The following is a 56,852-nucleotide window of genomic DNA, read 5'->3' as shown; positions in this document are numbered from 1 at the left end:
AAAAAGCGATGTTGCCGGGCTAGTTGCTCGACAGCCGGTCACCGCGCTCGAAGCGCCAGGTGCGGATGATTTCAAGGCGGTCGATGTCGGCCAGGTCGCCGGTGAAGGGGGCATAGGGCGCGGCCAGGCGCACGATGCGTTGTGCGGCCTGGTCGAGCACCGCATGGCCGGAAGACTCCAGCACCTGTACCTCGTACAGCGAGCCATCACGGTTGATCGATACCAGGAGGCGCAGGCTGCCGTATATACGTTGACGACGGGCATCGTCGGGGTAATTGAGGTTGCCGATGCGTTCGACCTTCTTGCGCCATTCGTCCTTGTACCAGGCACCCTTGTCGCGCATGGTCGAGGCGGCATTGAGGCGGTGGATTTTCGGGCGCTTGGCGTACTGCTGAACTTCCTGGGCCAGTTCGGCTTCCAGGCTGGCGATCTCGGCAGACAGCTGAGCGGAGTCGAACACGGGGGCAGGCCGGGTCTGCGGAACCGGTTTGGTCTCTTCGCGTTTGACCGGGGTTTTCTGCTGCTGCGGCGCGTGCGTGGCAACCGCGGCCTTGGGCGCTTCCTGCCTGGTGGCGGGCTGCTGCGGGGTGGCGGGTGGTGTGACCTTGCGCACCTCGCTGTCCTGGAAGGGCGCCTGCTCGGTGGTCTTGGGTGCTGCGGCGTGTTCCAGCGTGCCGCTGCCCTGCTGGTTGTCCTGCGCCAGGAAGTCCGCTTCCTTGGGCTTCTCTTCACTCTTGAATGTGGACAGGGTGATTTCCAGCGTCTTGCTGATTTCCGGCGGCGACTCAAGGGTGAAACCGACGCCGAGGATCAGTGCCGCGTGCAGTGCTGCCGCGAGAAACAGGGTGAATCCCAGGCGGTCCGCCGGTCGGGCGTTGGCGGAGGAAGTGGTCGGTGGGGAGGCTGCTGCGTTCATCGCGTATCGGGTCTGCTTTCGAATGTCGCGCAGTCTGCCGGGTAGCAGTAGGCGCCTGCAAGTTGCGGGCGCCAGGCTGCCACCTGCGTCAAGCTTTTAACCCGCGTTTGCGTGCAATGCAGTCCATCAGCTGTTCGCCGATGCGGGTGTCGAACGCGGCATCTATCTCGCGGATGCAGGTCGGGCTGGTGACATTGATTTCTGTCAGATGATCACCAATCACGTCGAGTCCGACGAAGATCAGTCCTTTTTCGCGCAGGGTAGGCCCGACTGCTGCGGCAATTTCGCGATCACGCTCGGTCAGTGGTCGCGCCTCGCCACGGCCGCCTGCGGCCAGGTTGCCGCGGGTCTCTCCGGCCGCCGGAATACGCGCCAGGCAATAGGGCACCGGTTCCCCGTCTATCATCAGGATGCGTTTGTCGCCGTCCTTGATCGCCGGCAGGTAGGCCTGCGCCATGATCTGCTGGTGGCCATGCAAGGTCAGGGTTTCCAGAATCACCGAGAGATTGGGGTCGCCCTCGCGGTGGCGAAATATCTGCGATCCGCCCATGCCATCAAGGGGTTTGAGAATGATGTCACGGTGCTCATGGGCAAACTGGCGCACAATGTCGGGACGCCGGCTTACCAGAGTCGCTGGTGTGTATTGGGGAAACTGGGTGGCGAAAAACTTTTCATTGCAGTCGCGCAGACTCTGCGGCCGATTGACCACCAGTACGCCGTCGCGCTCCGCCTGCTCGAGCAGGTAGGTGGAGTAGACGAATTCGTTATCGAAGGGCGGGTCCTTGCGCATCAGGATGACGTCCAGCTCGGCGAGCGGCGTGTCCTGTTCCGTACCAAGGGTGAACCAGCGCTGTGGATCGTTGAACACTTCCAGAGAACGCAGGCGGGCACGGGCCTGGCCGCGAACCTGATAGAGATCCTGCTGCTCCATGTAGAACAGCGACCAGCCGCGTGCTTGAGCGGCCAGCAACATGGCCAGCGAGCTGTCCTTCTTGAAGGAGATGCCGGCAATAGGATCCATGACGATCCCGAGACGAAGGCTCATGGGGGGTAAACTCCGTGAGATAAGGGCGAAGGCCGGGTTGGCCGTGCCGAACGATGGCTGTCAGGGTGGCGCCGGCCGGGCCGCGTGGTCAAGGGCGGAGCTGCCCCGGCAGGCTTATAGATTGCATCTGGAGAGTGTGCTAAAAAGGCCCGACGATTGGGTCAAGCCCCATCGAAGACTGGGCCTCAGGCATACTGATAACACGAATATAACGACTCACCGAGGCGATGGTAGGGCGAACATGGAACAGCATACCGAGGGTTTGAAAGTGATGGTGATCGACGATTCGAAAACGATTCGTCGCACCGCTGAAACTCTGCTGAAAAAAGTGGGTTGTGATGTCATCACTGCGGTCGATGGCTTCGATGCCCTGGCCAAGATTGCCGACACGCATCCCAGCATTATCTTTGTCGACATCATGATGCCGCGTCTCGATGGGTATCAGACCTGTGCCCTGATCAAGAACAACAGTGCTTTCAAGTCCACGCCAGTGATCATGCTGTCCTCAAAGGACGGTCTGTTCGACAAGGCCAAGGGGCGTATCGTCGGTTCCGATCAGTACCTGACCAAGCCTTTCAGCAAGGAAGAGCTGCTCGGTGCCATCAAGGCTCACGTGCCCGACTTCACCCCAGTGGAACAAGCCTCCTGACGTTCCGGCCTGAGCGCCGCACGCCACTTCTGTATTGGGAAACACCATGGCTCGAATTCTGATTGTTGATGACTCCCCGACCGAGATGTACAAGTTGACCGCCATGCTGGAAAAACATGGGCATCAGGTACTGAAGGCGGAAAACGGCGCCGATGGCGTGGCTCTGGCTCGCCAGGAAAAACCCGACGCGGTGCTGATGGATATCGTCATGCCAGGCCTCAATGGCTTTCAGGCGACCCGTCAGCTGACCAAGGACGCCGAGACCAGCCATATCCCGGTGATCATCGTCACCACCAAGGATCAGGAAACCGACAAAGTCTGGGGCAAGCGCCAGGGCGCCAAGGATTACCTGACCAAGCCGATCGACGAAGAAACCTTGCTGAAGACTCTCAATGCGGTACTGGCCGGCTGATGCCGTGCTGTCCGCTTACTAGATAAAAAGAAGGCCAAGGCTGGCATGTCCGTGCAGACTCCTTTCCAGATTCTCCTTGAGATTGATCAGCGTTGCCGGGCCTTGGCGGCTGGCCTGCCGTCGCAACAGGCGGCGGTACAGAGTTGGAGCGGTATCGGCTTTCGCATGGGCGAGCGATTCTTCGTCGCGCCGATGGGGGAAGTGGGAGAGGTGCTGCACGAGCCGCGCTACACCCTGCTGCCGGGTGTGAAGGGTTGGGTCAAAGGGGTGGCCAACGTGCGTGGCCGCCTGCTGCCGATCATGGACCTGTGCGGGTTCTTCGGTAATGAACTGTCGCCGCTGCGCAAGCTGCGGCGAGTGCTGGTGGTCGACCACCAGGAAATCTTCGCTGGCCTTACGGTCGACGAGGTTTTCGGTATGCAACATTTTCCGGTGGATGCATTTTCAGAACAACTGCCGCCTCTCGAGGCGAGCATTGCGCCGTTTATCCACGGAGTCTTTCAACGAGAACAACCCTGGTTGGTGTTCAGCCCTCATGCGCTGGCAATCGATCAGGTCTTTCTCGATGTCGCTTATTAGCAGGCCGTTGAAAAAAAAGTGTAGGCAACGACTGCATGGATGCAGAAGGTAGGGTGAAGCAGGAAGCCCGAGTCGATGCAGGCAAGACAAGGCGAAAGCGGTCGAAAAGCGTAATTTACGACTGTAAATGAGCATTTCCAGGTCGTTTTCAACGCAGTGTTGCCAACGCAGGCAGTTTTTAAAGAGCCTGTGGATTTTCGGTTGGGTCGGTTCTTCCGACCCTTTGGCGTTACATGGGAACCGTAGTGCGGTCGGTCCAGGCGGGGGCCAGAAAATGAAAAAATTCAATGCAGGTAATTTGTTGGTCGGAGCACGCAGCAGCACGCTGATCGCGTCGCTGTTCGTCGTGCTCATCGTCTCCATCGTGCTGTTGTTCGCGAACTTCGCCTACATCAATACCCAGTCCAACTACGATACCGAGTACATCAGCCACTCCGGTGAACTGCGCGTACTGTCCCAGCGTATCGCCAAGAACGCCACGGAAGCGGCGGCAGGTACTGCCGAAGCCTTCGGGCTGTTGCGTGATGCGCGCAACGACTTCCAGCAGCGCTGGGGTTACCTGACCGATGGTGATGCCAGCAGCGGTTTGCCGCCGGCGCCCGAGTCTGTACAGGCACAGATGGCTACGGTGCAGCAGGACTGGGATAGCTTGCGGCAAAACACCGACGCCATTCTCGCCAGTGAGCAGACGGTACTGTCGCTGCACCAGGTAGCCGCCACCCTGGCGGAAACCATCCCGCAGCTGCAGGTCGAGTACGAGGAAGTGGTCGACATCCTGCTGGAAAGCGGTGCACCGGCTGCCCAGGTTTCTGTGGCCCAGCGTCAGTCGCTGCTGGCCGAACGTATCCTCGGTTCGGTGAACAAGGTGCTGGCGGGTGACGAAGACTCGGTGCAGGCCGCCGACATGTTCGGTCGTGACGCCAGCCTGTTCGGTCGTGTACTGGCGGCGATGCTCGAGGGCAACGCAGCGATGGAAATCAGCCAGGTAACCGACGAGGAAGCCCTCGAGCGTCTGGCCGAGATTTCCGAACTGTTCGAATTCGTATCCGGCTCGGTGGACGAGATTCTCGAGACCTCGCCGGAACTGTTCCAGGTGCGTGAGTCGGCGAACTCCATCTTCACCGTGTCGCAGACCCTGCTGGACAAGGCCTCCGAGCTGGCTGGCGGCTTCGAAGACCTGGCCTCGGGCCGTGCCATCAACACTCTGTTCGGTTACGTGCTGGGTGCCCTGGCACTGGGCTCGATCATCCTCATCGGTCTGGTGATGGTGCGTGAGACCAACCGTCGTCTGGCCGAGACTGCCGAGAAGAACGAACGTAACCAGGCGGCGATTCTGCGTCTGCTCGACGAAATCGCCGACCTCGCAGACGGTGACCTGACCGTGGCCGCGACGGTAACCGAAGACTTCACCGGTGCCATCGCCGACTCCATCAACTACTCCATCGACCAGCTGCGTGACCTGGTAGCCACCATCAACCTGACCGCCGTTCAGGTAGCCGGTGCTGCCCAGGAAACCCAGGCCACGGCGATGCACCTGGCCGAAGCGTCCGAGCACCAGGCGCAGGAAATTGCTGGCGCCTCCGCAGCGATCAACGAGATGGCCGTGTCGATTGACCAGGTATCGGCGAACGCCTCGGAATCCTCCGCGGTAGCGGAACGTTCCGTAGCCATCGCCAACAAGGGCAACGAAGTCGTACACAACACCATCACCGGCATGGATAACATCCGTGAGCAGATCCAGGACACCTCGAAGCGGATCAAACGCCTCGGTGAATCGTCCCAGGAGATCGGTGACATCGTTAGCCTGATCAACGACATTGCCGACCAGACCAACATCCTCGCACTGAACGCTGCGATCCAGGCCTCCATGGCTGGTGATGCGGGCCGCGGCTTCGCCGTGGTAGCGGACGAGGTACAACGCCTCGCAGAACGTTCTTCGGCGGCGACCAAGCAGATCGAGGCGCTGGTAAAAACCATTCAGACCGACACCAACGAAGCCGTTATCTCCATGGAGCAGACGACTTCCGAAGTGGTGCGCGGTGCTCGCCTGGCGCAGGACGCCGGTGTGGCACTGGAAGAGATCGAGAAGGTATCGAAAACCCTCGCGGCCCTCATCCAGAACATTTCCAACGCCGCCCGTCAGCAGGCCTCTTCGGCCGGCCACATTTCCAACACCATGAACGTGATCCAGGAGATCACTTCGCAGACGTCCTCGGGTACCACCGCCACCGCCAAGAGCATTGGTAACCTGGCCAAGATGGCCAGCGAGATGCGCAAGTCGGTGTCCGGCTTCACCCTGCCAGACGCCTGATAAAGGAGTGCGGAGGCTGGCGGCAGCCTTCGCTACACAGCCATGACTCAGGGCGAAGGTATGCAGTCAGCGGGCGTTTGGGCATTGCGCCCGGTGGCCGATATGTCGCAAGCCGATTTTCACGACTGGCAGACGCTGCTCGAAGCGCGTACCGGTGTGGTGATCAGCGAGCAGCGGCGCGCTTTTTTGCAGACCAACCTGAGTGCGCGCATGCGCGAACTGGGCGTCACGGATTACGCCAGCTATTACCGTCAGGTCACCGATGGCCCGCGTGGCGCGGTGGAGTGGTCGACCCTGCTGGATCGTCTGACCGTGCAGGAAACCCGCTTCTTCCGTCACCTGCCTTCCTTCGAGGTGCTCTCGCAGTATCTGCAGGAGCGTCTGGCGGCTGGCCTGGGCAAGCCCTGGGAATTGTGGAGCGTGGGTTGCTCCAGTGGTGAGGAGCCTTATTCGCTGGCGATTCAGGCTGCGGAGGTTCTTCAAGGCAGCGAGTTGCCCGAGCATTTCGCGGTGACCGGTACGGATATCAGCCAGGGCGCACTGGGCAAGGCACGCGAGGCGTGCTACTCGGCGCGACGCCTGGAGCAGGTGAATGACGAGCTGCGCGAGCGCTATTTTCTCGCCCAGGCCGATGGACGCTTCAAGGTGGTACCGAGCCTGGCGGCACGTGTGTGCTGCGCCAAGCTCAATGTGTTGGAACTGGCCAAGGCGCCGATGTCCGGCATGGATGTGATTTTCTGTCAGAACTTGCTGATCTATTTCCGCCGCTGGCGTCGCCGCGACATCCTCAATCGCCTGGCCGAAAGCCTGGCGCCGGGTGGCCTGCTGGTCGTGGGTGTGGGCGAGGTAGCCGGTTGGCAGCACCCGCAACTGGTGCCGGTGGCCGACGAGCGAGTTCTGGCGTTTACCCGCAAGGGATAAGGCCAAGTTTATGAGTGGAGTGGCTATGGGTGATCGGCATGATTATGTCGCCCTGGAGTGGGTCAAAGGCGAGATCGGGGAAACCCTGAAGCAGGCGCGGCAAGCCCTGGAGGCGTTCGTCGAGAACCCGCAGGACCCTACGCGCATGCGCTTCTGCCTGACCTACGTGCACCAGGTTCACGGCACCTTGCAGATGGTCGAGTTCTACGGCGCTGCTCTGCTTGCCGAGGAAATGGAACAGTTGGCCAAGGCGCTGATGGAAGGTCGCGTGGCCAACCAAGGCGAAGCCCTGGAAGTGCTGATGCAGGCCATCCTGCAACTGCCGGTGTACCTCGACCGTATCCAGACCGCTCGCCGCGACCTGCCCATGGTCGTGCTGCCGCTGCTCAACGATCTGCGTGCCGCCCGTGGCGAAAAGCTGCTGTCGGAAACCAGCCTGTTCTCCCCGGACATGTCCGCGCGTCTGCCGGCGCTACCGTCCGATAGCCTGGCGCGGCTGCGTACTGCCGAGCTTCCGGTGCTGCTGCGCAAACTGCGGCAGATGCTGCAAATGGCCCTTGTCGGCGTGATCCGCAATCAGGATCTGGCGACCAATCTCGGTTACATGGCACGTGTTTTCGCCCGTCTGGAAACGCTGTGCAAGGACGCCCCGCTGGGCGGCCTGTGGCAGATCGCTTCCGGCATGGTCGAAGGTCTGGCCAACGGCAGCGTGGTCAACGGTACCTCGGTGCGCACCTTGCTGCGTCAGGTCGACAAGGAGCTCAAGCGCCTGGTCGAGCAGGGGGCCGATGGTATCAATCAGCCCGCTGCCGATGAGCTGACCAAGAACCTGTTGTTCTACGTGGCCAAGGCGCCGGCGCAATCGCCGCGTATTCGCGCGCTGAAGGAGCAGTATCGTCTCGACGAAGCGCTGCCCGACACCGAAGTGGTGGATGAGGAGCGTGCCCGTCTGGCCGGTCCTGACCGCGATGCCATGCGTTCTGTGGTGGCTGCTCTCTGCGAAGAGTTGGTGCGGGTCAAGGACAGCCTGGACCTGTTCGTGCGCAGTGATCGCAGTCAACCCAGTGAGCTGGACGCCCTGCTGGCGCCGCTCAAGCAAATCGCCGATACCCTCGCAGTGCTCGGTTTCGGCCAGCCGCGCAAGGTCATTCTCGACCAGATCGACGTCATTCACGGCCTGTCCCTCGGCCAGCGCGAGCCCAACGATGCTGTGCTGATGGATGTGGCTGGCGCGTTGCTCTACGTCGAGGCGACACTGGCCGGAATGGTCGGGCCGAGCGATGACAGCAAGAACGAGCAGAGCCACCTGCCCACCACCGATGTGGCGCAGATTCATCAGGTGGTCATCAAAGAGGCGCGCAACGGTCTGGAGCAGGCAAAGGACGCGATCATCGAGTTCATCGCCTCGCAGTGGAATCACGAGCACCTGGCGCGTGTGCCAGGTCTGCTGACCCAGGTTCGTGGCGGCCTGGCGATGATTCCGCTGCAGCGCGCCGCTGATCTGCTCAATGCTTGCAACCGCTACATTCAGGAGCAGTTGCTGGCACGCAAGGCCGTGCCCAACTGGCAGAGCCTGGACACCCTGGCTGATGCCATCACCAGCGTCGAGTATTACCTCGAGCGTCTGGCCGAGGACCATGGCACGCAGGGCGACCTGATTCTCGACGTCGCCGAGGAAAGCCTGGACGCACTGGGTTATCCGCTCAAGGAAAAGCCGTCGATTCTCGACCGCGTCGAACCGCTGGAGGAAAGCCTGGCGCCGCTGGCCGACCCGCTGCAGGAAATCGAACTGCTGGGCGCCGAGGACGAACAGCTCGAGGAGCCCCTCTCCGAGGTCGAGCCGCTGACCTTCGATTCGCTCGATGTACCTGAAGAAGCCGTTGCCGAGCTGGGACTGGCGGACGTCGAGCCTGACTTGCCGACAGTGAGCGAGAGCGCCGAGACCTTCACCTTCGAGCTGGGCGAGCTCGAAGAGCTGCCCGCTGCGCAGAATGAAGAGATCATTGCTGCGCCATTGTTCGACGCCCAAGACGAGCCGGCGTTGGAACTCGAAGAATTGAGCCTGGAGCAACTGGCCGAAGCTAACCAGTGGGACGAGCTGGAACTGGCCGACCTGGAGCTGCCGGAAGTCGAGCTGCCCAGCGCGCCGCACATCCAGGTCGAGGAGCCAGTGGCAGAGAAGCCGCTGTCGATGGCTGACGTGATGGCCGCGCCGGTACAGGCTATCAATCCGCCTGCCGCCGATGTACCTCCGAGCCTGTTGCCGCCGCCTGCCGATGAAGAGCCGGTGGATGAAGAGTTGCTGGAAGTCTTTATCGAAGAAGTCGGTGAGGTGCTGGAAACCATCGGCGAATACCTGCCGCAGTGGCAGGCCGATACCGAGAACAAGGACGCGCTGATCGAAGTGCGTCGGGCCTTCCATACCCTCAAGGGCAGCGGTCGCATGGTTCGCGCGCTGATCATTGGCGAACTGGGCTGGTCCATCGAGAATTTGCTCAACCGCGTGCTGGACCGCAGCATCGAACCGAGTGCACCGGTGCAGCAGGTGGTGCTCGACGTAGTGGCTCTGATGCCGGCGTTGGTCGACGAATTCGCCGCCAAGGCTCAGCGTCAGCGCGACGATGTCGATCTGCTGGCGGCCACCGCGCATGCCCTGGCCAAGGGGCTGACGCCCCCAAAATCTGACGCCCCGGCCACCCAGCAGGTAGCCGAGCCCGCGGGCGTTGACGACGCTACCGAGGTCGTCGAGCAGGTCGAGTCGCTCACCGACCAACCGCTCGATGGCGAGTCTCTCGACGGCGAGCCCCTCAATGGTGAGCCCCTCGACCCCCAGTTGCTGGAAATCTTCCGTAACGAGGCGGAAACCCATCTGGATACTCTGGTGGGCTTTCTCGCCGATTGCGCGCAGGAGCTGCCGCAGCCAGTCACCGACGACCTGCAGCGCGCCCTGCATACCCTCAAAGGCAGTGCCTATATGGCCGGCATCCTGCCGGTGGCGGAAATCGCTGCGCCGCTGGAGAAGCTGGTCAAGGAGTTCAAGACCAACCTGATCCAGGTGGATCTGGCGGCTGCCGAGTTGTTGAGTAGCGCCGAGGGCGTGTTCCGTATCGGTCTCGATAACCTCGAGAGTCAGCCTCTTGCACCTATTCCTGGCGCCGAGGCATTCCTTGCCCGCGTCCAGGCGCTGCATCAGGAGCATCTCGCAAACGCCGAAGGCGAGCGGATGGCTCAGAGCGGCGAAAGCCGCGATCCACAGATGATCAGCATCTTCCTCGCCGAGGGTATGGACATCTTGCTGGATGCCGAGGACCTGCTGCGTAAATGGCGCGAGCATCCGTCCGAGCGTCAGGAGCTGTCTGCGCTGCTGGAAGAGCTGACCACCCTCGGTCGTGGCGCTGAAATGGCCGAGCTGCCGCAGATCGACGAACTCTGCGAAGCCCTGCTGGATCTCTATGGCGCTGTCGAGGAAGGCAGCCTGGCCGTCAGCGAACGCTTCTTCGACGAGGCGGAAAAGGCCCACGAAGTGCTGATCGGCATGATGGATCAGGTCGCTGCTGCCTTGCAGGTCAGCCCGCAACCCGAGCGCGTACAGGCGCTGCGTGACCTGCTGAGCGAAGCCATCGATCCGCATACCCTGGCCTTGCTGGCGCCTGGCGCCGAGGGGCTGGAAATCATCGAGCTGGACCAGGCCACTGCCGAGCTGGAGCAAGCCGAGGCAGATCCGCTGCAGTGGCAAGAGTCGCCCGTCGAGCCGGAAGTCGTCGAGGCCGCTGGTCTGGAGCAGCAGACCGAGGCCGAGCTGGGTTTCACCCCTGTCGACTCCGACCTCGATGAAGAAATGGTCGAGATCTTTCTCGAAGAGGCTGTGGATATTCTCGACAGCGCCGGTCAGGCGCTGGAACGTTGGCTCGGTGAGCCTGACAACACCATGCCGTTGTCGTCGCTGCAGCGCGATCTGCACACCCTCAAGGGCGGTGCACGCATGGCCGCGATTCGCCCGATTGGTGATCTTGGCCACGAACTGGAGTCGCTCTACGAGGGTTTGGTCGACCGCCGTTACAACTATTCGCCGGCGCTGGGCAACCTGCTGCAGCAAAGCCATGATCGCCTGGCACAGATGCTCGATCAGTTGCAGGCCCGCCAGCCGCTGGTTTCTGGTGACGATCTGATTCAGGCAATTCGTCAGTTCCGCCAGGGCGGTACGCCGCAGAGCCTGTCGGCCGCTGTCGCTCAGGTTGAACCGGCGCTGGACGACGATCTCGTCGAGCCGATCGAAGCGCTGGATCCGGATAGCGTCGAGCTACCACCTCTGGCACTGGTCGAAGACGAAATCGTGCTCGACGAAGCGCCACAGGCAGAGCCTGAGGCAGAGTTGCCGCTGATCGACGAAGTCGAGCTGGTATTGCCCGAAGACGAACTGCCAGCTCAGGCTGAGGCTATTGTCGAGCCAGAGCCACAAGGCGCGACGCTGGCCAACTGGCATGAAGAGCGCGATCCCGAATTGGTGGAAATCTTCCTCGAGGAAGGTTTCGATATCATCGACAGTGCTGGCGCTGCTCTGCAGCGTTGGATGGGCGATGTCGACAACAGCCTGGAGCTGGAAGCCCTGCAGCGTGACCTGCACACCCTCAAGGGTGGTGCGCGCATGGCCGAAATTCGCGAGATCGGCGATCTGGCCCACGAGCTGGAGTTCCTTTACGAAGGTCTCGGTGGCGGTCGCCTGCGAGCCAGCCAGGAGTTGTTCACTCTGCTGCAGGCCTGCCACGACCGCCTGGCCGAGATGCTCGAAGCTGTGCGTGGTAAACGAGCGGTGCCGCAGGGCCATGCCCTGATCGAGACGATCAAGCGCTTTCGCGCCAATCCTGACGAGCAGCTGAGCATCCCGTCGGCGGTCCAGCTCAGGGCCGTGGTCGAGAGCGACGAAGCCGAAGAGGCTGACAGTGACATCCTCGATATCTTCCTCGAAGAAGGCGATGACCTGCTCGAAGCGATGGAGGCAGCGATTGGGCGTTGGGAAGAACAACCTGATGATGGCCGCGCCATCGACGAAATGTTGCGCACGCTGCACACCCTCAAGGGCGGCGCTCGCCTGGCTGGGCAGAAGCGCCTGGGCGATCTGAGCCACGACCTGGAGCAGCACCTCAGCGAGGCGCTGCAGCAGGGTGCACCCTGGCCGGAGAGTCTGCTGCTCGACGTGCAGTCCGGTTTCGAAGGGCTGCAGAATGAGCTCGATGTGCTGCGCCAGCGCCTCAGCGCCAGCCTCGGCGATGAGCCGGTGGTGGCCGAGGCTGAGCCAGCGGCAGCGCCTGTGAGCAATCTGCTCAACCCGATCATCGCTGCCAGTGACGTGCCGAGCCAGTTGCAGGCGCCGAAGGTGTTGCCGTTCGTCCAGCGTGCGCAGGAGGCAGCGCTGGAGGCGGCATCCCGTCGCGCGCCACAGGAGCTGGTCAAGGTGCCAGCCGAGCTGCTCGAGGGTCTGGTCAACCTGGCCGGTGAAACATCGATCTTCCGTGGCCGTGTCGAGCAGCAGGTGAGCGATGTCGGCTTCACCCTGAGCGAGATGGAAGCGACCATCGACCGCGTGCGTGACCAACTGCGCCGTCTCGATACCGAGACCCAGGCGCAGATCCTCAGTCGCTATCAGGCCGAGGCCGAGCGCGCCGGCTATGAAGATTTCGACCCACTGGAGATGGACCGCCACTCGCAGCTGCAGCAGCTGTCCCGTGCGTTGTTCGAGTCTGCCTCCGACTTGCTCGATCTGAAGGAAACCCTGGCGGCGAAGAACCGCGACGCCGAGACCCTGCTGTTGCAACAGGCGCGGGTCAACACCGAGCTGCAGGAAGGTCTGATGCGCACCCGCATGGTGCCGTTCGATCGTCTGGTACCGCGTCTGCGCCGCATCGTGCGTCAGGTGGCGGGTGAGCTGGGCAAGCAGGTGGAATTCGTCGTCGGCAACGCCGAGGGGGAAATGGACCGTACCGTGCTCGAGCGCATTGTCGCGCCTCTGGAGCATATGCTGCGTAACGCCGTCGATCACGGCATCGAGCCTACTGCCGTGCGCCGCGATGTCGGCAAGCCGGAAACCGGCACCATTCGTCTCAATCTCGGTCGTGAGGGCGGCGACATCGTTCTTACCCTGGACGATGACGGCGGTGGTATTCGCCTGGAGGCCGTGCGGCGCAAGGCTATCGAGCGCGGGCTGATGGACGCCGACAGCGATCTGAGTGATCACGAAATCCTGCAGTTCATTCTCGAGGCGGGTTTTTCCACTGCCGAGAAGGTCACGCAGATTTCCGGTCGTGGCGTCGGCATGGACGTGGTGCACTCCGAGGTCAAGCAGCTTGGCGGCTCGATGAGCATCGACTCGACGCTGGGTCAGGGTACGCGCTTCACCATTCGCCTGCCGTTCACCGTGTCGGTCAACCGAGCACTGATGGTGTACTCCGGCGAAGACCTCTACGCCATCCCGCTGAACACCATCGAAGGTATCGTGCGGGTCTCGCCGTTCGAGCTGGAGGCCTACTACGCGCCGGATGCACCGCGCTTCGAGTACGCCGGACAGGCCTACGAACTGAAGTACCTGGGCGATCTGCTGAACAACGGTCAGCAGCCCAAACTGGTGGGCCAGAGCCTGCCGCTGCCGGTGATTCTGGTGCGTTCCAGCGAGCACGCCGTGGCGGTGCAGGTAGACAGCCTGGCCGGTTCGCGCGAGATCGTGGTCAAGAGTCTCGGCCCGCAGTTCGCCGGGGTGCACGGGATCTCCGGTGCGACGATCCTCGGTGACGGTCGCGTGGTGGTGATTCTCGATCTGCTGGCGACCATTCGTGTGTTGCATGCACATCTGCAGAATCAGCTGATGCCGCGCCTGGCTTCGCGTCAGGCTGCGGCCAATGAAGAGGTCGAGGCCGACCGGCCGCCGCTGGTCATGGTGGTGGACGACTCGGTCACCGTGCGCAAGGTCACCAGCCGTCTGCTTGAGCGTAATGGCATGAACGTGGTCACCGCCAAGGATGGGGTCGATGCCATCGCCCAGCTGCAGGATCACAAGCCTGACATCATGCTGCTGGACATCGAGATGCCGCGCATGGACGGCTTCGAGGTGGCCACGCTGGTGCGTCACGACGAGCGCCTCAAGGATCTGCCGATCATCATGATCACGTCGCGTACCGGTGAGAAGCACCGCGAGCGTGCCATGTCCATCGGCGTCAATCAGTATCTCGGCAAGCCCTATCAGGAGTCCTTGCTGCTCGACACCATCGCTCAGTTAGTGGATAGCCATCGGGTCAAACGGACATGACAGACAAAACCTCCGCGCGTATCGCAGTAATCGCCGACACCTCACTGCAGCGTCATGTGTTACAGCAGGCATTGGCAGGTGGTGGTTATCAGGTGGTGCTCAACAGCGACCCGGCGCGGCTCGACGAGGAGCAACTGGCAGCCTGCGAGACCGACCTGTGGTTGGTGGATCTGGCCCAGTCGGAGGATTCTCCGCTTGTCGACAGCCTGCTCGAGCGCGTCAGCGCCCCGGTGTTGTTCGGCGAGGGACATGCCCCCGAGCGCCATTCGGAGAACTACCCGCGTTGGGAGCGCAGCCTGTTTGGCAAGCTCAAGCGCCTGGTCGGTGATCCGACCCAGGCAGTCGGACCGAGTTTGCAGGCACTGCTCGACGAAGCACAGCGTCCGGCGCGTCTGGAGCTGCCGCAATCACTGGCCAACACGCCGCTGAAAGCTGGCGAGCCGGCCCGTCAGGTATGGCTGCTGGCTGCCTCGCTGGGTGGTCCGGCGGCGGTCAAGGCATTTCTCGATGCCCTGCCGGGTGGCCTGCCCATCGGGTTCATCTACGCCCAGCATATCGACGCCAGCTTCGAGGCCGCGCTGCCACAGGCGGTCGGCCGGCACAGCCAGTGGCATGTCAATCCGGCGCGCCAGGGCGACCCGGTGCGTTGCGGTGAAGTGGTGGTGGTGCCGATCAGCAACGAGCTGGGCTTTGCCGAAGACGGTGCGATGCAGATCGCCGAACGCGGCTGGCCGGAGCCCTACAGTCCTTCCATCGATCAGATGATGCTCAACCTGGCGCAGCAGTTCGGCGCCGAGTGCGGCGTGATCGCGTTCAGCGGCATGGGCAGCGATGGCAGCGCCGCCGCCGCCTACGTCAAACGCCAGGGTGGCGCGATCTGGACTCAGCGCGCAGACAGTTGCGCCAGTCCGAGCATGCCCGACAGCCTGCGCGAGGGGGGTTACAGCAGCTTCAGCGCCGATCCGCGTGAGCTCGCCGTGGCCCTGGTCAATCACCTCGCCGAACATTGCAGTTGAGGACGTTTCAATGAGCCAAGCCGTCGCCACCCAGAACAGCGCCGCCAGTCTTACCGGCTTGCTGGTGCCTCTGGCCGACCGCACCCTGTTGCTGCCCAACGTGGCGGTGGCGGAGCTGATTCCCTATCGCGCGCCGCAGGTCACTGAGGGCACTCCCGACTGGTTTCTCGGCCAGATCGCCTGGCGTGATCTGCGCTTGCCGCTGCTCTCCTTCGAGGCTGCCAGCGGCGGCCAGGCGCATGTCGCCAGTGGTGCCCGCGTTGCGGTGATCAACGCCCTGGGCGGTCGCCCCAAGGTCAAGTTCATCGCGCTGCTGGTGCAGGGTATTCCGCGCTCGCTGAAGGTCGGTAGCGAGCTGCAAGGCGCCGATGTCGAGCTGGCGCCCCTGGAACTGGGTGCAGCTCGCGTCGGTGAGGAGGTGGTGCGTATTCCTGATCTGGCCGCACTGGAGCAACTGCTCGCCGATGCTGGCCTGATCTGAACCCACCCGGCGCGATCACGTCGCCCATGAAAAAGCCCCGGCACTGGCCGGGGCTTTTTCGTTACTGCTGTGCGGCTATCAGCGCTGCGGTTGCTGCGCCTCGCCCTTCTCGGTAGTCAGGTTCTCTTCCGAGGTGCTGGTGCCCCAGTAGTCGGCATTCTTGATGCCGAGCTTTTCCGGGTGGAAGACCGGGTCCTTGCCCTCGTCCAACTGCTGCTCGTAGTCCTTCAGGCACTTGTAGGCGACCTTGTGCATGAGCAGGATGGCGATGATGTTCAGCCAGGCCATCAGGCCGACGCCGAGATCACCGAGATCCCAGGCGAAGGTGGCAGTGTGCACGGTGCCGTACACGGTAGCCGCGATGATGCCGAACTTCAGCAGCAGGGTGAGGATGGGGCGCTTCACCTTGCGGTTGATGTAGGCAATGTTGGTTTCGGCGATGTAGTAGTACGCCAGGATGGTGGTGAAGGCGAAGAAGAACAGGGCGATGGCAACGAAGGCGTTGCCGAAGCCGGGCATCATGTTCTCCATCGCGGTCTGCACGTAGCCCGGACCTGCGGCTACGCCAGCGATACCGGTGAACAGCGCGCTGCCATCCGGGGCCTGCACGTTGTACTGACCGGTGATCAGCAGCATGAAGGCGGTGGCGGAGCAGACGAACAGGGTGTCGATGTAAACCGAGAAGCCCTGAACCAGACCCTGCTTGGCCGGATGGCTGACAGCGGCGGCCGACGAGGCGTGCGGCCCAGTGCCCTGGCCAGCTTCGTTGGAGTAGACACCGCGCTTTACGCCCCACTGGATGGCCATACCGACGATGGCGCCGAAACCGGCCTCGAGGCCGAATGCGCTCTTGAAGATCAGTGCGATGACTTCCGGCAGCTTCTCGATGTTCAGCAGGATGATGACCATCGCCACCAGGATGTAGCCCAGCGCCATGAACGGTACGACCACCTGGGTGAAGTGGGCGATACGCTTGACGCCGCCGAAGATGATCAGACCGATCAGCACGGCCAGTACAGCGGCGGTGACGTTCGGGTCGATACCGAAGGCGGTGTTGACGCTGGAGGCGATGGAGTTGGCCTGTACACCCGGCAGCAGCAGGCCGCAGGCGAACACGGTAACGATGGCGAACAGCCAGGCGTACCACTTCAGACCCAGGCCGCGCTCGATGTAGAAGGCCGGGCCGCCGCGGTATTCACCGTTGAGCTTTTCCTTGTACACCTGGCCGAGGGTGGACTCGACGAATGCCGAGCTGGCACCCAGGAAGGCTACCATCCACATCCAGAACACGGCACCCGGACCACCGAAGGTGATGGCGGTAGCCACACCAGCAATGTTGCCGGTACCGACGCGACCGGCGAGGGTCATGGTCAGGGCCTGGAAGGAGGTGATGCCATGCTCATCGGTCTTGCCGGTGAACATCAGGCGAATCATTTCTTTGAAGTGGCGGACCTGGAGAAAGCGGCCGCGCAGGGAGAAGTAGAGACCAACGCCAAGACATAGATAGATCAGCGCCGGGCTCCAGACCAGACCGTTTAGGGTCGAGACCAGTTCGTTCATGCAATGCTCCTGGGCATGCGGCCGCCTTTTGGGCGGGGCCGAAGCCCGTTGTTTGTTATTGGAAGAGGGACGGCGCTGCGGGGCGCCGGCCTCGGCCGCGCGCGGATTGCTGGTGAGCGGGTCGCGCGAGCGGCGCGCAGAGCATGACAAAGACTGTCAGTCTTGCAATCTCTTGAGGTCACATTTTGTTACGCCAAGGCGACATTTTACGCCTGGAGGTCGCCCCAGAGCTGTTGGGCGACGCTCAGCGCCACCACGGGAGCCGTTTCCGTGCGTAGAACGCGGGGGCCGAGGCGGGCTGCATGGAAGCCAGAGACTTTAGCCTGATCCACTTCGGCATCGCTCAAACCGCCTTCCGGACCGATCAGAAAGGCCAGGCTGTTCGGTTTTTCGTGGCTTTGCAGGGGCGCTGCGACAGGGTGCAGCACCAGCTTCAGGTCCGCTTCGGTTCTTTGCAGCCAGGCGGCCAGTTCCAGCGGCGGGTTGATCACCGGCAGCACCGAGCGGCCGCATTGTTCGCAGGCACTGATCGCCACCTGGCGCCAATGTGCCATGCGCTTGTCGGTGCGTTCGTCCTTCAGGCGCACCTCGCAGCGAGCCGAGATGATCGGGGTGATCTCGTTAGCGCCCAGTTCGGTGGCTTTCTGGATGGCCCAGTCCATGCGTTCGCCGCGCGACAGGCCTTGGCCGAGATGAATGCGCAGAGGGGATTCGCTGAGTCCGGCGATGGCTTCGCGCAGTTCGACGCGTACGCTTTTCTTGCCCACTTCGATCAGCTCGCCGAGGTATTCCTGGCCACTGCCGTCGAACAACTGCACAGCGTCACCCGCCGCGTGGCGCAGCACGCGGCCGATGTAATGGGCCTGCGCCTCGGGCAGGTCGTGTTGGCCGAGGGAGAGTGGGGCATCGATGAAGAAACGGGATAGGCGCATAAAGACAGCTACAGGCGGCAAGTTCGAAGCGGCGAGTTTAAAGCGCTGGTGCGCGCAGCGCACCCTACGGAAAAGCGCTGCCCTTGCCGTAGGGTGCGCCGTGCGCACCGGGTTTCGCTATTGGCTCACTCAACCTGGATCGCGATGATCGGGAAAACGGTTATCCACCGCCACGCTGACTGATTCGCGTGTGGCGATATCGATGCCTTCGCTGGCCACATCGGCGAGGAAATCGATCTCCTCGGGTGTGATGACGTAGGGCGGCAAGAAATACACCACGCTACCCAATGGGCGCAGCAGCGCACCCCGCTCCAGTGCGTGCTGGTAGACGCGCAGCCCACGCCGCTCCTGCCAGGGGTAGGCTGTTTTGCTGGCTTTGTCCTGCACCATCTCGATGGCCAGGGCCATGCCGGTCTGGCGCACTTCAGCAACATGCGGGTGCTCGGCCAGGTGCGCGGTAGCACTGGCCATGCGCGCAGCAAGGGCCTTGTTGCGCTCGATCACATTGTCATCACGGAAGATGTCCAGGGTCGCCAGCGCGGCGGCGCAGGCCAGCGGGTTACCGGTGTAGGTGTGCGAGTGAAGGAAGGCGCGCAGGGTGGCGTAGTCGTCGTAGAACGCGCTGTAGACCTCATCGGTGGTCAGTACCGCGGCCATCGGCAGGTAACCACCGGTCAGTGCCTTGGACAGCACCAGGAAATCCGGGGTGATGCCGGCCTGCTCGCAGGCGAACATCGTGCCGGTGCGGCCGAAGCCGACGGCAATCTCGTCGTGAATCAGATGCACGCCGTAGCGGTTGCAGGCCTCGCGCAGCAGCTTGAGGTAGACCGGGTGATACATGCGCATACCGCCAGCGCCCTGGATCAGCGGCTCGACGATCACTGCTGCGACCTCATGATGATGCTCGGCCAGCGTCCGTTCCATATGGGCGAACATGGCGCGTGAGTGCGCCTCCCAGCTCACGCCCTCGGCGCGCAGGTAGCAGTCTGGGCTGGGCACCTTGAGGGTGTCCAGCAGCAGGGGTTTATAGGTGTCGGTGAACAGCGACACGTCGCCCACCGACATCGCTGCGACCGTTTCACCGTGGTAGCTGTTGCTCAGGGTGACGAAGCGCTTCTTGCTCGCCTGGCCGCTGTTGAGCCAGTAGTGGAAGCTCATTTTCAGCGCCACTTCGATGCCCGATGAACCGTTGTCGGCGTAAAACACCTTGTTCAGGCCGGCCGGGGTGATCTGCACCAGGCGTTCGGACAGCTCGATGACCGGTTGGTGGGTGAAGCCGGCGAGCATCACGTGCTCGAGACTGTCCAGCTGATCGCGAATGCGCGCATTGATGCGCGGGTTGGCGTGGCCGAACACGTTGACCCACCAGGAGCTGACAGCGTCCAGGTAGCGCTTGCCGTCGAAGTCCTCCAGCCATACACCAGAGGCCTTGCGAATCGCCACCAGCGGTAGGCGCTCGTGATCCTTCATCTGGGTGCAGGGGTGCCACAACACGTCGAGGTCGCGTTGCATCCAGTGGTCGTTCAGGCTCATGAGGAATCTCCCAGTGTTCGGCGGCACAGCCTACCAGAAGCCACCACTGAGACGTGGTCGTTGCCGCTGGTCTGGTGCAATGCACCGTCCGTACAGCTGCTTATGAACTCTGCAATGGACGCGTTGAACTAAACTGACTGGCTTAAAGATAGTCGGCATGAAATATCGCATTTCTCGATGTTTCATAACGATATTTTCCGCTTTAAATCGATATATTTGTCGTTAATCTTGCCCGCACCCAGGACTAGGGAAGTCTTCTATGCAATTTCGCAATACCTCTGCTCGTTATGGTCTGGTCAGCGTCGTGCTGCACTGGCTGGTGGCCTTGGTCGTGTTCGGTCTTTTCGCCCTCGGTTTCTGGATGGTGGGGCTCAGCTACTACGACCCATGGCGCCAGAGTGCGCCTGATCTGCACAAGAGCATCGGCATCCTGCTGTTTGCCATGATGTTGCTGCGTGTTCTGTGGCGCCTGCTCAATCCTGCGCCGGCAGCCCTGGCCAGCCATGGCCGGCTCACGCGCCTGGCTTCCAAGCTGGGTCATGGCGTCCTCTATCTCGGTCTTTTCGGTGTGATGATTTCCGGCTACCTGATTTCCACCGCCGATGGCCGTGGTATCGAGGTGTTTGGTTTGTTCAGTGTGCCGGCGACCCTGACGGGTATCGCGCAACAGGAAGACATTGCTGGGGCGATTCACGAATACCTGGCCTGGGGGCTGGTGATTTTCGCCGGTCTGCATGGCCTGGCAGCACTCAAGCACCATTTCATCGACCGCGACAGCACCCTGCTGCGGATGTTCGGGCGCTGAAGCAATTCATAACCGGGCTCATGCCCATCTAGATCGACAACCTCGCAAGGAGAACACCCCATGTTGAAGAATGCCCTCGCTGCACTGGTTCTGGGCTCCGCTCTTATCGGCGGCCAGGCCGTGGCGGCTGATTACGCCATCGACAAGCAAGGCCAGCACGCCTTCGTCAACTTCAAGATCAGCCACCTGGGCTACAGCTGGCTGTACGGCACCTTCAAGGACTTCGACGGCACGTTCAGCTTCGATGCCGCCAACCCCGAGGCGAGCAAGGTCAACGTGACCCTGAAGACCGCCAGCGTCGACACCAATCACGCCGAGCGTGACAAGCACATCCGCAGTGCCGACTTCCTCAATGCGAGCAAGCACGCTACTGCCACCTTCGAATCCACTTCGGTCAAGTCCACTGGCGAAGGCACTGCTGACGTGACCGGCAACCTGACCCTGAACGGCGTGACCAAGCCGGTGGTGATCGCTGCCAAGTTCATTGGCGAAGGCAAGGACCCGTGGGGCGGCTACCGCGCAGGCTTCGAAGGCACCACCACCCTGACGCTGAAGGACTTCGACATTTCCATGGATCTCGGCCCGGCTTCGCAAACCGTCGAGCTGATCATTTCGGTCGAAGGTGTTCGTCAGTAATAAAAGGGGCGAGGCGGGTCATCGGTGCGCACGGCGCACCCTACGCAACGGACACGCCAGCGCACCATGAAAAACGCCGCCCAATGGGCGGCGTTTTCGTTAGCGCGGCAGCTTACTCTTCGCGGTTACGCGTCAGCAGCGCCGGTTTCTCGCTGCGTGGACGAGTGCTGTTGCTCAGCTCGTCGAGCTGCTCAGCGCTGGGGAAACGATCCAGGCGCGAGCCCTTGTGCACGATGATTGGCTGCTTTTCGCGCGGGTTGCGCACGGCGGCTTCGGCGCGTGGCAGCTCGTCGCGATCCAGCGAGGTGATACGACCGTCCGCCGCTCGGCCACGACCGCCGCCGTTACGGCCTTGGCCGCCCTGGCCACCTTGACGGCGATTCTTGCCGGGGGTGCCTGGGTTGCTGCCCGCATTGCTGCGCGGCTGCCTGTTGTTGCTGTTGGCTTTCTGGCCCTGGCCTGGAGCCGCGCCATTACCAGCAGTCCCGCCGCCTGGGCGACGGCCGCGGCCTTGCGGCTTGTTCTGCACCGGTACGTAATCGGCACGGTTGCCGAAATTATCGATTTCGTCGTCGAGGAACTCTTCCGGATCGCGATCCGGAGGCAACGGTGGAACAGCTGGAGCTGCGCCACGACTCTGGTTGCGAGGCTGCTGACCACGGCGATTCTGGCCCTGGCCTTGCTGCTGCGGCTTGGCTTTCTGATCCTTGCCGCTGTCCTTGCCCTTGTCTCTGCGACCACCGTTGTTGCGCTCGCCCTTGGGCTTGTCGCCGCCCTGGGCGTTCTGCGCCTTGGCCGGCTTCTGCCCGCGCGGCTGGCGCGGTTCGCGGGTTTCCGGGCGCTCGGCCTCGACGGTGCTGGCATCGAAGCCCAGCAGGTCGCCGTCGGGGATCTTCTGCTTGGTCATGCGTTCGATGCCCTTGAGCAGCTTCTCTTCGTCCGGCGCGACCAGCGAGATGGCCTCTCCGCTACGGCCAGCACGGCCAGTACGGCCGATGCGGTGGACGTAGTCTTCCTCGACGTTGGGCAGCTCGAAGTTGACCACGTGCGGCAGTTGGTCGATATCCAGGCCGCGTGCGGCGATATCGGTGGCCACCAGGATGCGTACCTGGTTGGCCTTGAAATCGGCCAGGGCCTTGGTGCGTGCGTTCTGGCTCTTGTTGCCATGGATCGCGACAGCCGGCAGACCGTGCTTGTCGAGGTACTCGGCCAGACGGTTGGCGCCGTGCTTGGTGCGGGTGAACACCAGCACCTGTTCCCAGGCACCCTGGGTGATCAGGTGGGCGAGCAGGGCCCGCTTGTGGCTGGAGGCCAGGCGGAACACGCGCTGTTCGATGCGCTCGACCGTGGTGTTTGGCGGCGTGACCTCGATGCGCTCGGGGTTGTGCAGCAGCTTGCCAGCGAGGTCGGTGATGTCCTTGGAGAAGGTCGCCGAGAACAGCAGGTTCTGGCGCTGTGTCGGCAACTTGGCCAACACCTTCTTGACGTCGTGGATGAAGCCCATGTCGAGCATGCGGTCGGCTTCATCGAGTACGAGGATTTCGACGTGAGACAGGTCGATGGCTTTCTGATTGGCCAGGTCGAGCAGGCGACCGGGGCAGGCCACCAGTACGTCGACGCCCTTGGCCAGGGCCTGGACCTGCGGGTTCATACCAACGCCGCCGAAAATGCAGGCGCTGACGAATTTCAAGTCGCGGGCATAGACCTTGAAGCTGTCATGCACCTGGGCGGCCAGTTCGCGAGTGGGTGTCAGCACCAGCACGCGCGGTTGTTTCGGGCCGTGACGTTGTTCGCGATCCGGATGACCGCCCGGAAACAGGCGTTCGAGGATCGGCAGGGCGAAACCGCCCGTCTTACCTGTACCCGTCTGGGCCGCCACCATGAGATCGCGACCTTGCAACACGGCGGGAATGGCCCGCTGTTGCACCGGAGTGGGTTGGGTGTAGCCGGCGGATTCGACCGCACGGACTAGAGCCTCGGAGAGACCGAGGGAGGCAAAGGACATGAGCAATCCTGTACTAAGTGAGGGCGTGGCCCTGGGGGTATAGAGCCTGGCTTGAATCACACGTGGGGCGAGTGATCCCGTCCGGTACTGCTGGCTTCTGGGAGCTAGCATCCGGGCGCAAGCCTGGCGGCAAGTCCCGAGTATAACAGAGCTGAGGCCTTGCGCAGCTACCAGCCTGTCGGTTGGTTCACGGCTTGAGTCGTTCAGGGTTGGCGTAGCGCTCCTGCAGTTGGGCATAGGCAGGCTCGCGCTTGAAGCGGCGCAGCTCGTCAGCGAAGTCTTTGGCCAGGTGTGCCAGGGCAGGGTCGTGGCGCAGTGCGAGGTACATGCGGTCATGGCCGACTGCCTTGCGGTTGTAGTCGACCTGCGGTTGCAAGCCCAGCTGAGTGGTCAGATAGAGGCCGGCGCGACGGTCGTTGATGACCAGATCGACGCGATGGCGGATCAGCTTGCCCAGATTGGCCTCGTGAGTCGGAGCCTCTTCGCGACTGAACAAGGGCGAGTTGCGGAAGGTTTCGTCGTTGTACCAGTAGCCCGGCGAGATGCCGATCACCAGGTCACGCAAGTCTTCCAGACTCTCATAGGGGTAGGGGCGGTTACGTGCGTAGAACAGCACGAGTTCGACATCACTCAGCGGCTCTTCGACGAAGAGCATGCTCGCCTCGCGCTCGGGCAGATGGAAAATATCCAGGATGCCGTCTGCATGGCCCAGTTCCAGCTCCAGCAGACAGCGCTTCCAGGGCAGAAATTGCAGGTCCAGTTTTACCCCCAGGCGCTGTAGCACCTCGCGGGTGATCTCGTAGTCGAGGCCTGCGGCCTGACCGTTTTCCTCGTAGACGTAGGGCGCCCAGGCATCAGTGACCAGGCGCAGCGTTTCACCGCGGGCGGAGAAAGCGCAACAGCATAGCAAGAGGGTGGCGATAATCTGGCGCTGGAATAATGGCATCGCGCCAGATTATCGATTTTGCCGGTGCCTTGAAAGTGCGTCTTGCGCAGCCTCAGTCGACTACCCGATAGCAGGGCTCATAGGCACTGCCACCCGGCAGCTTCATGCGGTGCTGCTCGACGAAGGCCTGCAGCAGGCGATCCAGCGGGCGCATGATGGTGGTTTCTCCGCGAATCTCGTAGGGGCCGTGCTCCTCGATCAGGCGGATGCCGTTCTCCTTGACGTTGCCCGCGACGATGCCGGAGAACGCACGACGCAGGTTGGCGGCCAGGTGATGCAGCGGTTGTTCACGGGTCAGGTTGAGGCTGGCCATGGCTTCGTGGCTCGGCTCGAACGGGTGCTGGAAGCTTTCGTCGATCTTCAGCAACCAGTTGAAGTGGAATGCGTCGTTTCGCTCGCGGCGGAACTGGCGCACGGCCTTGATGCCGACGGCCATCTCACGGGCGACCTCGGTCGGGTCGTTGACGATCATGCGATAGCGCTGCTGCGCGGCCTCGCCGAGGGTCGCCCCGATGAAATCATGCAGCTGCTGCAGGTACGGGCCGGCGCTCTTCGGGCCGGTAAGGATGACCGGGAAGGGCAGATCCTGGTTGTCCGGGTGGGTGAGGATGCCCAGCAGGTAGAGGAACTCTTCGGCAGTACCGGCGCCGCCGGGGAAGATGATGATGCCGTGGCCGACGCGGACGAAGGCTTCCAGGCGCTTCTCGATGTCCGGCAGGATCACCAGTTCGTTGACGATCGGATTCGGCGCTTCGGCAGCGATGATGCCGGGCTCGGTCAGGCCCAGATAGCGGCCTTTGAGGTTGCGTTGCTTGGCGTGGCTGATGGTGGCGCCCTTCATCGGCCCCTTCATCACGCCCGGGCCGCAGCCGGTGCAGATGTCCAGGCCGCGCAGACCGAGTTCGTGACCGACCTTCTTGGTGTACTTGTATTCCTCGGTGCTGATCGAGTGGCCGCCCCAGCACACCACCATCTTCGGTTCGACGCCGCTGCGCAGGGTCTGGGCGTTGCGCAACAGATGGAAGACGTAATCGGTGATGCCTTCGGAGCTGTCCAGGTCGATGCGCTTGTTCTCCAGCTCACTTTGCGTGTAGACGATGTCGCGCAGGGCGCTGAACAGCATCTCGCGGGTGCTGGCAATCATCTCACCATCGACGAAGGCGTCAGCCGGAGCGTTGATCAACTCCAGGCGGATGCCGCGATCCTGCTGGTGAATCTTCACTTCGAAGTCCGGGTAGGCCTCGAGGATGGTCTTGGCGTTGTCGCTGTGCGAGCCGGTATTGAGGATCGCCAGTGCGCACTGGCGGAACAGGCGATAAACGCTGCCGGAGCCGGTTTCGCGCAGTTGCTGTACTTCGCGCTGCGAGAGGGTTTCCAGGCTGCCCTTGGGGCTGACTGAGGCGTTGATCTTGGTGCGTTTGAGCATGAGGGGCGATCCTTCGGCGGCAAGGCGGGAGGGTGAAGCGAGCAGGCTGCCCAAGATGGGCAGCCTGTGAGTAAGCAGCCTGTTAACGCGGCAGCTTGAGATTGTTCCAGATGGCCAGGCTGGGGCCAGCCAGGTTCATGCTGTAGAAGTGCAGGCCGGGCGCGCCGCCTTGCAGCAGGCGTTCGCACATCTCGCTGATGACCTGTTCGCCGAAGACGCGAATGCTGTCGGCGTCGTCACCGTAGGCTTCCAGTTGCTTGCGTACCCAGCGTGGGATTTCTGCGCCACAGGCGTCGGAGAAGCGCGCCAGCTTGCTGTAGTTGGTGATCGGCATGATGCCCGGCACCACCGGAATATCCACGCCCAGTTTCTGTACGCGCTCGACGAAGTAGAAGTAGCTGTCGGCGTTGAAGAAGTACTGGGTGATGGCGCTGTCGGCACCGGCCTTGGCCTTGCGCACGAAGTTGGCGATATCGTCCTCGAAGTTGCGCGCCTGCGGATGCATCTCCGGGTAGGCGGCGATTTCGATATGGAAGTGATCACCAGTTTCGGTACGAATGAACTCGACCAGCTCATTGGCGTAGCGCAGCTCGCCGCTGGCCATGCCCATGCCGGATGGCAGGTCACCACGCAGGGCAACGATGCGCTTGATGCCGGCATTCTTGTACAGATTCAGCAGCTCGCGCAGTTCGGCCTTGCTGTCACCCACGCAGGACAGGTGCGGGGCGGTGGGCACCTTGATCTCGCCATCGAGCTGCAGCACGGTGTTGAGGGTGCGGTCGCGTGTCGAGCCGCCGGCGCCGTAAGTGCAAGAGAAGAAATCGGGTTTGTAGGTCGCCAGCTGGCGCGCCACGTCCATCAGTTTTTCATGCCCGGCTTCGGTCTTGGTAGGGAAGAACTCGAAGCTGTAGCGGCGTTCTTGGCTCATAGGGTTTCTAGCCTTGGAGACGTAGGGTGGATGGCGTTCTTCCATCCACCTTGCGGGAAGTCGGCGGTGGATAAGCCAGGGGCTTACCCACCCTACGCATTAGTAACGGTAAGCGTCCGGCTTGAACGGGCCTTCCACGGTCACGCCGATGTACTCGGCCTGCTGCTTGGTCAGTTGGGTGACCACGCCGCCGAAGCCCTTGACCATTTCCAGCGCCACTTCTTCGTCGAGCTTCTTCGGCAGTACTTCTACGGTCAGACGCTCGGCCTTCTTCTCGGCGGAGAGGTCGGCGAACTTCTGCTCGAACAGGAAGATCTGCGCCAGCACCTGGTTGGCGAACGAACCGTCCATGATCCGGCTCGGGTGGCCAGTGGCGTTGCCCAGGTTCACCAGGCGGCCTTCGGCCAGCAGGATCAGGTAGTCGTCGTTGGTCGGATCGAAGGTACCGGCACCGGTGCGGTGGATCTTGTGCACCTGCGGCTTGACCTCTTCCCACGCCCAGTTCTTGCGCATGAAGGCGGTGTCGATTTCGTTGTCGAAGTGGCCGATGTTGCACACCACGGCGCGCTTTTTCAGGGCCTTGAGCATGCCGGCATCACAGACGTTGACGTTACCGGTGGTGGTGACGATCAGGTCGATCTTGCCCAGCAGCGCAGCATCGACGCTCGCCTCGGTGCCGTCATTGATGCCGTTCTTGTACGGCGAGACCAGCTCGAAGCCGTCCATGCAGGCCTGCATGGCGCAGATCGGGTCGATTTCGCTGACCTTGACGATCATGCCTTCCTGACGCAGCGACTGCGCCGAGCCCTTGCCCACGTCGCCGTAGCCGATGACCAGCGCCTGCTTGCCCGACAGCAGGTGGTCGGTGCCGCGCTTGATGGCGTCGTTGAGGCTGTGGCGGCAGCCGTACTTGTTGTCGTTCTTGCTCTTGGTCACGGCGTCGTTGACGTTGATCGCCGGGACTTTCAGGGTGCCGGCCTTGAGCATGTCGAGCAGGCGGTGCACACCAGTGGTGGTCTCTTCGGTGACGCCGTGGATGCGCTCGAGCATCTGTGGGTATTTCTTGTGCAGGATCTCGGTCAGGTCACCGCCGTCGTCCAGTACCATGTTGGCGTCCCACGGCTTGCCGTCCTTGAGGATGGTCTGCTCGATGCACCACTCGTACTCTTCTTCGGTCTCGCCCTTCCAGGCGAACACCGGGATGCCGGCAGCGGCGATGGCGGCAGCGGCCTGATCCTGGGTGGAGAAGATGTTGCACGATGACCAGCGTACTTCGGCGCCCAGGGCGGTCAGCGTCTCGATCAGCACGCCGGTCTGGATGGTCATGTGAATGCAGCCGAGGATCTTCGCGCCTTTCAGCGGCTGGCTGGCGGCGTACTTGCGGCGCAGGCCCATCAGTGCCGGCATCTCCGATTCAGCGATGATCAGCTCTTTGCGGCCCCAATCGGCCAGGGAAATATCGGCGACTTTGAAATCGTTAAAAGCAGCGCTCATGAAAGCTCTCCATTCGTTGTCTGCGAATGGGCGCCGTTGATGCGTATGGTTAACGCCCCATCCGAGCCTGACAAACCGGTGTCGACCGGCCTGCTGCAGCGCCCCTCGGACAGGTGGCGGGAGCGACCGGAGCTGTGCCGGTCGTTTGAAGCTGGCGGATTATAGCTGCGTGCGGCGTGCAGCCCAAGGCTTTCCGTCGCTCCGTCGGCATCGCCAGTGTTAGCCTTGGCATGTCTAGTCGTAACGGATCGGCCATGGCCAACCACAAAATCGAAATTCGCCGTCGCAACGTCAAGAAGATTCTCCTGGCCGCCGAAAAGGTCTTCGCCGAGAAGGGCTACGGCGGTACTGCCATGGCCGATATTGCCGAACTGGCCGAATTGCCGCGCTCGAACCTGCACTATTACTTCAGCACCAAGGACGAGCTGTATCGCGCCGTGCTGCTCGATCTGCTCGAGGTCTGGAAACAGGATGCCCAGTGCTTCGAGGTGTTCGATGACCCGCGGGTGGTGCTGAGCAGCTACATTCGCGCCAAGATGAACCACTCGCGCAGTCGGCCGCATGGCTCGAAAGTCTGGGCCAACGAGATCATTCATGGTGCGCCGGTGCTCGGCGTCACTCTCGACGAGGGCCTGTACGACTGGGCGAAGATGAAAGAGGCGAAGATCCGTAAGTGGGTCGAGGACAAGCGCATCCTAGCCGTCGAGCCGTCGGCCTTGCTCTACATGATCTGGGCTTCGACCCAGCACTATGCCGATTTCAGTCATCAGGTGAGCGTGCTCAACGAGCACCAGGCGCTGTCCGAGCCGCAATTCGAGCGAGCGGTGCAGACTGTGACCAGTGTGATCTTGCGTGGGATCGGGCTGGAGCCGTAATCGCAGTCGCTGCTTGTCGCTGCTTGTCGCGGCTAAAGCCCCTCCCACGGTCTTTGTCTTTGCTCACCCCATCGGCTAAAGCATTGCGTCGCTCGGCCCCTCCCACAAGAGCACTACTATCCCGTGCGAGGGGCTTTAGCCGCGAACTGTTTTAGCCGCGAGCTATTTTCAACTGGCCACGCGGTACGGATTGCGCGGGTCGTGGTTCCAGTCGAGGAAGGGTTTGCCGCTGTCCTGGGGCGCCATCTCGATGCAGTTTTCCACCGGACAGGTGATCTGGCACAGGTTGCAGCCCACGCATTCCGCGTCGATCACCTCGTATTTATGCGTGCCGTCGTCCTGGGTCAGGCTGGCGATGGCCTGGTGTGAGGTGTCTTCGCAGGCGATATGGCAGCGGCCGCAACCGATGCAGGCGTCCTGGTCGATCCTGGCGATCACCTGATAGTTGATATCCAGGTACTTCCAGTCGGTGGTGTTGCCCACCGCGCGCCCGGAGAAATCCTGCAGACTGGCGTAGCCCTGGCTGTCCATCCAGCGCGACAGGCCGTCTTTCATCTCCTCGACGATGCGAAAGCCATGCAGCATGGCTGCCGTACACACCTGCACCGCGCCGCAACCCAGCGCCACGAACTCCGCCGCGTCGCGCCAGCTACCAATACCACCGATACCGCAGATCGGCAGGCCACGGGTTTCCGGATCGCGGGCGATCTCGGCAACCATGTTCAATGCAATGGGTTTGACCGCTGAACCGCAGTAGCCGCCGTGGGTGCTCTGCGTGCCGACGATGGGGAGAGCGATCATGCGCTCCAGGTCGATGCTGGTGATCGAGTTGATGGTGTTGATCAGCGACACCGCATCGGCGCCGCCGCGATGGGCAGCGCGCGCCGAGGTGCGAATGTCGGTGATGTTCGGCGTCAGTTTGACGATCACCGGCAGCGAGCTGTACGTCTTGCACCAGCGGGTGACCATCTCCACGTACTCCGGCACCTGGCCGACCGCCGCGCCCATGCCGCGCTCAGGCATGCCGTGGGGGCAGCCGAAGTTCAGTTCGATGCCGTCGCAGCCCGTGGCTTCCACCAATGGCAGGATGGCTTTCCAGGACTCTTCGACGCAGGGCACCATCAAGGAAACGATCAGCGCGCGGTCCGGCCAGTCTTTCTTTACCTGGGTGATTTCGCGCAGGTTGATTTCCAACGAGCGGTCGGTGATCAGTTCGATATTGTTGATGCCCTGCACCTGGCGGTTCGGGCCGAAGTGCGCCGAGTAGCGCGACGACACGTTGACCGCGGCCGGGTCTTCGCCGAGGGTCTTCCACACCACGCCGCCCCAGCCGGCCTCGAAGGCGCGGACCACGTTGTAGGCCTTGTCGGTGGGCGGCGCGCTGGCCAGCCAGAACGGATTGGGTGCCTTGATACCGGCGAATTCGATGGATAGATCGGCCATTTATGCGGCCTCCACATTGAGCAGCAGATGAGAGTGGATGGCCTCGGCGGCCAGCTTGCCGTGTTGCACGGCCTGAACGGTGAGGTCCTGGCCGAGGGCGGTGCAGTCGCCGCCGGCATACACGCCAGGCACGCTGGTTTGCAGCTGGGCGTCGACCCAGATGCGTTCGCCCTCGCGCTTCAGCTCGCGGGCCAGCGGGTCGCCCAGGGCTGAACCGTCAAACGCCTGGCCGATGGCGCTGAAGATGGCGTCGGCGGCCAGCTCGAAGGTCTGCCCGGTGCTCTGCAACCGGCCGTTCTCCACGCGGGTGCGGGCGAAGCGCATGCCGCGTACCTGGCCTTGCTCATTGAGCAGCACGGCGTCCGGTTGCGCCCAGGTCAGCAGGCGCACCTGATTGGCCTTGGCGATGTCCTGCTCATGCTCGGTGGCACCCATTTCCTCGAAGCCGCGGCGATAGACCAGGTTGACGTCGCGCGCGCCGAGCTTGCTCATCTGCACGGCCATGTCGATGGCGGTATTACCGGCACCGAGGACGATGCAGCGCTCGGCCACGGGCAACTGGGTCGGGTCGTCGCTCTGACGCAGTTCACGAATGTAGTCGGTGGCGGCGAGCAGGCCTGGCGCCTCTTCGCCGGGCAGGCCAAGGCGCTTGCTGGCGGCCAGGCCGATGCCGAGAAATACCGCGTCGAACTGCTGGTGCAGCTCGCTGAGGCTGAGGTCGTCGCCCAGTTTGTGACCGTGGCGGATCTCGATACCGCCGATCTGCAGGAGAAACTCCACTTCGCGCTGGGCGAAGTCGTCAACCAGCTTGTACTTGGCGATGCCGTATTCGTTGAGGCCGCCGGCTTTCTCGCGGGCCTCGAAGATCACCACCTCATGGCCGTGCATGGCCAGGCGATGGGCGCAGGACAAGCCCGCCGGCCCCGCGCCGACCACGGCAATGCGTTTGCCGCTGGCCGGGGCGCGCTGGAATGGGTGCTCAGTGAACTGCGCATTATCGATGGCGTAGCGCTGCAACAAGCCGATCAGCACTGGCGCGCATTCCTCGGTGTTGTTACGCACGCAGGCCTGCTGGCAAAGGATTTCAGTGGGGCAGACGCGGGCGCAGCTGCCGCCGAGGATATTGGCCGAGAGAATCTTCTCGGCCGCGCCCTGAACGTTCTCGTGGCTGATATTGCGGATGAACGAGGGGATGTCGATCTCGCTGGGGCAGGCGTTGACGCACGGCGCGTCGTAGCAATACAGGCAGCGCGCACTTTCCAAGGCGGCCTGGCGAGCGGTGAGCGGCGGGGCCAGATCGCTGAAACGATCGGCCAGTTCGGCGGCGCCGGCATCCGGTCGCGGCAAATGGCTGAGGGTGTCTATCACGGTTATTGCCTCACGGTTTTGTGGCTTTTATTGGGCAGTTAACAGCGGATAAGTGGCCGTCCAGCCTCTGCGGGCCGGTGTGGCGGAATGGGTCGCAGTTGTTTTTTTGTGGGAGGGGCCGGGCGGCGTTCCGCTTTAGCCGCGACAGCTCCTGAGCTATCCAGATTTTCGCGGCTGAAGCCCCTCCCGCAGGTTCTTCTGTGTCCCTGACTTAGCGCTCGACGGCAGTCGGACGGTTCTGTTCGGCGCGCTTGCTCAGCAGGTCGAACACCGCCGGGTAGGCCGGTCGCTCGACATAGCGGCCGGCGCCACGTTCGGCGCGCAGCTCGCCATCGACCCAGACCAGTTTGCCGGCGCTGATGGTGTGACTGGGTACGCCGCGCACGGTCTTGCCTTCGAAGATGTTGAAGTCGACCTGCTGGTGATGGGTTTTCGCCGAGATGGTCCGTGTGCCTTGCGGGTCCCATAGGACCAGGTCGGCATCGGCACCGACCTGCAGCGCGCCCTTGCGCGGGTAAATGTTGAAGATTTTCGCGGTGTTGGTGCTGGTCAGCGCGACGAAGTCATTGATCGACAGCTTGCCGCTGCCCACCCCTTCATCCCAGAGCACCGCCATACGGTCCTCGATGCCGGCGGTGCCGTTGGGGATCTTGCTGAAGTCATCACGCCCGGCGGCTTTCTGTTCGGCGCAGAAGCAGCAGTGGTCGGTGGCGGTGGTGTGCAGGTTGCCCGACTGCAGGCCACGCCACAGGGCCTGCTGATGGCCGCGCGGGCGGAACGGTGGACTCATCACATAGCCGGCAGCGGTCTGCCAGTCGGGATGGCGGTACACGCTGTCGTCTAGCAGCAGGTGGCCGGCGAGCACCTCGCCGTACACAGGCTGGCCCTTGGCGCGGGCGTAGGTGATTTCATCCAGGGCTTCCTGGGTCGAGACATGCACCAGATAAAGCGGTGTACCCAGGGTCTCGGCGATGCGGATGGCGCGACTGGCGGCTTCGCCTTCGACCTGCGAGGGCCGCGACAGCGGGTGGGCTTCCGGCCCGGTCAGCCCCTGCGCGAGCAGCTTCTGCTGCAGGTGATAGACCAGTTCGCCGTTCTCCGCATGCACGGTGGGCACTGCGCCCAGTTCGAGGCAGCGCTCGAAGCTCGCCACCAGGGTGTCGTCGGCGGCCATGATGGCGTTCTTGTAGGCCATGAAGTGCTTGAAGCTGTTGACCCCGAACTTCGTCACCAGCTCGCCCATCTCGGCGGCGACCTGCTCGCTCCACCAGGTGATGGCGACGTGGAAACCGTAGTCAGACGCGGATTTCTTCGCCCAGTCGCGCCAGGTGTGGAAGGCGTCCAGCAAGGATTGCTGCGGATTGGGAATCACGAAATCGATGATCGAGGTGGTGCCACCGGCCAGGCCTGCGGCGGTGCCGCTAAAGAAGTCCTCGCTGGCCACCGTACCCATGAAGGGCAATTGCATATGGGTGTGCGGGTCGATGCCGCCGGGCATCAGGTACTGGCCGCTGCCGTCGAGTACCTGGCAGCCCGCGGGGGCGTCGAGGTTGTCGCCAATGGCCTGGATCAGGCCGTCTGCGCACAGCACATCGGCGCGGTAGCTTTGCTCATGGGTAACCAGGGTGGCGCCACGGATCAACAGCGACATGGTGGGTTCCTCGCAGGCTGGCCGATGCGTGTCGGCTCTTGGCTTTCTGGTGCTGACGAGGGGTAATGTCCATTCCTGTCAGTGGTGACAAGAACAGAATCTAGTTGCAGTAATCGGATTGGGCAAGATTATTTTTTGATCAGATTTTATTTATATAAGTATTTGAAAATTAAAAATAAAAACTAAAAATCACCAAAATGGTGAGGGCTCTCACCATTTTGACGCACTTGACAGAATGACAATATGGTCAAGATTTCTCATGGAAAATCAGCCGCTTGTGTCTTGGCATTGCGCGGCCTTGGGCGGCGAAAAAAAATTCGCTTGCACCAGTTTGAATCCTGACTGACAGGACAAGCCGCCCCGAGGATGTCGGTGGCGCGTGCTGGCGGCGCCTTTGGATTCAGATAAAGCGTTTTCAGATCAGATGCTTAATGTGTTCAAGCAGGCAGGATGCAGGTCCCGCCGGGGAATGCGGCACGCTTATTGAGTGGCGCTGCCCCCGTGCTGGCCGGCTACTGAACTCCGGCCATCGAATTAGCCCGATGCGCTAACAATCAGAAAAATACTGGAGAGGCCCATGCAACAGAGCAGATCGGAAGTGACCGAGCGGGAGGGCTTGTATGAGCTGAACGCTGGCAGCGACGTACTCGACAGCGCGCGCTACAACCATGACATCGCCCCGACCAAGGTGCATCAGCGAACCTGGAACAAGTGGCACATCACCGCGCTGTGGGTCGGCATGTCGATCTGCGTGCCCACCTACACCCTGGGCGGTGTACTCACCGCCTACTTCGGCCTGTCGGTGGGCGAGGCACTGCTGGCGATCCTGCTGGCCAACGTCGTGGTGCTGATCCCGCTGACACTCAACGCCTTTGCCGGCACCAAGTACGGCATCCCCTTCCCGGTATTGTTGCGCTCCTCGTTCGGCATACTCGGTTCCAACGTGCCCTGCCTGATTCGCGCCGTGGTGGCCTGCGGCTGGTTCGGTATTCAGACCCTGTTCGGTGGCCTGGCGATCCACCTGCTGCTGGGTTCGATTTTCGAGGGTTGGAAGGCGCTCGGCGGCACCGGCGAGGTGATCGGTTTCATGATCTTCTGGGTACTCAACCTGTGGATCGTGCTGCGCGGCGCCGAGTCGATCAAGTGGCTGGAAACCCTGTCCGCACCGCTGCTGGTGTTGGTTGGCGCCGGTCTGCTGGTGTGGGCATTGCCCAACGTGTCGATGAGCGAACTGCTGGCGCAGCCGGCCAATCGTCCCGAGGGTGCCAGCGTCACCGGTTACTTTCTCGCCGGGCTGACCGCCATGGTCGGCTTCTGGGCCACCCTGTCGTTGAATATCCCCGACTTCAGCCGCTACGCGAAGAGCCAGAAGGACCAGATTCTCGGGCAGATCTTCGGTCTGCCGCTGACCATGTTCCTCTTCGCCGCTCTCGGCGTGGTGATGACCGCCGCCTCGGAAGGTCTGGTGGGGCAGACGGTGGCCGATCCGGTCAGCCTGATCGGCCATATCCAGAGCCCCGGCTGGGTCGCCCTGGCCATGGCGTTGATCATCGTCGCCACGCTGTCGACCAACACGGCGGCGAACATCGTTTCGCCGACCAATGATTTCCAGAACATCGCGCCCAAGCTGATCGACCGCACCAAGGCGGTGATCCTCACCGGCCTGATCGGTCTCGGCCTGATGGGCCACGAGCTGTTGAAGAAGCTCGGTCTGCTGGTCTCAGAGCTGAGCCTGGAGAGCGTGTATTCCAACTGGTTGCTGGGTTACTCCAGCCTGCTCGGGCCGATTGCCGGGATCATGGTGGTCGACTACTTCCTGATCAAGAAACAGCAACTGGACCTGGCCGGGCTGTACCGCGATGACGTCTACCCGGCGTGGAACTGGATCGGCTTCGCCGCCTTCGCCGTACCTGTAGCGCTGACCCTGCTGTCGCTGGGCAGTAACGCCTTCAGCTGGTTCTACGACTACGGCTGGTTTACCGGCTCCTTTCTGGGCGGCTTGATCTACTTCGGTTTGTGCAGCCTGCGTAGCGCACAGCCGGTGGTGGCCAAGGCGCCGGTTTAAGGCAACAGCAGCGTGACTCAGCACACGCGCCTCGCTGCGGCGGGCGCGTCACAGACAACCAGAGAGGCCGAGGAAATAACCATGAAAACTGCCACCGAGGTTCTGCAATCCAGCCAGCCGCACGTCAACGGTGACCGCCTGTGGCAATCGCTGATGGAGTTGGCGCAGCTCGGCGCCACCGCCAAGGGCGGGGTCTGTCGCCTGGCCCTGACCGACCTCGACCGCCAGGCGCGCGACCTGTTCGTGCGCTGGTGCGAGGAGGCTGGTTGCACCGTCACGGTCGATGGCGTCGGCAACATCTTCGCTCGACGTCCCGGACGCAACGCTGCTCTGGCGCCGGTGATGACCGGCAGCCATATCGACACCCAGCCCACTGGCGGCAAGTTCGACGGCTGCTTCGGCGTATTGGCTGGTGTAGAGGTGCTGCGTACTCTCAACGACCTGGGCATACAGACCGAAGCGCCGCTGGAAGTGGTGGTGTGGACCAACGAGGAAGGCTCGCGCTTCGCCCCCTGCATGATGGGCTCCGGGGTGTTCGCCGAGAAGTTCACCCTGGAGGAAACCCTGGCCAAGCGCGACGCCGAAGGCATCAGCGTCGGCGAGGCGCTGAACGCCATCGGCTACGCCGGGTCACGGGCGGTGAGCGGCCATGCGGTGGGCGCCTATTTCGAGGCGCATATCGAGCAGGGGCCGATTCTCGAGGATCAGGGCAAGACCATTGGCGTGGTGCTCGGCGCGCTCGGGCAGAAGTGGTTCGATCTCACTCTCAAGGGCGTCGAGGCCCACGCCGGGCCCACGCCGATGCACCTGCGCAAGGACGCTCTGGTCGGCGCTGCGGCCGTGGTCGCAGCGGTCAACCGGGTGGCGCTGGAGCATCAACCGCATGCCTGCGGCACGGTCGGTTGCCTGCAGGCCTACCCCGGTTCGCGCAATGTGATTCCCGGTGAGGTGCGCATGACCCTGGACTTCCGCCATCTGCAGCCGGAACGCCTGGATTCGATGATCGAGGCGGTGCGTGGGGTGATCGAGGCAACCTGTGCCAAGCATGGCCTGAGTTTCGAGCTGACGCCGACCGCGGACTTCCCGCCGCTGTATTTCGACCTGGGCTGCGTCGAGGCGGTGCGCGGCGCGGCAGCCGGGTTGGGGTTATCGCATATGGACATCGTCAGCGGCGCCGGGCATGACGCGATCTTCCTCGCCGAGTTGGGCCCGGCCGGGATGATCTTCGTGCCGTGCGAGGGTGGTATCAGCCACAACGAAATCGAGAACGCCGCGCCAGCGGACCTGGCCGCCGGCTGCGCGGTGTTGCTGCGCGCCATGCTTGCTGCCTCCGTGGCACTGGCAGAGGGCAAGCTGGCGGCATGATTGGCCGAATCGCCATCGACTTGGGCGGTGGCAGTCATGGACGCCCGTTCCTGGTCGGGACAAGCTGCACACTCCATTACCGAGCTGCGGAGCCTCCATGACCCTTGCCTACTGGTGCGTGCTGATTGCCATCTTTCTGCCCTACCTGGGTACTGCTTCAGCCAAGTTCCTTGGCCCCGGCTACGGACCGCGCGCCAATCAGGATCCGCGCGCGTTCCTGAGTACCCTGGAGGGCTGGCGCAAGCGCGCCAACAACGCCCAGCTCAACGGCTTTGAGGTAACCCCGGCGTTCGCTGCCGCGGTGATCATCGCCCACCAGGCCGGCGGTGCCGAGCAGGGGCTGCTCGACCAGTTGGCCGTGGCCTTCATCGTCAGCCGCGTGCTGTATTTCATCTGCTATCTGGCTGACTGGGGTCCGGTGCGCTCGCTGGTGTGGTTCGCCGGGATGGGGCTGATCGCGGCGTTGTTCGTGGTGTCCGCCTAGTCGATATCTGCAGCTGACTGTGAAGATGAGCTAGAAAGGCACGTGACTGATCAGTCATTGCGCCGTTCTGGTGCGTTTTATGAGGTCAATCAGCCTGTAGGGCGGCTGGCCGCTGGCCACATTCTTGCTTGCTCCTGGTTATTTGGCGGGGTTTCCCGCCGTCTGCCAGGGAGCCTCTCATGTCCGCCACCGCCTTTTTCGACCGCCTGCTCTGCGCCATCGGCCTGCGCACGCTGAATCAGCAGTTTCTGTTTTCCTATGCGCTGATGTTTCTGCTTGCGGTGGTCGCCTCGGTGGCGCTGTACCTGAGCATGTCGGTGTCACCGGAGACCATCAATGTCGCCGGCGCGCAGCGCATGCTCAGCCAGAAGATGACCAAGGAGGCGCTGTTGCTGCGCGAAGGCGTCCTGCCTGCAGCGACGCTGGAAGCCACCATGGCGCAGTTCGATGCCGCCCATCGCGACCTGTTGAGTGGCAACGCGGCGCGCAATATCAGCGCCATCGCCGAGCCCAGCGTCCAGGCGCAGATGAACAAGGTCGGTGGCCTCTGGCAGGGCTTTCGTTCTCAGCTGCAGCGCGTTGTTGCAGGCGATGTGACAGTCGATCTCAAGGCCCTCGAGCAGCAGTCGGTCGAGCTGCTGCGCGAGATGAACCAGGCCGTCGGCTTGATGGCCGCGCATGCTGAAGGCAGCCAGCGCCGCCAGATGTGGCTGGCGTTCGGTTGCGTGCTGGGCATTCTGGCGCTGGTGGTGCTGGGCCGCCAGTTCGGCCTGCGTCCGCTGATGCACAACCTCAATGCAGTGGAGGGGGCGCTGACCCGAGTCGGCTCCGGTGACTTCACACGTAGCCTTGAAGGTCGTCAGGGTGACAACGAGATCGGCCGCATCTTCGCGGGCTACAACCGCATGCAGGAGCAGGTGCGTGGCTTGCTGGCGGAGGTCAAACGCAGCGGTGAGCGTACCGGGGAGCATGTCGGCAGTGTGGTCGGTGCCGCGCAATCGGCGGGCGATGGCGTGCGGCGCCAGTACGAGGATCTCGATCAGGTCGCCACCGCGATGAACGAGATGAGTGCCACCGTGGCCGAGGTCGCGCGTCACGCTGCCCATGCTGCCGAGTCGGCGCGCAGTGCCGATGATTGTGCGCAGAGCGGCAAGCAGGTGGTACAGCGCAGTGCGCAGCAGATCGCCGAGCTGGTGGAGCAGCTGCAGCGCAGTGGCGAGCAGGTACAACGCCTGGAAGCCGAAACCGCTGGTGTCGGCAAGGTGCTCGAAGTGATCACCGGCATCGCCGAGCAGACCAACCTGCTGGCGCTCAACGCAGCCATCGAGGCCGCGCGCGCCGGCGAGGCAGGCCGTGGCTTCGCTGTGGTCGCCGACGAGGTGCGCACCCTGGCCAGTCGTACCCAGCAGTCCACTGGCGAAATCCAGGCGATCATCCAGCGTTTACAGGGTGGTGCGCGCGATGCGGTCCTGGCGATGCAGCGCAGCGCGGCCCTGGCCGACGGCAACCTTCAGCATATCCGTCAGGCCAGCGAGGCACTGCAGACCATCGTCGGTGCGGTGGATGGCATCAATGCCCTGAACGCGCAGATCGCCACGGCCGCAGAACAGCAGAGCCAGGTGGCGCAGGAGATCGACCAGCGGGTAACGCACATCTCCAGCCTGGCCGAGCGTAGCCAGGGCGAGACCGAGAGTGTGGTGCAAGTCAGTGCGCAGATTCAGGGCGAGGTGCAACAGCTCAACAGCCAACTGGGGCGCTTCCGTACCTGAACCCTGGCTGACCAACGGATACAAACGACAGCTGTTGTGACAAGAGGTCGCTTGGCCCGACCGGGGCGAGCCGCGATACTGGCGCCCCCTTGTCGCCCGGAAGTCGTGTCGATGCCCCTGAAGAAACGCCTGCTGCTCACCTGCGTCTGCCTGACCCTGGCCGCCTGTGGTGGGGTCGACCCCAATTCACCGTTGGGCAAGCGCCAGGCAGCGTTCAAGGAGATGCTCAAGGTCAGCGAAGACCTCGGTGGGATGCTGCGCGGCCGCATTCCCTACGACGAGTCTGCTTTCATCACTGGCGCCGGCAAGCTGGAGCGCCTGTCGCGCGAGCCTTGGCAGCACTTTCCACAGGTCCGCGACGACGAGCGCAGCAAGGCCAACCCTGAAGTCTGGCAGCGCCAGGAGCAGTTCCAGTCGATGGCACGCGATCTGGAGCAGGCCACCGCCGCGCTGGTGCAGGCCGCGACCACTCCGCCGCTACGCCGCTCCGAGCTGGAGCCGGCCATGCAGACCATCGAGGATAGTTGCGAGGCATGCCACAAGGCGTTCCGCGCTTACTGATCGGCTCGCGCTTCGGCCTCGGCCTGCTGCAGCTCGGCGCGTGCCTCGGCCAGTTTGGCCTGACGCTTGGCGATCTTCTCCTGATCACCCTTGCCCATCGCGTCGCGCAGATCCATCTCGCGCTCCTGCACCTCCTCCCGGGCTTCCTTGACGGTGGCCAGGCGCTCCTTGTGCAGTGAAGCGTCATCGCAATGGGCATCGACATTACCCAGTGCTCTTTGCAGTCCATCCAATTCTCGCGAGTTGCCACTCTTGTGCGCTGCGTCGATCTTCTCCTGGAGCACCTGGCGTTTGGCGGCGCAGCCGCTGTCGCCTTCGGCGGCCAGAATCGGTGTGGCGTTCAGGTTGGCGGCCAGCAGCAGGCCGAGCAAAGCGGTTTGACGAATCATGCTCTCTCCTTGTGAGGGTCTACTTCGAAGTGACCCTGGTTGTTGCGCGAGGTTCGACCCGATTGGACCATTGGCTGATCTGGGTCAGCCGCGCGGTGAATTTTCCTGCGGCCTGAAACCGACAGTGCCGGCTTGCTGCAGACGCTCGCCCAGGCGCTGAACCTCGGGGTGGCTGAAGAACGCTACCAGGCGCTCAGCACTCTTCTGGTTCACGCCGGGTTGCTGCATCCATTCGGCGTGGTTGCGAGTCAGTAGCGTGGCCCAGTCGTCCTCCGCGCCGAGCTTGAAACCAGGCGGTGCGCCGAGTGCCCGCAGCCATTGTTGCAGTGGGCGCTGTCGGGCCTGGGCGAAGGCCTGCAGCAGCTGTGAGGCACGTCGTGGGCCGATACCTGGCAGCTGTTGCAGGTGTTCGCTATCGAGTTCCAGCCAATCGAGCAGACCATCCAGTTTCTGCCCCGCCAATAGCGTGCTCCAGGTGCCGGGTCCTACGCCGGTCAGGTTCAGCCCCTGCTTGCCGGCGAGCCAGTTCAAGCGTGCCCGGAACTGTTGCTGACATTCGTCGTTGAGGCGCCAGCAACTCAGGGCGTGGTATCGGTTGGGGTCCGGTGCGTGCACGGCTGCGCGCTCCGGGCTGCGCCAGATCACCTGGTCGAGACGCGGAATGGTCAGGCCGGCCAGGCGTATCGCAACCTGATCACCTGGGCGTATGTCCAGTTTCTCCCAGATCTGCAGCGAGCCGAGGGCAATCCGGCTGATCCGCCGCTCATCGAGGTCAACCGGCTGCAGGTGCAGAATCGGCGTGATGCGACCACTGCGGCCGATGTTGAACTCCACAGCCTGCACCACGGCCAGTGCCTGGCTGACCGGGTACTTCCAGGCGACCGCCCAGTGCGGTGCTTCTGCCCGCCAGCGTTCTCCGGGTGGCCGCATGCCTTGGCGTAGCACCACGCCGTCGCTGGCGAACGGTAGCGGCTCATCGAACCAGTGCTGGCGCCAGCGGCGGGCATCCTCGGCGCTTTTGAGCGGCTGGGTGTAGCGCAGGCTGTCGCTGAAGCCCAACTCCTGCAGGGCTTGCAGGCGCTCGGGCATGTTCGCCGGGCCGTCCGGCCAATCCCAGACGAACAGGCCGATGGCATTGGCCTGCTGCTCATCGAGCGTCTGTCGCGCCATCGATCCAGCTGCCTTGCCACGGGCGCCTGCACCTCCGTCGATGCCTTGCACGTGATTGTCCAGACGCCAGTAAAGCTCGCCCTGCAGCACGGCATCGAGTGGCTTCTGCAGGCGCGCGGGAATGGCCGACAGTTGCCGCGCGCGGGCTGTCCAGTCCTGGCCGCGGCTCCCGTCGCCACGGCTGATGGCTTGTTGCAGTACGCCGCCACGGTAGACCAGGGTGACCGCGACGCCGTCGACCTTGGGCTGAATCCACAGATCGCTGCGCTTGTTGACCCATTCGAACACGGCCGCTTCGTTCAGTTTGCGCAGTCCGGTCTGCGGCACCGGGTGCGTGATCGTTCCAGTGCTGCCAGCCAGTGGGTCTGGCAATGCCGTGTGGGCAGTCGCAAAGCACTGATGCCAGGTTTGCAGGCGCTCGCGTGCCTGGTCGTAGATTTCGTCGGCCACCGGCGAGCTACCGTGATTATGGTAGGCGTCGTCCCACTCGGCGATCTGCTGACTGAGTGCAGCAAGTTCGGACGTGCCCCGACTGGCGGGCCAGTCGGGGCAAGGGGTGGCCTGGGCGACCAGTGGAAGGAGTAGTAGCAGTAGGGCAGGTTTCATCGCGGAGCTTCCTTGCTCAAGGTATTCACTGAGCCTAGCAGGCTGTATGGGTATTCGCTGAGTCTCTGCAGCTAAGCCACGGATATTGTTCGGTTTTTTCTTGTTACCGGGCTGTGTGGGTGATAGATTCGCGCACCTTTTCTACCCCCAAACAAATGGATTTGCCCGGCGGGGGCGCATGGACAGCCGGGCCTCAACCCTCAGAGGTCTTCACCGATGCGTATTGTTTCCGTTGCCTGTTTCGCCGCTCTGGCCTTCGCCGTTCTGCCTGCTCATGCTGCCGAGGTCGCCGCGATCCAGGCTAAATGTCAGGAGCAGATGGCTGCCAATCAGGACGGTCTGGCTCAGATCAAGCAGTTGGCGGCACTGGCTGGCAACGACAAGGCCAGCGAAACCCTGGCTTCGCTTGATGGTGGCTGTGAGCGTCTCAGCGCTGAATCCGACGCCTCCACTCAGGCTGCTGCACCTGATCAGTTGAATGCCACCAAGGATGCACTCAAGGGCCTGAGTTCGATGTTCGGCAAATAAGCCCTCAGGCACGAAAAAGCCCCGCCAGATCGCTCTGGCGGGGCTTTTTCATTTTCAGGGCTTACAGGCCGGCAGCGGCGCGCAGGTCGGCAGCCTTGTCGGTGCGTTCCCAGGTGAAGGTGGTGAAGCTGTCTTCGCCGACGATCTTGGATTGCGGCGTGCGGCCGAAGTGGCCGTAAGCTGCGGTGTCCTGATACATCGGGTGCAGCAGGTCGAGCATCTTGGTTATGGCGTAGGGGCGCAGGTCGAACACGTCACGCACCAGTTTGATGATCTTCTCTTCGGCGATCTTGTGGGTGCCGAAGGTGTTGATCGAAATGGAGGTCGGCTGGGCCACGCCGATGGCGTAGGACACCTGGATCTCGCAGCGCTCGGCCAGGCCGGCAGCGACGATGTTCTTGGCCACGTAGCGGCCTGCATAGGCAGCGCTGCGATCGACCTTGGACGGGTCCTTGCCGGAGAAGGCGCCGCCGCCGTGGCGGGCCATGCCGCCGTAGCTGTCGACGATGATCTTGCGCCCGGTCAGGCCGCAGTCACCCACCGGGCCACCGATGATGAACTGGCCGGTCGGGTTGATGTGGAACTGGGTGTCCTTGTGCAGCAGCTCGGCCGGCAGCACGTGCTTGACGATCAGCTCCATCACCCCTTCGCGCAGGTCGTCGTATTTCACTTCCGGGTTGTGCTGGGTGGACAGCACCACTGCGTCGATGGCAACGACTTTGCCGTTCTCGTAACGGCAGGTGACCTGGGATTTGGCGTCCGGGCGCAGCCACGGCAGCAGGCCGGATTTGCGCGCTTCGGACTGACGCTCGACCAGGCGGTGCGAGAAGCAGATCGGCGCTGGCATCAGCACGTCGGTTTCGTTGCTGGCGTAGCCGAACATCAGGCCCTGGTCGCCAGCACCTTGATCTTCTGGCTTGGCGCGGTCGACGCCCTGGTTGATGTCCGGAGACTGCTTGCCGATGATGTTGAGCACGCCGCAGGTGGCGCCATCGAAGCCAACGTCGGAGCTTGTGTAGCCGATGTCGCAGATCACGTCGCGAACGATCTGCTCCAGGTCGACCCAGGCGCTGGTGGTCACTTCGCCAGCGACGATGGCGACACCAGTCTTGACCAGGGTTTCCACGGCCACGCGGGCGTGCTTGTCCTGGGCGATGATGGCGTCGAGCACCGCATCGGAGATCTGGTCGGCGATCTTGTCCGGATGCCCTTCGGACACGGACTCGGAGGTAAACAGGGAATATTCGCTCATCTATCGGTTCCTTTCTTGCCGGAGGCTGAAGGCGCTGTGCGCATCGGTTTTGGCAAAGTGCCGTAATTGAATCTGAAAGCCGTTTTTCAGGCCTATGTAGAGGCTTTCGCCGGGTGTCAGGCCGGCGGCCGTCGCCCAGCGCGCCAGGTCTTCCTGTTCGAAACCGAGCCACAGGTCGCCGCAGGCTTCGCGCGCCCAGCTCTGGTCGTGGCTGCACAGTTCGCTGAGCAGCAGGCTGCCGCCGGGGGCGACCAAGGCGGCCAGCTTGCGAAAGGCTTCGGCCGGCGTGGCGAAGTGGTGCAGAACCATGTTCAGTACCACGCAATCGGCCGTGACTGGCGCGTCCTGCAGCGCATCGGCCAGTTTCAGCTCGACGTTATCCAGGCCCTCGGCGGCGCAGCGTTGGCTGGCCAGTTCGAGCATCGCCGGGCTGTTGTCCAGTGCCGTGACCTGGGCGAAGCGCCGCGCCAGTTCGGGCAGGAAGGCGCCGTCGCCGGGGCCAATTTCCAGTGCCGTGGCATCGGCGGTGAAATGCAGGGCATCGAGCAGGGACAGCAGGCTGTCGCGGTACTGCGGCAAACCTGCGATCAGATCTTGCTGGGCCTGGAAGCTGGTGGCCATGCGCGCGAAGAAATCGCGGCTGACGGTGGCGCGCTGCTGATGCACGGTGGTGATACGCGCCTGCACATCGCCGGGCAGCGGCAGTTCGTCGATATCGTCCAGCAGGGCGGCATGCAGGCGGCCATTGGGCAGGGCACGGCGGTAGAAGATCGCGTTGCCCTCGCGGCGCGTCGCCACCAGGCCGGCCTGGGCCAGTACCTTGAGGTGGTGGCTCATGCCTGACTGACCAATGGCGAAGATCTGCGCCAGTTCCAGGACGCCAAATGAATCGTTGCTCAGGGTGCGCAGCACGCTCAGGCGCAGCGGATCGCCGCCGGCCTTGCACAGGGCGGCGAGCTCGTCGCAGGGGTCGAATTCCAACTGGGGTGCGCGCAGGGTCATGGTGGCGCAGTCTAGTCGGTCATTTTTCATACAGCAATATCAATATCAAAAAGTTTTGATATTGATTTCGTGGCTAGCCTGGAACCTGGCTCAACTGCAGAAAGGCTGCGGGGGCCGGGCTCAGGCTGGTGCCGAGGCGCCACAGTACATGCAGTTCACGCTCGATCTGCAGGTCCTGCACTGCCAAGCGCTGCAGTTCGCCGCTGGCCAGTTCACGTTCGACCACCCGCTGCGACAGCCAGGCGATGCCCTTGCCATCGGTGAGAAGGCGCTTGAGCGCCTCGGTGCTGCCGATGGCCATGCCGGCCTCTGGCTCCAATCCGTGGTCGCGGTAGGCCTGCTCGATGCTGGCGCGAGCACCTGAGCCGGGTTCGCGCATGTACAGCGGGTACGTCTGCAGGTCGCGGGCCTCAAGGCGCTCGGCCCTGGCCAGCGGGTGCAGCGGCGATACCACCGGAAGCAGGGCATCGCGTGCCAACAGGTGATGCGCGTAGTCGGTCTGTGCGAACGGGCCTTCGACGAAGCCCAGACTGATGCGGCCTTCGTCCAGTTGCCGGGTCACGACGTCGGTGTTGCTGACTTCCAGGCTGACGAATATCTGTGGATGCAGGGCGCGGAAGCGGGTGAGGAGTGGCGGCAGCAGGTAGGAGCCGAGCGTGGCGCTGGCGCCCAGATGCAACTCGCCCTGCTCCAGTTGGGCAAAGTCGCGCAGGTCGCGTTCGGCAGCGCGCTCCAGAGCGAAGATGCGCCGCGCATAGTCATGCAGGCGCAGGCCGCCTTCGGTCAGTTGCACGCCGCGTGGCTGGCGATCGAACAGGCGCAGGTCGAGGCTGGCTTCGAGATCGCGAATTTCCCGCGTTACGGCAGGCTGACTGATGTGCAGGCGTTCGGCGCCGGCGCTGATGCTGCCGGCTTCTGCCACGGCCAGAAAAACCTTCAGGTGATGGAGATTCATGATTTATGCATAAAAGAAAAGTATGGATTGAATGCTGAATATGTATTTTTAATATGGCAAGCCAATTCTTACCCTTGCGCCATCACTCATGTCACGGGACCACCCGACTCATGCCGCGCCCCTTCAGTCGTTTACCCGAGCCCCTGGCTTTCATTCGCCATTTCACTCCCAGCTGGTTCGCCGTGACCATGGGCACCGGTGTGCTGGCGCTGGTGATCGCTCATCTGCCCTGGCATCTGCCGGGATTGTCGATGCTCGCCGAGGGGTTGTGGTTTGTTGCGGTCGGCCTGTTTGCCTTGTTCGGCATTTTGTTTCTGCTGCGCCTGGCGCTGTTTCGCGAAACCATCTGGCCGATGTTGCTGCATCCGGTGCAGTCGATGTTCCTTGGTGCCATTCCCATGGGCCTGGCGGTGCTGATCAAGGGCTTGCTGCTGTTCGGCGTGCCGCGCTGGGGCGAAGGGATTTACGCGCTGGCCCATGCACTGTGGTGGCTGGACGCGGCGCTGGCGCTGCTCGGCGCCTTGTTGGTGCCTTATCTGATGTTCACCCGCCAGCATCATGCGCTGGAGAAGCTCACCGCGGTCTGGCTGCTACCTATCGTCGCACCGGAGGTCGCCGCCAGCACGGCAGGGGCGCTGGCGCCGCATCTGGCGGCCGAGGCGGCGCAACAGTTGCTGGTGGCCGGTTTCGTGCTCTGGGGATTGTCGCTGTCGCTGGCGTTCTCACTGATCACTCTGGTGCTGCTGCGCCTGGCCCTGCACAAATTGCCGGATACCGATTTCGCCGCCACCAGCTGGCTGCCGCTGGGGCCGCTGGCTACCGGCTGTCTGGGCCTTCTGAGCATGGGGCAGGCGGCGCCGCTGGCTTTTGCCGGTACGCCGCTGGTCAGCGCCGCCGAGCTGGCGCGGGATCTCGGTCTGATCGGCGGCCTGGCCTTGTGGGGCGCTGGGTTGTGGTGGCTGGTGATCGCCACGTTGTTCACCCGTCACTACATCCGCGACAACATGCCGTTCAACCTCGGTTGGTGGGGGTTCACCTTTCCGCTGGGCGTATTCGCCCTGGCCACCTTCGAACTGCAGGCCGTGACCGGTTTGAGTCTTTTCGCCTTCATCGGTCTGCTGCTGGCGGTGCAACTGGCGGCGGTCTGGACGCTGGTGTTCAGTCGCACGCTCGCCGGCGTCTGGCATGGTGAGTTGTTTCAGGCGCCCTGCCTGGGCGGGCCGGGCAGCCCGGCGGTGAGCGTTCTGAGCGAACAGGCGGGCTGATTTGGTCTCTACGACCATCTGTCATTGCCCCATGGGGGCTGGCTGGGCGAAAATAGGCGTCTTTTTTCGCCCCCTTCATTCAGAAGCAGCCCCCGTAGGAGATTCAGCGATGCCCAGCCGTCGTGAGCGAGCCAATGCCATTCGTGCCCTGAGCATGGATGCCGTGCAGAAAGCCAACAGCGGCCACCCCGGTGCCCCCATGGGCATGGCGGACATCGCCGAAGTGCTGTGGCGCGACTACCTCAAGCACAACCCGAGAAACCCGAACTTCGCTGATCGTGACCGCTTCGTGCTGTCCAACGGTCATGGCTCGATGCTGATCTATTCGCTGCTGCACCTGACTGGCTACGACCTCGGCATCGAAGACCTCAAGCAGTTCCGCCAACTGCACAGCCGGACTCCAGGCCACCCGGAATACGGTTACACCCCAGGTGTAGAGACCACCACCGGCCCGCTCGGCCAGGGCATTGCCAACGCCGTCGGCTTCGCCATCGCCGAGAAGGTGCTCGGCGCGCAGTTCAACCGTGAAGGCCACAACATCGTCGACCACAACACCTACGTGTTCCTTGGCGACGGCTGCATGATGGAAGGCATCAGCCATGAAGTCTGCTCCCTGGCCGGCACCCTGGGCCTGGGCAAGCTGATCGCCTTCTACGACGACAACGGCATTTCCATCGACGGTGAAGTCGAGGGCTGGTTCACCGACGATACGCCCAAGCGCTTCGAAGCCTACGGCTGGCAGGTGATCCGCAACGTCGACGGCCATGACGCCGAAGAGATCAAGATGGCCATCGAGACCGCGCGCAAGAGCGTGGACCAGCCGACCCTGATCTGCTGCAAGACCACCATCGGCTTCGGTTCGCCGAACAAGCAGGGCAAGGAAGAGTGCCACGGTGCCCCGCTGGGTAACGACGAAATTGCCCTGACCCGCGCCGCGCTGGGCTGGAACCACGGCCCGTTCGAAATCCCGGCCGAGATCTACGCCGAGTGGGACGCCAAGGTCGCTGGTGCTGCCGCCGAAGCCGCCTGGAACGAGAAGTTTGCCGCCTACGCCGCTGCCCATCCTGAACTGGCCGCCGAGTTCAAGCGCCGCATTGCCGGTGAGCTGCCGGCCGATTTCGCCGAGAAGGCCGCTGCCTACATCAAGGATGTCGCCGAGAAGGGTGAAACCATCGCCAGCCGCAAGGCCAGCCAGAACGCGCTGAATGCCTTCGGCCCGGTGCTGCCGGAATTTCTCGGCGGTTCGGCCGACCTGGCCGGCTCCAACCTGACCCTGTGGAAGGGCTGCAAGGGCGTCTCCGCTGAAGACGCTTCCGGCAACTACATGTTCTACGGCGTGCGCGAGTTCGGCATGAGCGCCATCATGAACGGCATCGCGCTGCACGGCGGTTTCGTGCCGTACGGTGCGACCTTCCTGATCTTCATGGAATACGCGCGCAACGCCGTGCGCATGTCCGCGCTGATGAAGAAACGTGTGCTGTACGTGTTCACCCACGACTCCATCGGCCTCGGCGAAGACGGCCCGACCCACCAGCCGATCGAGCAACTGGCCAGCCTGCGTGGCACGCCAAACCTCGACACCTGGCGCCCGGCCGATGCCGTGGAGTCCGCCGTTGCCTGGAAATACGCCATCGAGCGCGCCGACGGCCCGAGCGCCCTGGTGTTCAGCCGTCAGAACCTGCCGCACCAGCCGCGCGATGCCCAGCAGCTGAGTGATATTGAGCGTGGTGGCTACGTACTGAAAGACAGCGCTGGCGAGCCGGAGCTGATCCTGATCGCCACCGGTTCGGAAGTCGGTCTGGCCGTGGCGGCTTACGACAAACTGACCGCCGCCGGTCATAAGGTGCGCGTGGTGTCGATGCCTTCCACCAGCGTCTTCGATGCCCAGGACGCCGGCTACAAGCAGGACGTGCTGCCGCTGCAGGTCAGCGCGCGCATCGCCATCGAGGCTTCGCACGCCGACTACTGGTACAAGTACGTGGGCCTGGAAGGACGCATCATCGGCATGACCAGCTTCGGCGAGTCGGCCCCGGCCCCAGCCTTGTTCGAGCACTTCGGTTTCACCGTCGACAACATCGTCGCCACTGCCGAAGAATTGCTGGACGCCTGAGCGAGAGCGACGCTGTAGGGTGGGTGACGCTCTGTTCACCCACCGTTACACCGCCCGGTGGATCGATAAAGCGCGGTCCACCCAACGTTCATCCGAGATTTCCTATGTCCAATCGCCCCTATCGTGTCGCCCTCAACGGTTATGGCCGCATCGGCCGTTGCGTGCTGCGCGCGCTGCATGAGCGTGGCAATTCGGCGAGTCTGGAAATCGTCGCGCTGAACGACCTGGCCGATCAGGCCAGCATCGAATACCTGACCCGCTTCGACTCCACCCACGGGCGCTTTCCCGGCGAGGTGAAGGTCGATGGCGACTGCCTGCACATCAATGGCGATTGCGTGAAGGTGCTGCGCCAGAGCGAACCCGAGGCCATCGACTGGACGGCGTTGGATATCGATCTGCTGCTGGAGTGCTCCGGTCAGTACGTCACCCGTGACCAGGCGCAACGCTTCATCGACGCCGGCGCGCCGCGCGTGCTGCTGTCGCAGCCGATGGCCAGCGAGGCGGATATCGATGCCACCGTGGTCTACGGAGTCAATCAGCAGTGCCTGAGCGGCGCCGAGCGACTGGTATCGAATGCATCCTGCACCACCAACTGCGGTGTGCCGTTGCTGAAACTTCTCGATGAGGTGGTGGGTCTGGAGTACGTCTCCATTACCACCATTCACTCGGCGATGAACGACCAACCGGTGATCGATGCCTACCACCACGAAGACCTGCGCCGCACGCGCTCGGCCTTCCAGTCGGTGATCCCGGTATCCACCGGCCTGGCCCGCGGTATCGAGCGTTTGCTGCCGGAGCTGGCCGGGCGTATCCAGGCCAAGGCCATCCGGGTGCCGACGGTTAACGTTTCCTGTCTGGATATCACCCTGCAGACCGCGCGCGATACCTCTGCAGAAGAGATCAACCGCGTGCTGCGCCAGGCGGCGGAAAGTGGCCCGCTAAAGGGGCTGCTGGCCTACACCGAACTGCCGCACGCCAGTTGCGACTTCAACCACGACCCGCATTCGGCCATCGTCGACGGCAGCCAGACCCGCGTTTCCGGCCCGCGCCTGGTCAACCTGCTGGCCTGGTTCGACAACGAGTGGGGGTTTGCCAACCGCATGCTCGATGTCGCCGAACATTTTCTTGCTGTATCCACTTCCTCCGTACAACCAGCCTTTGTGAAGGACTGATCCATGACCGTTCTGAAGATGACCGACCTCGACCTCGCTGGTAAGCGTGTGTTGATCCGCGAAGACCTCAACGTCCCGGTGAAGGACGGTGTGGTCAAGAGCGACGCGCGTATCCTCGCCTCCTTGCCGACCATCAAGCTGGCGCTGGAGAAGGGCGCGGCCGTGCTGGTCTGCTCGCACCTGGGGCGCCCGGAAGAGGGCATCTACAGCGAGGAAGACAGCCTGGCACCGGTCGCCGCCTACCTGAGCAAGGCGCTCGGCCGCGATGTGCCGCTGGTCAAGGACTACCTCGGCGGTGTCGAGGTCAAGGCCGGTGAGCTGGTGCTGCTGGAAAACGTGCGTTTCAACAAGGGTGAAAAGAAGAACACCGACGAGCTGGCCCAGCAGTACGCTGCCCTGTGCGACGTGTTCGTGATGGACGCCTTCGGTACCGCACACCGCGCCCAGGGTTCGACTCATGGCGTGGCCAAGTTCGCCAAGGTCGCCTGCGCCGGCCCGCTGCTGGCAGCCGAGCTGGACGCCCTGGGCAAGGCCCTGGACAAGCCGGCCCGACCGATGCTGGCCATCGTCGCCGGCTCCAAGGTGTCGACCAAGCTCGACGTGCTCAACTCCCTGGCCGATATCTGCGACTCGCTGATCGTCGGCGGCGGCATCGCCAACACCTTCCTCGCTGCGGCCGGTCTGCCAGTGGGCAAGTCGCTGTACGAGGCCGACCTGGTCGACACCGCCAAGGCCATCGCGGCCAAGGTCAGCGTACCGCTGCCGGTCGACGTGGTGGTCGCCAAGGCCTTCGCCGAGGATGCCGAAGCCACCGTCAAGGCGGTCAAGGATGTGGCTGAAGACGACATGATCCTCGACATCGGCCCGCAGACTGCGGTGATGTTCGCCGAGATGCTCAAGGCTTCGCAGACCATCCTGTGGAACGGCCCGGTCGGTGTGTTCGAGTTCGATCAGTTCGGCAACGGCACCAAGGCCCTGGCCCTGGCCATCGCTGAAAGTCCTGCGTTCTCCATCGCTGGCGGTGGCGACACCCTGGCAGCCATCGACAAATATGGCGTAGCCGACAAGATCTCCTACATTTCCACTGGCGGCGGCGCGTTCCTCGAGTTCGTCGAAGGCAAGGTGCTGCCAGCTGTGGAAGTGCTGGAGCAACGCGCGCAATAAACACCGGCCAGGGTGAAGGGGCGTCCTTCACCCGCGGCGGATTAAACCCTGACGTGAACGGGTGGTCTGTAGAAAACCGGATCATCGAACAAGGAGTCATGTCATGGGCAAGTTAGCCGTCTTGAGTGTCATGGGTATATTGCTGGCGGGTTGCGCTGGCGGTGGTCGAGAAGCGGCCTGCGAGGTGTTCAGCCCGGCGCAGATCGAAACTCCGACCACTCAGGATGATCAGCGTGTCGAGCAGAGCAGTGGTCAGCCCACGGGTTCGACACCGGAACAGCGTTGCTGACGAGGAGAGGCAATGATCGGAATCAGACAGGTGGGGCTTGCTGCCGCCACCCTGCTGCTTGTGGCCTGTAGCAGTCAGCCAGAGGCACCGGATCAATGGAATCGTTGGGTATGCGACAGCCAGACCGAAGTGCTGTGGCGCTTCGTCAACGACAGCGTCGACCAGGTGGATGTGCGCCTGGGCGGTGGCGACATCGTTTACCGTCTGACTCAGGAGCCGGCAGGATCTGGCGCGCTGTACAGCGACGGGCGTTTGTCCTTCCACACCAAGGGTGAGGAAGGCCTGGTCTACTGGACGGCGACCGATGACCTGATAGGCCGCGGCTGCAAGGCCCCGTAACATCCTCGGCGACGCCGAGGCGAGAACTGCGGGCATGCCCGAGCTTCAGGAAACTTGAACAACGCCTGCCCCTGCGGCAGGCTTGCACGATTAACGACCTCCAAACCGGGAGACAGAAACACCATGGCACTTATCAGCATGCGCCAGATGCTCGACCACGCCGCCGAATTCGGCTACGGCGTGCCGGCCTTCAACGTCAACAACCTCGAGCAGATGCGCGCCATCATGGAAGCCGCCGACAAGACCGATTCGCCGGTCATCGTCCAGGCCTCCGCTGGTGCCCGCAAGTACGCAGGCGCGCCTTTCCTGCGCCACCTGATCCTGGCTGCCATCGAGGAGTTCCCGCACATCCCGGTGTGCATGCATCAGGATCACGGCACCAGCCCTGACGTCTGCCAGCGCTCCATCCAGCTGGGTTTTTCCTCGGTGATGATGGACGGCTCGCTCAAGGAAGACGGCAAGACTCCGGCCGACTACGACTACAACGTGCGCGTGACCCAACAGACCGTTGCGTTCGCACACGCCTGTGGCGTTTCCGTAGAAGGTGAGTTGGGTTGCCTGGGTAGCCTGGAAACCGGCATGGCCGGTGAAGAAGACGGCGTCGGCGCCGAGGGCGTGCTGGATCACAGTCAACTGCTGACCGACCCGGAAGAAGCTGCTGCCTTCGTCAAGGCCACCCAGGTCGATGCCCTGGCCATTGCCATCGGCACCAGTCACGGCGCCTATAAGTTCACCAAGCCGCCAACCGGCGACGTGCTCTCCATCGAGCGCATCAAGGAAATCCACAAGCGCATCCCCAACACCCATCTGGTGATGCACGGTTCTTCCTCCGTTCCGCAGGAATGGCTGAAGGTGATCAACGAATTCGGCGGCGACATCAAGGAAACCTACGGCGTACCGGTCGAGGAAATCGTCGAAGGCATCAAGCACGGCGTGCGCAAGGTCAACATCGACACCGACCTGCGTCTGGCTTCCACGGGCGCCATCCGCCGTATGATGGCCGAGCATCCGAGCGAGTTCGACCCGCGCAAGTTCTTCGCCAAGACCATCGTCGCCATGCGCGACATCTGCATCGCCCGCTACGAAGCCTTCGGCACCGCCGGCAACGCCTCCAAGATCAAGCCGATCTCCCTGGAAGGCATGTACCAGCGCTACGCCAGCGGCGAGCTGAATGCCAAGGTAAACTGAGCCTGCGCGGGCGCTAGCCCGCCGCCTGGTTCAGCCGAAAGCCGCGACTGCGCAAACGTCGCGGCTTTTTCATGCCTGGCGTTCGGGTTTCAGGGGGTTGCGCTGAGCAGGGCGCGGTGCTCGATAAGCAGCTTGTCGAAGCGTGCAGCGCCCGCCTCGGTCTCGTAGCCAGTGTTGTCCTGGGTATAAACGCCGGCCTTGAAATACAGCGGCTTCTGAGCCCAACCCGAGTCAAGTCGGGTGCCCCATTTGCTGGCGTTGAGGTTGATTACCAGCGTGCCTTTGGGTGTCAGGTGCACCACATAGGTAAAACGCTGGTCCAGGGCAATGCCAGTAGCAAGGGTAACGGTCTGAATCTCGGCCTCGGGGCGCAGGCGCACCTTGGCGACGATATTGCCGCTTTGCGTATGGGCCTTGTACTGATACTCCAGCTTGAGCAGCGGCATCGAGCTCTTGTAGGCGTGGATCTGACCGATGACGATCTTGCCGGTCGACGGTACCTGGCTAACGCTCAGCGCGGCGCGCAGGAAATGGTCGGCTCCCGGATAAGTCCAGTTGCGCAGGCTGCCGTCGGCGTAGGTCTCGCGTAGCTCGCTGCGGGGGTACTTGGCGCTCTCGGTGGTGGTGCCGTTGACCGGTGACCAGAAGAAGATGGCGCCATCTTTGGACTGAAAATAGTGATCCTGATAACCACCGGCCAGCACGCGGGTTTCGATGGTAGTCGCCGGGACGCCGACTGGAATGCTGAGATTCCACATGGCGAGTTCGATCATGTTCAACGCTCCTGAAAAACGGAAACTTCAGTCGGTGGCACATCTCATCCAGGAGTCAGTAACGGCTTACTTGGCGTTCCAGCCGGTGACGCGCGAGCTAGAAGGGCGGCAGGGCTGCCTGTCGCGAGCAGCGAGTGCGCTCGTGGCAGGCGTTGTAACGGCTGCCGGTGGGAAAGCGAGAGGGCCGTACGTCGTATTGTTGGCGTCAATATAAGGTCGTAATCAGTGGCGTTTCGATCCACTCTGGAATCCTGTCGTGCTGCGCTCGGCTCGGTGCAGGTAAAACCCTGTAAAACACCCAGGGCATAACGGCTGATGGGGTACGCCATAATCCCTGCACTGTCGTTCCGGGAACCTGCCACCCATGTCCAGCAAGCCACGTCTGTTGCTCGCTTTCCTTCTTGCCGTGTTGCTGGCCTCGCTGCTCGCCTCGATCTTCCAGACCCAGACCAACCTCGCCGCGCTGCAGGCGCTCGGCGCGCCGATGCCGCTGGATGTGCGCGTCGGCACCACCTGTCTCGATCTGCTTGGCTTCGCCCCGACCTTCGCTCTGCTCAGTGCCCTGGGATTTCTCATCGCCCTGCCGCTGGCTACCTGGCTGGCGCGGCGCATGCCGCCGCTGCGCTGGCTGATCTTCGTGCTGGCCGGTGCTGCAGCCATCTGGACGGCACTGGCACTGGCCAATGCGCTGGCGCCGATGCCGACTCTGATTGCCGCTGACCGCAGCCCTTTCGGCACGCTCGGGCTGATGGCCTGCGGTAGCGTCGGTGCGCTGCTGTTCGGCCTGCTCGGCCGACAAGTGCGCTACCGGACGCAGCCGACTTCCTCCGATTCTCTGTGACAAGGCGTTGCCCATGTTGAGAAGCACCCGCGCGCTGATGCTCGGCGCCCTGTTCGTCAGCACGCCGCTGCTGGCCCAGGACTACCGTGTCGAAATCTTCAGCGAAGGCCTGGAGAACCCTTGGGCCGTGGCTTTCCTGCCGGACGGTCGCATGCTGGTTACCGAACGTGTCGGGCGGCTGCGCATCATCGAAGCCGACGGCAGTGTCGATCCCGAGCCGGTGGCGGGTTTGCCCGAAGCCTTCATCGCTGCCCAGGCCGGGTTGATGGAAGTGGCGCTGGATCCCGACTACAGCGACAACCGCTGGCTGTACCTGACCTATGCGCATGGCTCGCTGGAGGCCAACAACACGCGTCTGGCTCGCGCCCGCCTGGTGGATGACGAGCTGCACGACTTCGAAGTGTTGTTCACCGCCCAGCCGCTCAAGGCTGGCGCCGCGCATTACGGCGGGCGTATCGCCTTTCTCGCCGACAAGACCCTGGTGCTGACTCTGGGCGACGGCTTCGACTGGCGCGAGCAGGCGCAGAACCCGGCCAACCACCTGGGCAAGATCGTGCGTCTGAACCGCGACGGCAGCGTGCCGCAGGACAACCCGCTGGTGGGGCAGGAAGGCGCTGCGCCGGAGATCTACAGCCTCGGCCACCGCAACGTCCAGGGCATCTTCTACGACGCCGAGCACAACCGGCTGTATAGCCACGAGCACGGCCCGCGCGGAGGGGACGAGCTCAACCTGATCGAGGCCGGCAACAACTACGGCTGGCCGCTGGCGACCTTCGGTATCGATTACACCGGTGCGCGCGTGAGCCCCTACACCGAGCTGCCGGGGTTGACCTCGCCATTGCTGCACTGGACGCCCTCGGTGGCGCCGTCGAGCCTGACCCTGTATCGCGGCGAGCGTTTCCCCGAGTGGCAGGGCGACTTGTTCGCCGCCACCCTGGCCGAGCGCAGCGTACGACGCATTCGCGTGCGCGACGGCATGCTGGCCGGTGAGGAAATCCTCTTCGAGGAGCTGGGCGAGCGCATTCGCGATGTGCGCAGCGGGCCGGACGGCGCGCTTTATCTGCTCACCGATAACCCAGAGGGGCGCCTGCTGCGTGTGGTGCCCAGCGAGTAATGCGGCATCCGTTACACTGGCGGTCCTGATGTATGTGGAATCGTATCGTTGAAGTATCTACAGGGTTATCCGGTTGCCTTCCAGCAGCAGGTTCGCCAACTGATCGCCGATGACCGGTTGGGCGACTACCTGGCGCAGCGCTATCCGGGCCGGCATGAGGTGCAGAGCGACAAGGCGCTCTACGGCTACGTGATGGCGCTCAAGCAGGAGCACCTGAAGAACGCACCGGCCATCGACAAGGTGCTCTACGACAATCGCCTCGACCTCACCCACCGCGCCCTCGGCCTGCACACGGCGATCTCGCGGGTGCAGGGCGGCAAGCTCAAGGCGAAGAAGGAGATTCGCGTCGCCTCGCTGTTTCGCGATGCGGCGCCGGCCTTTTTACAGATGATCGTGGTGCACGAACTGGCGCACCTTAAAGAGGCCGATCACAACAAGGCTTTTTACAAGCTGTGCGATCACATGTTGCCGGGCTATGCGCAGATCGAGTTCGACTTGCGCATGTACCTGACCTGGCGCGAAATGACCGGCACAGGCTGAGCCACAGGGTGCGGCTGGCTCCATCGTAGGGTGTGCTGTGCGCACCGGTGGAACACCCCGGTGTATCAGCTGTGCAGGCGCAGGTTGAGCTGATCGACTACTTCGGCCCAGTCGGCGTCTTCGAGAATTTCCTCGCGCAGCAGCGCGGCCTGCGCCGGGCTCCAGAACGGCGCATCGGCCAGCGAGCAAGTGGCTGGCAGCGGCGAATGGGTACTGATGAAGGCGTTGATGCTGGTGGCATCGTCAGGCAGGCCGAGCTGCTTGAACAGGGCTGGCAGGCTGTGGGTCGGGTTTTCCATGGTATGGGCTCTCGCAAGGCGTGGTGTTCATCGCTCATTACCAACCCTAGCCCAGATAGTTCCGTTTACGCGGCTGTCAGCACCTCGAAAACCTGTTGGCGGCTCCCTACTGGCAGGCTTATCTCGTCGCCGGGCTTCTTGCCGAGCAGCAACCGCCCGAGCGGTGCGGTATGGCCGAGCACCTGAATGGTCTGGCCGGCCAGTTGCAGTTTCATGCTGGCGCCCGGTGGGCCAAGGAACAGCCATTGTTCGTGGCCATCCTCGGTCGCAAGCTGTACCAGCGCGCCGAGCTGGATACCCTGCTCGATATCGAAGGGGCGCGGGCGCAACTGGCGCCAGATGATCAGGGTCTGGCGCAGTTCTTCGACGCGACGCGCCTGCCC

48 protein-coding genes, 1 pseudogene and 1 riboswitch (1 of these 50 cut by a window edge) are annotated in these 56,852 nt (G+C 63.0%); of the genes and pseudogenes, 28 read left to right on the top strand and 21 right to left on the bottom strand.

All coding sequences use genetic code 11. The annotated features are described in order from the left end of the window. Window positions 1-19: 19 nt before the first annotated feature. Both INS93_RS03860 and gshB read right to left on the bottom strand, forming a co-directional pair. Window positions 20-916 carry an energy transducer TonB gene (locus INS93_RS03860; protein WP_192980361.1) on the bottom strand — a complete coding sequence of 299 codons (897 nt, stop codon included), beginning with the start codon at window positions 914-916 and terminating at the stop codon, window positions 20-22. 88 nt (window positions 917-1,004) lie between these two features. After that, window positions 1,005-1,961: a glutathione synthase gene (gene gshB, locus INS93_RS03855; protein ID WP_160018988.1), complete on the bottom strand. Its 957-nt coding sequence runs from the start codon at window positions 1,959-1,961 to the stop codon at window positions 1,005-1,007. Between the two features lie 241 nt (window positions 1,962-2,202). Between gshB and pilG the strand changes: the two genes are divergently transcribed. From pilG to INS93_RS03815, 8 genes are all read left to right on the top strand, one after another. After that, the gene (pilG, locus tag INS93_RS03850) at window positions 2,203-2,610 is read left to right on the top strand and encodes a twitching motility response regulator PilG (RefSeq protein ID WP_017678433.1); all 408 of its coding nucleotides are present in this window, start codon (window positions 2,203-2,205) and stop codon (window positions 2,608-2,610) included. 46 nt (window positions 2,611-2,656) lie between these two features. Continuing rightward, window positions 2,657-3,022, top strand: a complete 366-nt coding sequence (gene pilH, locus INS93_RS03845; RefSeq protein WP_160018989.1) for a twitching motility response regulator PilH — start codon at window positions 2,657-2,659, stop codon at window positions 3,020-3,022. Window positions 3,023-3,067: 45 nt separating this feature from the next. After that, window positions 3,068-3,601, top strand: a complete 534-nt coding sequence (locus INS93_RS03840; RefSeq protein WP_192980360.1) for a chemotaxis protein CheW — start codon at window positions 3,068-3,070, stop codon at window positions 3,599-3,601. 274 nt (window positions 3,602-3,875) lie between these two features. Further along, a complete protein-coding gene (locus INS93_RS03835; RefSeq protein WP_192980359.1) occupies window positions 3,876-5,912 on the top strand; it encodes a methyl-accepting chemotaxis protein in 2,037 nt (678 codons plus the stop codon). 60 nt (window positions 5,913-5,972) lie between these two features. Continuing rightward, on the top strand, window positions 5,973-6,833 hold the full coding sequence (locus INS93_RS03830; protein ID WP_160018992.1) for a protein-glutamate O-methyltransferase: 861 nt from the start codon (window positions 5,973-5,975) through the stop codon (window positions 6,831-6,833). Between the two features lie 25 nt (window positions 6,834-6,858). Further along, window positions 6,859-14,130, top strand: a complete 7,272-nt coding sequence (locus INS93_RS03825) for an Hpt domain-containing protein (RefSeq protein WP_192980358.1) — start codon at window positions 6,859-6,861, stop codon at window positions 14,128-14,130. Then, window positions 14,127-15,146: a chemotaxis protein CheB gene (locus INS93_RS03820; RefSeq protein ID WP_160018994.1), complete on the top strand. Its 1,020-nt coding sequence runs from the start codon at window positions 14,127-14,129 to the stop codon at window positions 15,144-15,146. The genes INS93_RS03825 and INS93_RS03820 overlap by 4 nt, the downstream gene beginning before the upstream one ends. A gap of 10 nt (window positions 15,147-15,156) precedes the next feature. Then, window positions 15,157-15,627, top strand: a complete 471-nt coding sequence (locus tag INS93_RS03815; protein WP_075744938.1) for a chemotaxis protein CheW — start codon at window positions 15,157-15,159, stop codon at window positions 15,625-15,627. A gap of 78 nt (window positions 15,628-15,705) precedes the next feature. Here INS93_RS03815 and INS93_RS03810 read toward each other — a convergent pair whose 3' ends face one another. The 3 genes from INS93_RS03810 to INS93_RS03800 form a co-directional block, all read right to left on the bottom strand. After that, the gene (locus INS93_RS03810) at window positions 15,706-17,187 is read right to left on the bottom strand and encodes an alanine/glycine:cation symporter family protein (protein WP_192980357.1); all 1,482 of its coding nucleotides are present in this window, start codon (window positions 17,185-17,187) and stop codon (window positions 15,706-15,708) included. 206 nt (window positions 17,188-17,393) lie between these two features. Beyond that, window positions 17,394-18,119 (bottom strand): 16S rRNA (uracil(1498)-N(3))-methyltransferase, encoded by a 726-nt coding sequence (locus tag INS93_RS03805; RefSeq protein WP_192980356.1) that lies wholly within the window; start codon window positions 18,117-18,119, stop codon window positions 17,394-17,396. A 129-nt stretch (window positions 18,120-18,248) separates the two neighbouring features. Beyond that, window positions 18,249-19,652, bottom strand: coding sequence for an adenosylmethionine--8-amino-7-oxononanoate transaminase (locus INS93_RS03800; protein WP_192980355.1), 1,404 nt, complete (start codon window positions 19,650-19,652; stop codon window positions 18,249-18,251). Window positions 19,653-19,911: 259 nt separating this feature from the next. On the opposite strand from INS93_RS03800, the gene INS93_RS03795 reads away from it, so the two are divergent. Both INS93_RS03795 and INS93_RS03790 read left to right on the top strand, forming a co-directional pair. After that, window positions 19,912-20,457: a cytochrome b gene (locus INS93_RS03795; protein ID WP_192980354.1), complete on the top strand. Its 546-nt coding sequence runs from the start codon at window positions 19,912-19,914 to the stop codon at window positions 20,455-20,457. A 60-nt stretch (window positions 20,458-20,517) separates the two neighbouring features. Continuing rightward, window positions 20,518-21,093, top strand: coding sequence for a YceI family protein (locus INS93_RS03790; protein WP_090336017.1), 576 nt, complete (start codon window positions 20,518-20,520; stop codon window positions 21,091-21,093). A gap of 112 nt (window positions 21,094-21,205) precedes the next feature. Here the strand turns inward: INS93_RS03790 and INS93_RS03785 are convergent, their stop codons facing one another. The 5 genes from INS93_RS03785 to ahcY form a co-directional block, all read right to left on the bottom strand. Beyond that, a complete protein-coding gene (locus tag INS93_RS03785; protein WP_192980353.1) occupies window positions 21,206-23,098 on the bottom strand; it encodes a DEAD/DEAH box helicase in 1,893 nt (630 codons plus the stop codon). A gap of 187 nt (window positions 23,099-23,285) precedes the next feature. Beyond that, window positions 23,286-24,044, bottom strand: coding sequence for a substrate-binding periplasmic protein (locus INS93_RS03780; RefSeq protein WP_192980352.1), 759 nt, complete (start codon window positions 24,042-24,044; stop codon window positions 23,286-23,288). A 52-nt stretch (window positions 24,045-24,096) separates the two neighbouring features. Next, window positions 24,097-25,470 carry a nucleotide 5'-monophosphate nucleosidase PpnN gene (gene ppnN, locus INS93_RS03775; RefSeq protein WP_192980351.1) on the bottom strand — a complete coding sequence of 458 codons (1,374 nt, stop codon included), beginning with the start codon at window positions 25,468-25,470 and terminating at the stop codon, window positions 24,097-24,099. A gap of 82 nt (window positions 25,471-25,552) precedes the next feature. Further along, window positions 25,553-26,398 (bottom strand): methylenetetrahydrofolate reductase [NAD(P)H], encoded by an 846-nt coding sequence (gene metF / locus INS93_RS03770; RefSeq protein WP_160019003.1) that lies wholly within the window; start codon window positions 26,396-26,398, stop codon window positions 25,553-25,555. A gap of 99 nt (window positions 26,399-26,497) precedes the next feature. Then, window positions 26,498-27,892, bottom strand: coding sequence for an adenosylhomocysteinase (gene ahcY, locus INS93_RS03765; protein ID WP_074855199.1), 1,395 nt, complete (start codon window positions 27,890-27,892; stop codon window positions 26,498-26,500). Window positions 27,893-27,913: 21 nt separating this feature from the next. Further along, a riboswitch (S-adenosyl-L-homocysteine riboswitch) is annotated at window positions 27,914-28,005 on the bottom strand. A gap of 141 nt (window positions 28,006-28,146) precedes the next feature. On the opposite strand from ahcY, the gene INS93_RS03760 reads away from it, so the two are divergent. Beyond that, on the top strand, window positions 28,147-28,767 hold the full coding sequence (locus INS93_RS03760; protein WP_160019005.1) for a TetR/AcrR family transcriptional regulator: 621 nt from the start codon (window positions 28,147-28,149) through the stop codon (window positions 28,765-28,767). A 168-nt stretch (window positions 28,768-28,935) separates the two neighbouring features. Here the strand turns inward: INS93_RS03760 and preA are convergent, their stop codons facing one another. From preA to hydA, 3 genes are all read right to left on the bottom strand, one after another. After that, complete coding sequence (gene preA / locus INS93_RS03755) at window positions 28,936-30,210, bottom strand: NAD-dependent dihydropyrimidine dehydrogenase subunit PreA (RefSeq protein WP_192980350.1); 1,275 nt, start codon at window positions 30,208-30,210, stop codon at window positions 28,936-28,938. Continuing rightward, entirely contained in the window at window positions 30,211-31,578 is a 1,368-nt protein-coding gene (locus INS93_RS03750) for an NAD(P)-dependent oxidoreductase (protein ID WP_192980349.1), read from the bottom strand. Window positions 31,579-31,789: 211 nt separating this feature from the next. Continuing rightward, the gene (gene hydA, locus INS93_RS03745; protein WP_160019008.1) at window positions 31,790-33,229 is read right to left on the bottom strand and encodes a dihydropyrimidinase; all 1,440 of its coding nucleotides are present in this window, start codon (window positions 33,227-33,229) and stop codon (window positions 31,790-31,792) included. A gap of 577 nt (window positions 33,230-33,806) precedes the next feature. On the opposite strand from hydA, the gene INS93_RS03740 reads away from it, so the two are divergent. The 6 genes and pseudogenes from INS93_RS03740 to INS93_RS03720 all read left to right on the top strand — a co-directional run bounded on the left by INS93_RS03740 (window position 33,807) and on the right by INS93_RS03720 (window position 39,473). Next, on the top strand, window positions 33,807-35,294 hold the full coding sequence (locus tag INS93_RS03740; RefSeq protein ID WP_192980348.1) for an NCS1 family nucleobase:cation symporter-1: 1,488 nt from the start codon (window positions 33,807-33,809) through the stop codon (window positions 35,292-35,294). 81 nt (window positions 35,295-35,375) lie between these two features. Continuing rightward, window positions 35,376-36,659, top strand: a complete 1,284-nt coding sequence (locus INS93_RS03735) for a Zn-dependent hydrolase (protein WP_192980347.1) — start codon at window positions 35,376-35,378, stop codon at window positions 36,657-36,659. Window positions 36,660-36,756: 97 nt separating this feature from the next. Next, window positions 36,757-37,143: an MAPEG family protein gene (locus INS93_RS03730; protein ID WP_160019011.1), complete on the top strand. Its 387-nt coding sequence runs from the start codon at window positions 36,757-36,759 to the stop codon at window positions 37,141-37,143. A gap of 179 nt (window positions 37,144-37,322) precedes the next feature. Beyond that, a pseudogene (locus tag INS93_RS24995) lies at window positions 37,323-38,054 on the top strand (type IV pili methyl-accepting chemotaxis transducer N-terminal domain-containing protein); the annotation flags it as partial. Then, entirely contained in the window at window positions 38,049-38,912 is an 864-nt protein-coding gene (locus INS93_RS24990; RefSeq protein WP_420707273.1) for a methyl-accepting chemotaxis protein, read from the top strand. The pseudogene INS93_RS24995 and the gene INS93_RS24990, both read left to right, overlap by 6 nt. 111 nt (window positions 38,913-39,023) lie before the next feature. Further along, on the top strand, window positions 39,024-39,473 hold the full coding sequence (locus INS93_RS03720) for a c-type cytochrome (RefSeq protein ID WP_192980345.1): 450 nt from the start codon (window positions 39,024-39,026) through the stop codon (window positions 39,471-39,473). Here the strand turns inward: INS93_RS03720 and INS93_RS03715 are convergent. Both INS93_RS03715 and ligB read right to left on the bottom strand, forming a co-directional pair. After that, complete coding sequence (locus INS93_RS03715; protein ID WP_192980344.1) at window positions 39,467-39,862, bottom strand: DUF1090 domain-containing protein; 396 nt, start codon at window positions 39,860-39,862, stop codon at window positions 39,467-39,469. The two genes, INS93_RS03720 and INS93_RS03715, sit on opposite strands and share 7 nt — an antisense overlap. Window positions 39,863-39,946: 84 nt before the next feature. Beyond that, window positions 39,947-41,638: an NAD-dependent DNA ligase LigB gene (gene ligB, locus INS93_RS03710; protein WP_192980343.1), complete on the bottom strand. Its 1,692-nt coding sequence runs from the start codon at window positions 41,636-41,638 to the stop codon at window positions 39,947-39,949. A 216-nt stretch (window positions 41,639-41,854) separates the two neighbouring features. Between ligB and INS93_RS03705 the strand changes: the two genes are divergently transcribed. Further along, window positions 41,855-42,166: a hypothetical protein gene (locus INS93_RS03705; RefSeq protein WP_160019016.1), complete on the top strand. Its 312-nt coding sequence runs from the start codon at window positions 41,855-41,857 to the stop codon at window positions 42,164-42,166. 61 nt (window positions 42,167-42,227) lie between these two features. On the opposite strand, the gene metK is transcribed toward INS93_RS03705, so the two are convergent. From metK to INS93_RS03690, 3 genes are all read right to left on the bottom strand, one after another. Further along, window positions 42,228-43,418 (bottom strand): methionine adenosyltransferase, encoded by a 1,191-nt coding sequence (gene metK / locus INS93_RS03700; RefSeq protein ID WP_192980342.1) that lies wholly within the window; start codon window positions 43,416-43,418, stop codon window positions 42,228-42,230. Continuing rightward, on the bottom strand, window positions 43,419-44,420 hold the full coding sequence (locus tag INS93_RS03695; RefSeq protein ID WP_192980341.1) for a metalloregulator ArsR/SmtB family transcription factor: 1,002 nt from the start codon (window positions 44,418-44,420) through the stop codon (window positions 43,419-43,421). Window positions 44,421-44,493: 73 nt separating this feature from the next. Then, on the bottom strand, window positions 44,494-45,375 hold the full coding sequence (locus INS93_RS03690; protein WP_192980340.1) for a LysR family transcriptional regulator: 882 nt from the start codon (window positions 45,373-45,375) through the stop codon (window positions 44,494-44,496). Between the two features lie 110 nt (window positions 45,376-45,485). Here INS93_RS03690 and INS93_RS03685 point away from each other — a divergent pair, with 110 nt between their 5' ends. The 7 genes from INS93_RS03685 to fba all read left to right on the top strand — a co-directional run bounded on the left by INS93_RS03685 (window position 45,486) and on the right by fba (window position 52,902). Continuing rightward, window positions 45,486-46,640, top strand: a complete 1,155-nt coding sequence (locus INS93_RS03685; protein ID WP_192980339.1) for a TDT family transporter — start codon at window positions 45,486-45,488, stop codon at window positions 46,638-46,640. A 109-nt stretch (window positions 46,641-46,749) separates the two neighbouring features. Next, window positions 46,750-48,750 (top strand): transketolase, encoded by a 2,001-nt coding sequence (gene tkt / locus INS93_RS03680; RefSeq protein WP_192980338.1) that lies wholly within the window; start codon window positions 46,750-46,752, stop codon window positions 48,748-48,750. A 104-nt stretch (window positions 48,751-48,854) separates the two neighbouring features. Then, the gene (gene epd / locus INS93_RS03675; protein ID WP_192980337.1) at window positions 48,855-49,922 is read left to right on the top strand and encodes an erythrose-4-phosphate dehydrogenase; all 1,068 of its coding nucleotides are present in this window, start codon (window positions 48,855-48,857) and stop codon (window positions 49,920-49,922) included. Between the two features lie 3 nt (window positions 49,923-49,925). Next, on the top strand, window positions 49,926-51,086 hold the full coding sequence (locus INS93_RS03670; RefSeq protein WP_192980336.1) for a phosphoglycerate kinase: 1,161 nt from the start codon (window positions 49,926-49,928) through the stop codon (window positions 51,084-51,086). Window positions 51,087-51,189: 103 nt separating this feature from the next. Then, the gene (locus tag INS93_RS03665; RefSeq protein ID WP_160019024.1) at window positions 51,190-51,375 is read left to right on the top strand and encodes a hypothetical protein; all 186 of its coding nucleotides are present in this window, start codon (window positions 51,190-51,192) and stop codon (window positions 51,373-51,375) included. Between the two features lie 12 nt (window positions 51,376-51,387). After that, window positions 51,388-51,714, top strand: a complete 327-nt coding sequence (locus INS93_RS03660; protein WP_192980335.1) for an MliC family protein — start codon at window positions 51,388-51,390, stop codon at window positions 51,712-51,714. Between the two features lie 123 nt (window positions 51,715-51,837). Then, the gene (fba, locus tag INS93_RS03655) at window positions 51,838-52,902 is read left to right on the top strand and encodes a class II fructose-bisphosphate aldolase (RefSeq protein WP_084341275.1); all 1,065 of its coding nucleotides are present in this window, start codon (window positions 51,838-51,840) and stop codon (window positions 52,900-52,902) included. Between the two features lie 89 nt (window positions 52,903-52,991). On the opposite strand, the gene INS93_RS03650 is transcribed toward fba, so the two are convergent. After that, window positions 52,992-53,675 (bottom strand): polysaccharide lyase family 7 protein, encoded by a 684-nt coding sequence (locus INS93_RS03650; protein ID WP_192980334.1) that lies wholly within the window; start codon window positions 53,673-53,675, stop codon window positions 52,992-52,994. Window positions 53,676-54,039: 364 nt separating this feature from the next. Between INS93_RS03650 and INS93_RS03645 the strand changes: the two genes are divergently transcribed. Genes INS93_RS03645 through INS93_RS03635 form a run of 3 tightly spaced genes read left to right on the top strand, consistent with a single transcriptional unit; the run spans window position 54,040 to window position 56,170 of the window. Continuing rightward, window positions 54,040-54,516: a hypothetical protein gene (locus INS93_RS03645; RefSeq protein WP_192980333.1), complete on the top strand. Its 477-nt coding sequence runs from the start codon at window positions 54,040-54,042 to the stop codon at window positions 54,514-54,516. Between the two features lie 13 nt (window positions 54,517-54,529). After that, window positions 54,530-55,630, top strand: coding sequence for a PQQ-dependent sugar dehydrogenase (locus tag INS93_RS03640; RefSeq protein WP_160019029.1), 1,101 nt, complete (start codon window positions 54,530-54,532; stop codon window positions 55,628-55,630). A gap of 39 nt (window positions 55,631-55,669) precedes the next feature. Beyond that, window positions 55,670-56,170, top strand: a complete 501-nt coding sequence (locus INS93_RS03635; protein ID WP_192980427.1) for a YgjP-like metallopeptidase domain-containing protein — start codon at window positions 55,670-55,672, stop codon at window positions 56,168-56,170. Between the two features lie 65 nt (window positions 56,171-56,235). Here INS93_RS03635 and INS93_RS03630 read toward each other — a convergent pair whose 3' ends face one another. Together INS93_RS03630 and INS93_RS03625 are read right to left on the bottom strand one after the other, a co-directional pair. Beyond that, window positions 56,236-56,469: a DUF2789 domain-containing protein gene (locus INS93_RS03630; RefSeq protein ID WP_192980332.1), complete on the bottom strand. Its 234-nt coding sequence runs from the start codon at window positions 56,467-56,469 to the stop codon at window positions 56,236-56,238. A gap of 65 nt (window positions 56,470-56,534) precedes the next feature. Beyond that, a protein-coding gene (locus INS93_RS03625; protein WP_192980331.1) for a transcription elongation factor GreAB crosses the window boundary here: on the bottom strand, window positions 56,535-56,852 show its 3' portion. The gene runs 165 nt beyond the window's last position; the window shows 318 of its 483 coding nt (coding positions 166-483); its start codon lies off the right edge, out of view; its stop codon occupies window positions 56,535-56,537.

The sequence above is a fragment of the Pseudomonas sp. EggHat1 genome (genome assembly GCF_014892995.1).
Taxonomy (GTDB): Bacteria; Pseudomonadota; Gammaproteobacteria; order Pseudomonadales; family Pseudomonadaceae; genus Aquipseudomonas; species Aquipseudomonas chaetocerotis.
The sequence above is the reverse complement of the archived record's forward strand: the minus strand, read 5'-3'. Positions and strand labels throughout refer to the sequence as shown.

Bases quoted from the DNA above. Each gene is read 5' to 3' on its own strand.
- INS93_RS03860 (WP_192980361.1), bottom strand. From the start codon at position 916: ATGAACGCAGCAGCCTCCCCACCGACCACTTCCTCCGCCAACGCCCGA.
- gshB (WP_160018988.1), bottom strand. From the start codon at position 1,961: ATGAGCCTTCGTCTCGGGATCGTCATGGATCCTATTGCCGGCATCTCC.
- pilG (WP_017678433.1), top strand. From the start codon at position 2,203: ATGGAACAGCATACCGAGGGTTTGAAAGTGATGGTGATCGACGATTCG.
- pilH (WP_160018989.1), top strand. From the start codon at position 2,657: ATGGCTCGAATTCTGATTGTTGATGACTCCCCGACCGAGATGTACAAG.
- INS93_RS03840 (WP_192980360.1), top strand. From the start codon at position 3,068: ATGTCCGTGCAGACTCCTTTCCAGATTCTCCTTGAGATTGATCAGCGT.
- INS93_RS03835 (WP_192980359.1), top strand. From the start codon at position 3,876: ATGAAAAAATTCAATGCAGGTAATTTGTTGGTCGGAGCACGCAGCAGC.
- INS93_RS03830 (WP_160018992.1), top strand. From the start codon at position 5,973: ATGCAGTCAGCGGGCGTTTGGGCATTGCGCCCGGTGGCCGATATGTCG.
- INS93_RS03825 (WP_192980358.1), top strand. From the start codon at position 6,859: ATGGGTGATCGGCATGATTATGTCGCCCTGGAGTGGGTCAAAGGCGAG.
- INS93_RS03820 (WP_160018994.1), top strand. From the start codon at position 14,127: ATGACAGACAAAACCTCCGCGCGTATCGCAGTAATCGCCGACACCTCA.
- INS93_RS03815 (WP_075744938.1), top strand. From the start codon at position 15,157: ATGAGCCAAGCCGTCGCCACCCAGAACAGCGCCGCCAGTCTTACCGGC.
- INS93_RS03810 (WP_192980357.1), bottom strand. From the start codon at position 17,187: ATGAACGAACTGGTCTCGACCCTAAACGGTCTGGTCTGGAGCCCGGCG.
- INS93_RS03805 (WP_192980356.1), bottom strand. From the start codon at position 18,119: ATGCGCCTATCCCGTTTCTTCATCGATGCCCCACTCTCCCTCGGCCAA.
- INS93_RS03800 (WP_192980355.1), bottom strand. From the start codon at position 19,652: ATGAGCCTGAACGACCACTGGATGCAACGCGACCTCGACGTGTTGTGG.
- INS93_RS03795 (WP_192980354.1), top strand. From the start codon at position 19,912: ATGCAATTTCGCAATACCTCTGCTCGTTATGGTCTGGTCAGCGTCGTG.
- INS93_RS03790 (WP_090336017.1), top strand. From the start codon at position 20,518: ATGTTGAAGAATGCCCTCGCTGCACTGGTTCTGGGCTCCGCTCTTATC.
- INS93_RS03785 (WP_192980353.1), bottom strand. From the start codon at position 23,098: ATGTCCTTTGCCTCCCTCGGTCTCTCCGAGGCTCTAGTCCGTGCGGTC.
- INS93_RS03780 (WP_192980352.1), bottom strand. From the start codon at position 24,044: ATGCCATTATTCCAGCGCCAGATTATCGCCACCCTCTTGCTATGCTGT.
- ppnN (WP_192980351.1), bottom strand. From the start codon at position 25,470: ATGCTCAAACGCACCAAGATCAACGCCTCAGTCAGCCCCAAGGGCAGC.
- metF (WP_160019003.1), bottom strand. From the start codon at position 26,398: ATGAGCCAAGAACGCCGCTACAGCTTCGAGTTCTTCCCTACCAAGACC.
- ahcY (WP_074855199.1), bottom strand. From the start codon at position 27,892: ATGAGCGCTGCTTTTAACGATTTCAAAGTCGCCGATATTTCCCTGGCC.
- INS93_RS03760 (WP_160019005.1), top strand. From the start codon at position 28,147: ATGGCCAACCACAAAATCGAAATTCGCCGTCGCAACGTCAAGAAGATT.
- preA (WP_192980350.1), bottom strand. From the start codon at position 30,210: ATGGCCGATCTATCCATCGAATTCGCCGGTATCAAGGCACCCAATCCG.
- hydA (WP_160019008.1), bottom strand. From the start codon at position 33,229: ATGTCGCTGTTGATCCGTGGCGCCACCCTGGTTACCCATGAGCAAAGC.
- INS93_RS03740 (WP_192980348.1), top strand. From the start codon at position 33,807: ATGCAACAGAGCAGATCGGAAGTGACCGAGCGGGAGGGCTTGTATGAG.
- INS93_RS03735 (WP_192980347.1), top strand. From the start codon at position 35,376: ATGAAAACTGCCACCGAGGTTCTGCAATCCAGCCAGCCGCACGTCAAC.
- INS93_RS03730 (WP_160019011.1), top strand. From the start codon at position 36,757: ATGACCCTTGCCTACTGGTGCGTGCTGATTGCCATCTTTCTGCCCTAC.
- INS93_RS24990 (WP_420707273.1), top strand. From the start codon at position 38,049: ATGCAGGAGCAGGTGCGTGGCTTGCTGGCGGAGGTCAAACGCAGCGGT.
- INS93_RS03720 (WP_192980345.1), top strand. From the start codon at position 39,024: ATGCCCCTGAAGAAACGCCTGCTGCTCACCTGCGTCTGCCTGACCCTG.
- INS93_RS03715 (WP_192980344.1), bottom strand. From the start codon at position 39,862: ATGATTCGTCAAACCGCTTTGCTCGGCCTGCTGCTGGCCGCCAACCTG.
- ligB (WP_192980343.1), bottom strand. From the start codon at position 41,638: ATGAAACCTGCCCTACTGCTACTACTCCTTCCACTGGTCGCCCAGGCC.
- INS93_RS03705 (WP_160019016.1), top strand. From the start codon at position 41,855: ATGCGTATTGTTTCCGTTGCCTGTTTCGCCGCTCTGGCCTTCGCCGTT.
- metK (WP_192980342.1), bottom strand. From the start codon at position 43,418: ATGAGCGAATATTCCCTGTTTACCTCCGAGTCCGTGTCCGAAGGGCAT.
- INS93_RS03695 (WP_192980341.1), bottom strand. From the start codon at position 44,420: ATGACCCTGCGCGCACCCCAGTTGGAATTCGACCCCTGCGACGAGCTC.
- INS93_RS03690 (WP_192980340.1), bottom strand. From the start codon at position 45,375: ATGAATCTCCATCACCTGAAGGTTTTTCTGGCCGTGGCAGAAGCCGGC.
- INS93_RS03685 (WP_192980339.1), top strand. From the start codon at position 45,486: ATGCCGCGCCCCTTCAGTCGTTTACCCGAGCCCCTGGCTTTCATTCGC.
- tkt (WP_192980338.1), top strand. From the start codon at position 46,750: ATGCCCAGCCGTCGTGAGCGAGCCAATGCCATTCGTGCCCTGAGCATG.
- epd (WP_192980337.1), top strand. From the start codon at position 48,855: ATGTCCAATCGCCCCTATCGTGTCGCCCTCAACGGTTATGGCCGCATC.
- INS93_RS03670 (WP_192980336.1), top strand. From the start codon at position 49,926: ATGACCGTTCTGAAGATGACCGACCTCGACCTCGCTGGTAAGCGTGTG.
- INS93_RS03665 (WP_160019024.1), top strand. From the start codon at position 51,190: ATGGGCAAGTTAGCCGTCTTGAGTGTCATGGGTATATTGCTGGCGGGT.
- INS93_RS03660 (WP_192980335.1), top strand. From the start codon at position 51,388: ATGATCGGAATCAGACAGGTGGGGCTTGCTGCCGCCACCCTGCTGCTT.
- fba (WP_084341275.1), top strand. From the start codon at position 51,838: ATGGCACTTATCAGCATGCGCCAGATGCTCGACCACGCCGCCGAATTC.
- INS93_RS03650 (WP_192980334.1), bottom strand. From the start codon at position 53,675: ATGATCGAACTCGCCATGTGGAATCTCAGCATTCCAGTCGGCGTCCCG.
- INS93_RS03645 (WP_192980333.1), top strand. From the start codon at position 54,040: ATGTCCAGCAAGCCACGTCTGTTGCTCGCTTTCCTTCTTGCCGTGTTG.
- INS93_RS03640 (WP_160019029.1), top strand. From the start codon at position 54,530: ATGTTGAGAAGCACCCGCGCGCTGATGCTCGGCGCCCTGTTCGTCAGC.
- INS93_RS03630 (WP_192980332.1), bottom strand. From the start codon at position 56,469: ATGGAAAACCCGACCCACAGCCTGCCAGCCCTGTTCAAGCAGCTCGGC.